This window comes from Nocardia sp. NPDC051787, assembly GCF_040681325.1.
GTDB lineage: Bacteria > Actinomycetota > Actinomycetes > Mycobacteriales > Mycobacteriaceae > Nocardia.
In genome coordinates this window covers 56,265-107,361 of the sequence record NZ_JBFAYO010000027.1, presented here as the reverse complement: position 1 = coordinate 107,361, position 51,097 = coordinate 56,265, and the positions used below count along the sequence as shown (strand labels likewise).

General features: G+C 68.1%; 49 protein-coding genes and 1 tRNA gene (1 of these 50 running past the window's edge). 21 read left to right on the top strand and 29 right to left on the bottom strand.

Annotation, left to right across the window (positions count from 1 at the left end; translation table 11 throughout):
• Nucleotides 1-78: 78 nt before the first annotated feature.
• The 11 genes from AB0M45_RS25645 to AB0M45_RS25595 form a co-directional block, all read right to left on the bottom strand.
• Nucleotides 79-1,149, bottom strand: a complete 1,071-nt coding sequence (locus tag AB0M45_RS25645; protein WP_364334174.1) for a hypothetical protein — start codon at nt 1,147-1,149, stop codon at nt 79-81.
• Nucleotides 1,146-1,541, bottom strand: a complete 396-nt coding sequence (locus AB0M45_RS25640) for a hypothetical protein (RefSeq protein WP_364334171.1) — start codon at nt 1,539-1,541, stop codon at nt 1,146-1,148. Before AB0M45_RS25640 ends, AB0M45_RS25645 begins: the two co-directional genes overlap by 4 nt.
• A complete protein-coding gene (locus AB0M45_RS25635) occupies nt 1,538-2,008 on the bottom strand; it encodes a hypothetical protein (protein ID WP_364334168.1) in 471 nt (156 codons plus the stop codon). Before AB0M45_RS25635 ends, AB0M45_RS25640 begins: the two co-directional genes overlap by 4 nt.
• A complete protein-coding gene (locus AB0M45_RS25630) occupies nt 2,005-2,301 on the bottom strand; it encodes a hypothetical protein (protein WP_364334165.1) in 297 nt (98 codons plus the stop codon). The genes AB0M45_RS25635 and AB0M45_RS25630 overlap by 4 nt, the downstream gene beginning before the upstream one ends.
• 152 nt (nt 2,302-2,453) lie before the next feature.
• Nucleotides 2,454-3,803 carry an AAA family ATPase gene (locus AB0M45_RS25625; RefSeq protein ID WP_364334162.1) on the bottom strand — a complete coding sequence of 450 codons (1,350 nt, stop codon included), beginning with the start codon at nt 3,801-3,803 and terminating at the stop codon, nt 2,454-2,456.
• Nucleotides 3,800-4,978 (bottom strand): hypothetical protein, encoded by a 1,179-nt coding sequence (locus AB0M45_RS25620; RefSeq protein WP_364334159.1) that lies wholly within the window; start codon nt 4,976-4,978, stop codon nt 3,800-3,802. The genes AB0M45_RS25625 and AB0M45_RS25620 overlap by 4 nt, the downstream gene beginning before the upstream one ends.
• 51 nt (nt 4,979-5,029) lie before the next feature.
• Nucleotides 5,030-5,221: a hypothetical protein gene (locus AB0M45_RS25615; RefSeq protein ID WP_364334156.1), complete on the bottom strand. Its 192-nt coding sequence runs from the start codon at nt 5,219-5,221 to the stop codon at nt 5,030-5,032.
• Nucleotides 5,218-5,622: a hypothetical protein gene (locus AB0M45_RS25610; protein ID WP_364334153.1), complete on the bottom strand. Its 405-nt coding sequence runs from the start codon at nt 5,620-5,622 to the stop codon at nt 5,218-5,220. Before AB0M45_RS25610 ends, AB0M45_RS25615 begins: the two co-directional genes overlap by 4 nt.
• Nucleotides 5,619-5,855, bottom strand: coding sequence for a hypothetical protein (locus AB0M45_RS25605; RefSeq protein WP_364334150.1), 237 nt, complete (start codon nt 5,853-5,855; stop codon nt 5,619-5,621). The genes AB0M45_RS25610 and AB0M45_RS25605 overlap by 4 nt, the downstream gene beginning before the upstream one ends.
• Nucleotides 5,852-6,799 carry an AAA family ATPase gene (locus AB0M45_RS25600; RefSeq protein ID WP_364334147.1) on the bottom strand — a complete coding sequence of 316 codons (948 nt, stop codon included), beginning with the start codon at nt 6,797-6,799 and terminating at the stop codon, nt 5,852-5,854. The genes AB0M45_RS25605 and AB0M45_RS25600 overlap by 4 nt, the downstream gene beginning before the upstream one ends.
• Nucleotides 6,800-6,937: 138 nt before the next feature.
• Nucleotides 6,938-7,192 carry a helix-turn-helix transcriptional regulator gene (locus AB0M45_RS25595; protein WP_364334144.1) on the bottom strand — a complete coding sequence of 85 codons (255 nt, stop codon included), beginning with the start codon at nt 7,190-7,192 and terminating at the stop codon, nt 6,938-6,940.
• Nucleotides 7,193-7,385: 193 nt separating this feature from the next.
• Between AB0M45_RS25595 and AB0M45_RS25590 the strand changes: the two genes are divergently transcribed.
• Nucleotides 7,386-7,775 carry a helix-turn-helix transcriptional regulator gene (locus AB0M45_RS25590; protein WP_364334141.1) on the top strand — a complete coding sequence of 130 codons (390 nt, stop codon included), beginning with the start codon at nt 7,386-7,388 and terminating at the stop codon, nt 7,773-7,775.
• 182 nt (nt 7,776-7,957) lie between these two features.
• Complete coding sequence (locus tag AB0M45_RS25585; protein WP_364334138.1) at nt 7,958-9,235, top strand: tyrosine-type recombinase/integrase; 1,278 nt, start codon at nt 7,958-7,960, stop codon at nt 9,233-9,235.
• A 66-nt stretch (nt 9,236-9,301) separates the two neighbouring features.
• Here AB0M45_RS25585 and AB0M45_RS25580 read toward each other — a convergent pair.
• Nucleotides 9,302-9,375 (bottom strand) — tRNA-Met (locus AB0M45_RS25580).
• Nucleotides 9,376-9,899: 524 nt separating this feature from the next.
• On the opposite strand from AB0M45_RS25580, the gene AB0M45_RS25575 reads away from it, so the two are divergent.
• Nucleotides 9,900-10,457 (top strand): transglycosylase family protein, encoded by a 558-nt coding sequence (locus AB0M45_RS25575; protein WP_364334135.1) that lies wholly within the window; start codon nt 9,900-9,902, stop codon nt 10,455-10,457.
• A gap of 98 nt (nt 10,458-10,555) precedes the next feature.
• Here the strand turns inward: AB0M45_RS25575 and AB0M45_RS25570 are convergent, their stop codons facing one another.
• Entirely contained in the window at nt 10,556-13,555 is a 3,000-nt protein-coding gene (locus AB0M45_RS25570) for a UPF0182 family protein (RefSeq protein ID WP_364334195.1), read from the bottom strand.
• Between the two features lie 212 nt (nt 13,556-13,767).
• Here AB0M45_RS25570 and AB0M45_RS25565 point away from each other — a divergent pair, with 212 nt between their 5' ends.
• Complete coding sequence (locus AB0M45_RS25565) at nt 13,768-14,349, top strand: PPA1309 family protein (RefSeq protein WP_364334132.1); 582 nt, start codon at nt 13,768-13,770, stop codon at nt 14,347-14,349.
• A gap of 4 nt (nt 14,350-14,353) precedes the next feature.
• On the opposite strand, the gene AB0M45_RS25560 is transcribed toward AB0M45_RS25565, so the two are convergent.
• Entirely contained in the window at nt 14,354-15,379 is a 1,026-nt protein-coding gene (locus AB0M45_RS25560) for a PDZ domain-containing protein (protein WP_364334129.1), read from the bottom strand.
• Nucleotides 15,380-15,506: 127 nt separating this feature from the next.
• Here AB0M45_RS25560 and AB0M45_RS25555 point away from each other — a divergent pair, with 127 nt between their 5' ends.
• The 3 genes from AB0M45_RS25555 to AB0M45_RS25545 all read left to right on the top strand — a co-directional run bounded on the left by AB0M45_RS25555 (nt 15,507) and on the right by AB0M45_RS25545 (nt 19,275).
• Nucleotides 15,507-16,922: a zinc-dependent metalloprotease gene (locus tag AB0M45_RS25555; RefSeq protein WP_364334126.1), complete on the top strand. Its 1,416-nt coding sequence runs from the start codon at nt 15,507-15,509 to the stop codon at nt 16,920-16,922.
• Between the two features lie 85 nt (nt 16,923-17,007).
• Nucleotides 17,008-17,883 (top strand): hypothetical protein, encoded by an 876-nt coding sequence (locus AB0M45_RS25550; RefSeq protein ID WP_364334123.1) that lies wholly within the window; start codon nt 17,008-17,010, stop codon nt 17,881-17,883.
• 48 nt (nt 17,884-17,931) lie between these two features.
• A complete protein-coding gene (locus AB0M45_RS25545) occupies nt 17,932-19,275 on the top strand; it encodes an AarF/UbiB family protein (protein WP_364334120.1) in 1,344 nt (447 codons plus the stop codon).
• A gap of 236 nt (nt 19,276-19,511) precedes the next feature.
• Here AB0M45_RS25545 and AB0M45_RS25540 read toward each other — a convergent pair whose 3' ends face one another.
• The 5 genes from AB0M45_RS25540 to AB0M45_RS25520 form a co-directional block, all read right to left on the bottom strand.
• Nucleotides 19,512-19,799, bottom strand: coding sequence for a WhiB family transcriptional regulator (locus AB0M45_RS25540; RefSeq protein WP_364334192.1), 288 nt, complete (start codon nt 19,797-19,799; stop codon nt 19,512-19,514).
• 177 nt (nt 19,800-19,976) lie between these two features.
• The gene (locus tag AB0M45_RS25535) at nt 19,977-20,315 is read right to left on the bottom strand and encodes a hypothetical protein (protein ID WP_364334118.1); all 339 of its coding nucleotides are present in this window, start codon (nt 20,313-20,315) and stop codon (nt 19,977-19,979) included.
• A 109-nt stretch (nt 20,316-20,424) separates the two neighbouring features.
• Nucleotides 20,425-22,575, bottom strand: coding sequence for an ATP-dependent DNA helicase UvrD2 (locus tag AB0M45_RS25530; RefSeq protein ID WP_364334115.1), 2,151 nt, complete (start codon nt 22,573-22,575; stop codon nt 20,425-20,427).
• A gap of 60 nt (nt 22,576-22,635) precedes the next feature.
• Nucleotides 22,636-23,112 (bottom strand): MarR family transcriptional regulator, encoded by a 477-nt coding sequence (locus tag AB0M45_RS25525; RefSeq protein ID WP_364334112.1) that lies wholly within the window; start codon nt 23,110-23,112, stop codon nt 22,636-22,638.
• 9 nt (nt 23,113-23,121) lie between these two features.
• Nucleotides 23,122-23,586, bottom strand: coding sequence for an EVE domain-containing protein (locus tag AB0M45_RS25520; RefSeq protein ID WP_364334109.1), 465 nt, complete (start codon nt 23,584-23,586; stop codon nt 23,122-23,124).
• 121 nt (nt 23,587-23,707) lie between these two features.
• On the opposite strand from AB0M45_RS25520, the gene AB0M45_RS25515 reads away from it, so the two are divergent.
• Nucleotides 23,708-23,938, top strand: a complete 231-nt coding sequence (locus tag AB0M45_RS25515) for a mycoredoxin (RefSeq protein WP_364334189.1) — start codon at nt 23,708-23,710, stop codon at nt 23,936-23,938.
• Between the two features lie 45 nt (nt 23,939-23,983).
• Here the strand turns inward: AB0M45_RS25515 and nudC are convergent, their stop codons facing one another.
• On the bottom strand, nt 23,984-24,889 hold the full coding sequence (gene nudC, locus AB0M45_RS25510) for an NAD(+) diphosphatase (RefSeq protein WP_364334107.1): 906 nt from the start codon (nt 24,887-24,889) through the stop codon (nt 23,984-23,986).
• A gap of 47 nt (nt 24,890-24,936) precedes the next feature.
• Nucleotides 24,937-25,992 carry an NAD-binding protein gene (locus AB0M45_RS25505; protein ID WP_364334104.1) on the bottom strand — a complete coding sequence of 352 codons (1,056 nt, stop codon included), beginning with the start codon at nt 25,990-25,992 and terminating at the stop codon, nt 24,937-24,939.
• A 225-nt stretch (nt 25,993-26,217) separates the two neighbouring features.
• Between AB0M45_RS25505 and AB0M45_RS25500 the strand changes: the two genes are divergently transcribed.
• A complete protein-coding gene (locus AB0M45_RS25500; RefSeq protein WP_364334101.1) occupies nt 26,218-26,631 on the top strand; it encodes a hypothetical protein in 414 nt (137 codons plus the stop codon).
• Here AB0M45_RS25500 and AB0M45_RS25495 read toward each other — a convergent pair.
• From AB0M45_RS25495 to AB0M45_RS25485, 3 genes are all read right to left on the bottom strand, one after another.
• Nucleotides 26,588-30,586, bottom strand: coding sequence for an ATP-dependent DNA helicase (locus AB0M45_RS25495; protein WP_364334098.1), 3,999 nt, complete (start codon nt 30,584-30,586; stop codon nt 26,588-26,590). The genes AB0M45_RS25500 and AB0M45_RS25495 overlap by 44 nt on opposite strands.
• Before the next feature lie 76 nt (nt 30,587-30,662).
• Nucleotides 30,663-30,785 carry a hypothetical protein gene (locus AB0M45_RS25490; protein ID WP_364334095.1) on the bottom strand — a complete coding sequence of 41 codons (123 nt, stop codon included), beginning with the start codon at nt 30,783-30,785 and terminating at the stop codon, nt 30,663-30,665.
• 59 nt (nt 30,786-30,844) lie between these two features.
• Nucleotides 30,845-34,456 carry an ATP-dependent DNA helicase gene (locus tag AB0M45_RS25485; protein ID WP_364334092.1) on the bottom strand — a complete coding sequence of 1,204 codons (3,612 nt, stop codon included), beginning with the start codon at nt 34,454-34,456 and terminating at the stop codon, nt 30,845-30,847.
• Here AB0M45_RS25485 and AB0M45_RS25480 point away from each other — a divergent pair.
• The 9 genes from AB0M45_RS25480 (at nt 34,346) to mtnC (ending at nt 42,388) form a co-directional block, all read left to right on the top strand.
• Nucleotides 34,346-35,122, top strand: a complete 777-nt coding sequence (locus AB0M45_RS25480; RefSeq protein ID WP_364334088.1) for an alpha/beta fold hydrolase — start codon at nt 34,346-34,348, stop codon at nt 35,120-35,122. The two genes, AB0M45_RS25485 and AB0M45_RS25480, sit on opposite strands and share 111 nt — an antisense overlap.
• Before the next feature lie 4 nt (nt 35,123-35,126).
• A complete protein-coding gene (locus tag AB0M45_RS25475; RefSeq protein ID WP_364334085.1) occupies nt 35,127-35,438 on the top strand; it encodes an MGMT family protein in 312 nt (103 codons plus the stop codon).
• A 54-nt stretch (nt 35,439-35,492) separates the two neighbouring features.
• Nucleotides 35,493-36,248, top strand: a complete 756-nt coding sequence (locus AB0M45_RS25470) for a VOC family protein (RefSeq protein WP_364334082.1) — start codon at nt 35,493-35,495, stop codon at nt 36,246-36,248.
• A gap of 83 nt (nt 36,249-36,331) precedes the next feature.
• On the top strand, nt 36,332-38,074 hold the full coding sequence (locus AB0M45_RS25465) for an NTP transferase domain-containing protein (RefSeq protein ID WP_364334080.1): 1,743 nt from the start codon (nt 36,332-36,334) through the stop codon (nt 38,072-38,074).
• A gap of 553 nt (nt 38,075-38,627) precedes the next feature.
• The gene (locus tag AB0M45_RS25460) at nt 38,628-38,798 is read left to right on the top strand and encodes a hypothetical protein (protein ID WP_364334077.1); all 171 of its coding nucleotides are present in this window, start codon (nt 38,628-38,630) and stop codon (nt 38,796-38,798) included.
• A gap of 81 nt (nt 38,799-38,879) precedes the next feature.
• Nucleotides 38,880-39,302, top strand: a complete 423-nt coding sequence (locus tag AB0M45_RS25455; RefSeq protein ID WP_364334074.1) for a DUF1330 domain-containing protein — start codon at nt 38,880-38,882, stop codon at nt 39,300-39,302.
• Between the two features lie 79 nt (nt 39,303-39,381).
• Entirely contained in the window at nt 39,382-41,130 is a 1,749-nt protein-coding gene (mtnA, locus tag AB0M45_RS25450; RefSeq protein WP_364334071.1) for an S-methyl-5-thioribose-1-phosphate isomerase, read from the top strand.
• Nucleotides 41,127-41,702 (top strand): cupin, encoded by a 576-nt coding sequence (locus tag AB0M45_RS25445; RefSeq protein ID WP_364334068.1) that lies wholly within the window; start codon nt 41,127-41,129, stop codon nt 41,700-41,702. Before mtnA ends, AB0M45_RS25445 begins: the two co-directional genes overlap by 4 nt.
• Nucleotides 41,699-42,388, top strand: coding sequence for an acireductone synthase (gene mtnC, locus AB0M45_RS25440; RefSeq protein ID WP_364334065.1), 690 nt, complete (start codon nt 41,699-41,701; stop codon nt 42,386-42,388). The genes AB0M45_RS25445 and mtnC overlap by 4 nt, the downstream gene beginning before the upstream one ends.
• 155 nt (nt 42,389-42,543) lie before the next feature.
• Here mtnC and rbsD read toward each other — a convergent pair whose 3' ends face one another.
• Genes rbsD through AB0M45_RS25415 form a run of 5 tightly spaced genes read right to left on the bottom strand, consistent with a single transcriptional unit; the run spans nt 42,544 to nt 46,720 of the window.
• Nucleotides 42,544-42,933 carry a D-ribose pyranase gene (gene rbsD / locus AB0M45_RS25435; RefSeq protein WP_364334062.1) on the bottom strand — a complete coding sequence of 130 codons (390 nt, stop codon included), beginning with the start codon at nt 42,931-42,933 and terminating at the stop codon, nt 42,544-42,546.
• 26 nt (nt 42,934-42,959) lie between these two features.
• Nucleotides 42,960-43,982 carry a ribokinase gene (locus AB0M45_RS25430; protein ID WP_364334059.1) on the bottom strand — a complete coding sequence of 341 codons (1,023 nt, stop codon included), beginning with the start codon at nt 43,980-43,982 and terminating at the stop codon, nt 42,960-42,962.
• Nucleotides 43,979-44,749: an ATP-binding cassette domain-containing protein gene (locus AB0M45_RS25425; protein ID WP_364334056.1), complete on the bottom strand. Its 771-nt coding sequence runs from the start codon at nt 44,747-44,749 to the stop codon at nt 43,979-43,981. Before AB0M45_RS25425 ends, AB0M45_RS25430 begins: the two co-directional genes overlap by 4 nt.
• 10 nt (nt 44,750-44,759) lie before the next feature.
• The gene (locus AB0M45_RS25420; RefSeq protein ID WP_364334053.1) at nt 44,760-45,728 is read right to left on the bottom strand and encodes an ABC transporter permease; all 969 of its coding nucleotides are present in this window, start codon (nt 45,726-45,728) and stop codon (nt 44,760-44,762) included.
• The gene (locus AB0M45_RS25415; RefSeq protein ID WP_364334050.1) at nt 45,725-46,720 is read right to left on the bottom strand and encodes a substrate-binding domain-containing protein; all 996 of its coding nucleotides are present in this window, start codon (nt 46,718-46,720) and stop codon (nt 45,725-45,727) included. Before AB0M45_RS25415 ends, AB0M45_RS25420 begins: the two co-directional genes overlap by 4 nt.
• 165 nt (nt 46,721-46,885) lie before the next feature.
• Here AB0M45_RS25415 and AB0M45_RS25410 point away from each other — a divergent pair, with 165 nt between their 5' ends.
• The 3 genes from AB0M45_RS25410 to AB0M45_RS25400 form a co-directional block, all read left to right on the top strand.
• Nucleotides 46,886-47,890, top strand: coding sequence for a LacI family DNA-binding transcriptional regulator (locus tag AB0M45_RS25410; protein WP_364334047.1), 1,005 nt, complete (start codon nt 46,886-46,888; stop codon nt 47,888-47,890).
• Between the two features lie 367 nt (nt 47,891-48,257).
• On the top strand, nt 48,258-49,682 hold the full coding sequence (locus AB0M45_RS25405) for a hypothetical protein (RefSeq protein WP_364334044.1): 1,425 nt from the start codon (nt 48,258-48,260) through the stop codon (nt 49,680-49,682).
• 828 nt (nt 49,683-50,510) lie between these two features.
• Nucleotides 50,511-51,097: the start of a nitrate reductase subunit alpha gene (locus AB0M45_RS25400; protein WP_364334041.1), read on the top strand. Its footprint extends 3,124 nt past the window's final position; the window shows 587 of its 3,711 coding nt (coding positions 1-587); it begins with the start codon at nt 50,511-50,513; the stop codon falls past the right edge of the window.

Sequence of the window (51,097 nt, the reverse complement as noted above, 5' to 3'; positions counted from 1 at the left end):
GATCCAGCCGAGAGCGCTCGCTACGCTCGCAACGAGGCACGCCCAATGGAGGAATTCCGTGACGGCAGCCCGGGGGAATTACCTGATCGTCGACAATTCGACGGTGCCGACGACCATCTGTCCTGTGATGAGCTGGACGAACGGATCGGGTGCGATGTGCCCGTCGGCTCGGTGACGCGGCTCGAGAGTGTCGTCGAGTTCGATCGTGACGCCGTTGTTGTCGATCGCGGCGCTGTAGCCGTTGGCGTCGCTGTCGTCGTCGGGAACCGACATCACGTGTTCTCCCATGATGAACGTCTCTCGGATGGGCGGGCGGGGTGTGCCGGGAGGGTAGTACCGGAACAGGACCGTCTCGAGGACAGACGGCTCGTCGTCGGAGTTGGCTGGGTACCGGTCGGTGTGCATCACGACCACGTATTCGGTGTCGCGCCATGGGCGTGAGAGCCGGTAGGCGAAGACGCTGGCACGGTAGTGCTCCGCAGCGGGGAACGGGAAACGCAGCGCACATCCGTCCGGCGGCGTCGGTGGCAGCTCGGGACGAGCCTGATGCTGCGGCGGCCCTTCGATTATCAAGACGCCGTGGCGTGCGGCGCGCTGCTGGAACGGTGCGAGCGGGCCGGTGGTGTTCGACCCGGGGCACAGGACGGGGCTGCCGTCGCTGTGGTAGTCGTAGCTGGCCAGGGCAGTGGTGCACTCGTCGCAGCCGCAGTATAGCAGTCGTAGCAGCAGCAGGTTTTTGGTGATCGGCAGGGCATGCCATTCCTGTGGGCAGTGCGGGCACATCTCGCTCGTACCGGTGTCGGGTCCGGCGTCGAGTTGTTCCTTGACCAGGGCGTCGATGTCGTCGATGACCTTGCGCTCAGGCCGGTGGTGCTCGGATGGGGTCATGGCTGGTTCTCCCAGTTCGCTGAGCAGGTCCTCTAGGAGGCGGTCGATGACTTCGCCCGCAACGCCGATGTCCTCGAGGCGTTCGACGAGGGCTTCGACGGCGTCGTCTTGGTCGGTGTTGGTGACCGCGAGGCGTCGGCGTCGGCCATCGGCGTCGCGGTAGTCGACTTGCGCGCGCCAGGTTTCGGGCCGCTGCTGGCGGGCGGGCATCTTCAGCAGGACGATCCCGGAGGGCGTCAGTGGTTGCTGCGGTGGTCTCATCGCTCGGCCCCCGCGGCTCCGGGGATGCGTAGATCGGCGAGTTCGACTGCCCGTTCCCAGGTCATTCCCCTGCCTTCATGGCGTTGGATGACGTTCAGCCACAACAGGTCTTGCCCCCAGCAGCTGTAGCGGACGAACGACAGGACGGTAGCGGCGGCACTGAGGTTGCCCGCGTCGTGTTCGGCCAACCGTTCCGGATCGGCACCGAGCGCGAGCAGGGCGCGTCCGATCAGGCGTGACCCGCGCCAGGTGCCGTCTTCGTCGCGCACGACGTAGCGGTCTCCTTGGGGGTGGTCGGCGAGGGTGGGTGTGGTGGCTTCGGGGACGGCGGCGACGAGTTCGCGGATCTTGGCCACCAGGTCGGCGGCGGTGATGATGGCGGTCGTGCTCACAGGACACCTTTTTCGAGGCGGTCGATGACCTCGGTGAGGTCGTCGAGGGTGTTGGTGGCCAGGAACAGGGCGTTGGCCTGGACGGTGTTCAGTCCGAGTCGCCGCGTCGCGTAGTCGCGGGCCAACAGCTGGCGGCCGGTGGTCAGGTCGCGGGCGGTGGTCAGATCGGGACTCAGCTGCACCGGCGGCTGCACAGTCGCGTCGGTCAGCTTCGCGATCCGCAAGCTCATCGAGTCATAGGCCCACGCGACATCCGGATCCAGTTCCACGACCCACCCGGCGAAGCACAGTGCCGTCCTGCACACCGGTGCCCCGGTATCGGAATGGACGATCTCGTGGATGTTGATCTCGCGATACACCGTCTGGTCCCACGACAACCCTGGGTGACGCCGGTGGTCAGGCAGGGTGGTGATGGTGTCGACGACTCGCCGCATCATCCTGATGTCGGGGATGGCGCGACGGATCATGCCCGGCCCCCCGACGCGGTCGGGACATGACCGGTCAACCGCCCCGCCGACAGGCAGGTCAGCCCGGCTTCGTGGACCCAGGTCGCCTCGCAGCACGGGCAGTAACCGGTCTCGACATCCCCGGAATCCCTGCGGGTGAGTCCGGGTTCGAGGGTTTGGTCTGGGCAGGCCGGGCAGCGGCGGCCGAACATGGTGTGGTACGCCAAACTCGCCAGGTGCCCAGCTCGGTCGAAACGGCTCGACGATGGAGTGTCGTGCAGTTTCGGGCAGTGCATTTCCAACACGATTTTCATCGTTTCTCCCGTGGATGCAGTATTCAATTCGCAGAGGCATTTCGGTGGTGCTAGCCACAAATGAAATCCCCTGCAATACACTCTAATTCACTTCAACTTGAGCATCAACACCTCAATTCGCCTGTCCAAGAATGGAATTAGCGAGCGAGTCGTCATCCGTCGAATACTCCTTTGCTGCGGCATAGACGGAAATACTGGTCGGCCGGTGTCCAGGGGAAACCGATCGTGGCGTGGTGCAGCTCGTGGGGGAACAGCCGCTCGTCGCGGGCATACCGCCACTGGCGCAGGTTGACCACCGTGGGGTGTTCGTCGTCTTCGTGCCCGCGGGCCGGGACGATGCCGTATCCGAATTCCGGCCACCGCAGTTGCAGCGATGATCCGATCGGCCGCACCGACCGAGTTCGGCCGTCGGCGGCGTGGGGTATGTGGCCTTCGAGAATCAACACGAACCGGTATTTCACCCGCAGCCGGTCCAGGATCCGCACCAGCTCGCGCGCGCCGTCGGCGGCTTCGGTGTCCAGGGCGCTGAGTCGATACAGCGGCCCGGCGACGACGAGGGCGGGCTGGTGGGCAGCGATGGCGGCTTCGATGCGACGCAGTTCGCGGGGATCTTCCAGCCGCACACCATCCGGGCGGGCCTCGATGCGCAATGCGTCGTTCCAGTCCGGGCGTGGATGGTTCTGCTGTTCGCAGACCGCGTCGACGCGGGCGACGAGGTTGCGGTAGCGGCGGCGCAGCTGGCCGGGCAGGTTTTCCGCGTCGATCACCAGCACGCGGTGCGAGGTAGCTCGCGGGGCTCCGGGGCCGGTGATCGGCGCAGCGAGGAACGGGTGCAGGCCCGCGGTTACCGCGCACGCGATCTGTGCCATGAGTGTGGATTTTCCGAGTCCTTCGATGCCAGTGAGGATCATGCGGTCGCCGTACTCGAACAACTGCGGGATCAGCCAGTCGTAGGAGTCGGAACCGGCCAGCAGCTCAGCGACCGACGGCGGCAATGCCGAAACGCCCGGCGCGGCGGGGTCGGTGAAATCCAGATCGAGCGCCTCGCGCGCGCGGGCGACGACTTCACCAGTTAATTCCAGCTCCCCGGTGCGGTGCAGGACGTGCAGTTTCTGGATCATGCGGGTGGCCTCGGCGATGGCGGTGCGGGCGTGCCACAGGCTGATGATGCGGTCGGCGAAGTACGGGACCGACCCGGGCACACCCTTGCCCAGCAGCTCCAGGGTCAACATGCGCAGCTTGTGCGGATGGCCACCCAGATCGCCTCGGCGGCTGGCCTTCTCCAGGATCACGACCGGGTCGGCGGGCTGCCCGTCGCGCAGGACCTCGACCAGAGTGGCGTGCAGCAGCTGGTGGGCGGGCCGGTAGAACGCTTCGGCGGGAATGTCGGCCACCGTGTGCGCGACCTCGGTGTTGTTCTCGGTGTAGAGCGCGGCGCCGAGGACCTGTTGTTCGGCTTCGATGTCGCACATCTCCGGGTTCTCCCAGTCCTCACCGCTCACGCGCACACCGCCTGGATGCGTTCACGGAGTTTGGACGCCGCCCACAGACCGGAGTCGAGCATCGAAGCGAGTTCGGCGCGCAGCACGTCTTGGCCGACGCCGTGGCCCAGGAGCGCTTCGATCTCAGCGCGCAGGGCTTCGCGTGCCGGGCCAGGTGGGCGGCCGCCGTGGCGGGCGATGGCGTCGAGGTGATCGCGCGCCAGCCGATAGGCCAGGGCTCGGACTTCCCCCGGCGTGACCGGATCAGGGACCGGCAGCGGGCGCTGCGCGGCGGCCATGCGCCGGGCATAGCCGTCCGCGCCGTGCGGATCGAAAAGCCTGTCAGCTTCGGGTTTTTCGGCGAGATCGCCGGTGGCGACGAACTCGGCGCGAGCGTCGATCAGCGCGTCGGCTCTGTCGAGCTCGGCTTGGGCCTGGGCGCTGCGGACTGCACCGGCCTGCGGGTCGGCTAGGACCGCGACCGCGTCGGGTGCCAAGCGGGCCAGCACCCGTCGGCGCATCGCCGCAGTGGCGGGGATCTCCGGGGCGGCGGCGTTGAGCCGATCGGCGACCTCGTCCCCGCCGTGACGGCGACGCTGAGTCGGCAGCCTCGGTGGTGGGAGATTTTTCTCCTCCCACGCGTTACTTACCGCAGGGGTGGAACCTACAGAACCAGAGATATCTGTGACCTGTGATCTGTGAGACGCGCATGCGTTGCCAGCCGGAGCCCGTGCGGTTTCGCTAGCAGGTTTGCTAGCCGCCGCTCGACGGTTCGCGGCCTTCGCCAGCCCACCCGATCTACCCGCTGACCTGGCCTTTTCCCGCCTTTCTGCGGGGTCGAGGTAGAAGGCTTGATGGTGGCGGTAGTCGTGCATGGTGACGACACCATGACCGCATGGCGCACCCACTGTGCACGCACCGTGCCCGCATGGCGTCGCCGTGGTGCACGCGTGGTGTCGCCAGCATCCCGCCGTGGTGAGTGCGTCACGGATACGGCGGGGCACCATCTTGCGTGCCTGCGCAACGGCCACGAGACCGTTGGTGCGATTGCGGTGGCAGTACATCCACAGTTCGAGCAGGCTCAGTTTGGTGACCGGCGACAAGGGGCCGGTGCGGTGGTTCTCCAGGAAGTCGAGGCTGACCTTGATGTAGCCGCGCGGGTCCTTGCGGACCTCGCCGCGGGACTCAGCGGACATTGGTCTACTCCGAGGGAGCTCGGCGCGCCAGTCAGCGGCGCGCGAATGAGGTCAGTCGATAGGCTCGACGTCGCGGGAGGCGTGTTCACCGTCGTGCCAACGGCGTTCGGTGACGATCGCCGTGCCGCCACCGCTCTCGACGAGGTAGCGGCACTCGTAGAGCACGCGCATCACGCGGCCGTGTTCGTCGGTGAGTTCATCGGCGACTATCCAGTACCCGCCGTCGCCGAACGGGTCGGTCACGGGTCGCTCCGCACCGGCGTGTACACCGATGGGCGCTTGGGTCTGCTGGTGCGCGATTGTGAGGACTTCACGCGGCCGCGCTTGAGGGCAATATTGACCAGCAGTTGGGCGGTGCCGTCATCGAGCGAGGTGACTTGTTCGAGGGTGAACGGTTCACCTGCCGTGATGAGTTCGTCGATCCGATCCGACACCCGCTGCTCGGTCTCCGACAGGACCAGGCAGTCATACCGCATGATCCGCGTCTGCAACGTCGCCAACGACAGGCCCAGCCGTCGTGCGATCGCCTCGTGGGACATATTCCCTTCGCGCAGGAAGGTGTACTCCTGGATGAATATCCGCCGGGCGTTCTCCCCGTCCATCGCGATGGCGTTGAGGGGAGAGCGCTTCCGGCGGGTACTCACGCCGACCTCTGCTCGGCGAGGTCGGCCAGATAGCGGAAGTAATCGCATTCCAGCCAGCGCAGCGGACCGGAATCGCCGTTCAGGCGAAACCCCTTATCCGCCAGCGGGTGCGGCCTGGCCTGGTTGCGCCACTGCAACACCAGCTGCTTGGTCACCAGCAGCCTCGCGGCGACCTCAGCTGTGTCGATCAGGCCGTGAGTGCACCCCGACGCGCTGCAATCTTGCTTCGTCATTCGTCATTCACCCCCTCTCGCGTATTGGCCGCGGCGGTCGCAGCCTGTTTGGCGTCGACCTTCTCCATCGCGGTCTTGATCGCGACGATCAACTCGCGCAGCGTGGTGGGTTCGTCCTCGAGGTCGACGGTCGGCGCGCCGAGCATCCGGTAGGAGTCGATCTCGAGGTAGATCGCGCGTAAATCCTCCATCGACGCAACATCCAGAATTCGTTGCCGAAACTCAGCCACTGTCGGGACCGGTTCTCCGCCGTCGAGCCAGTCCGCGATCTCGGTAGCCAGCTCCGCGCCTGGTTCGGCGATCACGCGTTTGTTGAGGAATGGCAGGCGGGTCTTGGAGATGTGGAGGTTGTTGCGCAGGTCGAGGTCGGCGACGATGTCGAACTCGAACTCCAGACCCTCACGCTGTACCGGGCGGGTGCCGACTTTGAGCGGTGCCGCTTTGCCCTTGTCGTTCTCCTCGACCAGGTATTCGGTCTTGGTGCGCAGGGTGACGATCAGATGACCGGGGAAGGTCAGCATCGCCTCGACCATGCGGCGCTCATCGGGTGTGGCCTCTTTCCACCCGGAGAAGCTGTTGGCGCCGGACTTGCGGCGGTCGACCTGCTCGAGCATCCCGTCCGGACCCATCCAATAGTGCGACCAGGAGTCGATGATCAGGGTGTTGAAACCGAGACCGGCCGCGACACCGAGGATCTCGACAAGACTTGCGGGCGAGAACCGGTCCGGTTCGAGGGTCTGCCAGTGCCAGCCGTTGAGCCCGGCGTACTTGCTGGCGCTGCCGTGCTCGGTGTCGACCACGCCAATGAGTCCGCCCTCGCGCGCAGCCCATTCCGAGGCCAGGGCGAGGGCGGTATAGGTTTTGCCAGAGCCGGACGGGCCGGCCAAGGCGATGCGTGCCTTGGACTTGCGGCGGTAGGCGGACTTGAATTCGATCGCTGCCACTACGACCACCTGTCCGGCAGGTAGGCCGCAGGCCCGTCTGCCGGATCAGCGGCAGACGGGTTAAACTTGAAACGCATTTCTACTCCCGTGGATGTGCAGCGACCCGGTGGAGTGCTAGCCCACCGGGTCAACTCCTTCTTACGATGGTTCAGCGCCTTCGGGGTCTTCGCTCCTTTCCTCGATCGTGAACAACTCCTCGGTCGGGACATCCAGTGCCGCAGCGATTTTCACCGCCAGTTCGGCGCTACATGAGGTCCGCGTCCCGGTGCGCAGCAGCCCGATCATGCTCTTGCCGCAGCCAGCGCGATCGGCCAGCACCCGTACCGGCATCACTTGCGAGTTCATGACATCCCGCAACGCTGTGCGGTGCTTCAGCCTGGCCCGATCGGCCATCCTGGGCTCCCTCCTGTGACTCCTTCCCCTGCCCAACAGTAACAACAGAAGACAATGATGTCTACCAGAACTTACTTCGGTGAAAATAGTTTCCGCAGCTAGAGACGATATTTCTATCTTATAGATGCATCGTGCACTTACAGTTAGCATCGAGACTTATGCGGGTGTGGACACATGCTCTACCCTTATGCCCATGCCACGCACGCGCCCCCTGCCCGAACCGTGGGCCACCGCGATGACGGCCGCGGGCATCAAGACCCGGCACGAACTTGCCGAGCGCGCGGGCCTGCATGCCACCACGGTCAGCAGGCTGATCGACAATCCCGAACATCCCTCATCGGTGGACACGATCCGCGCCGTTGCCGAGGCGCTACGGCTCGATGTCCGTGATGTCGCGCACTGGTCGGGTATCGCGCTAGAACTCGATGAGCCGTACCTGCCGCCGCCGGAGGCGGCGCTGCTCAACCGCGAACAGCGCAAACTCGTCACCGACATGATCCGCGCGCTGGCGCAAACCAATCGACATCCCCGCCCGCCCTTGAAGATTCAGACTACGGGCGTTGTCGTACTGTCGGGCGAATAGTTGGATCCGGTTTAATCGCCTTACTTCACGTGCACGAACCCCGAGTGCGACCGGAGTGCTTCATCGATAAGTCGTTGTGCCCCAGTAGAATTGATATGCGCAAAACCGGCTAGCACCGGCGTGTACATTCACGGGAGAAGCACAATGGAATATTCATGCGCCCACATTGTGGGAGCGTGCTGATGGCGCGTCCACCTCTACCCATCGGCACCTGGGGCAAGATCACGCGCAAGCAGATCAAGCCCAACTACTGGTACGCCTACTGCAAGGTTCGTGACCACGACGGAGTCACCCGACGTGCCCACCGGTGGACACCGCAGGGAGTCCTCGACCGCAGTGGAGCGGTCGCCGAACGCCGATTGCTCGAGCATCTTCGAGACCGCACGCACGCGGGCGGTGAGGAAATCAACGGTGAGACAACGATCGAGGATCTATGGAAGGCGTATCGCAAATACCTTGTCGAGCAAAAGAAACGCAGCCACAACACCCTCGATCGCTACGACCGTGCGGGCAAGGCAATCGTAAACGCGCTGCGCTTGGTCCGACTGCGCGAGGCGACGACGCAGCGGTTCGAACGGTTCCTCAGCGGATACGTCCAACGCGGCGGCCCTGATGCCAAGGGCGTGCGGATTGTCCTCACTGGCATGTGCGGGCTGGCCGTGCGCTTCGGCGTATGGACCCACAACCCCATGCGTGAGACTGAGCCGATTGAGACCAAGCCCGCCAAAGGCGCAGCCGCTCTGGAACCCACTCAGGTACGGCAGCTCCTTCTGGACGTTCGCAGCAGCCTCGCGCCGTGCCCGCCGCTGCCGAAGATGAAGGACGGCCAGCTCGTTGCCCCGAATCCCAAGTACCGGGTGCCGACTGTCGCCCAGTTCTGCGACAGGGGCGACCTCGCCGACCCGATCACCATGTTCTCGGCCACAGGTGGGCGCATCTCCGAGCTGATGGGGTTCCTGCTCGAGGACTACGACCCCGAGACCGGAGTCATCCTCGTCACCGGGCACGTGCTCCGAGTGCGAGGTGTCGGGCTCGTCCGCGAGTCGAACGAGGACAACCCCGACAACTCGAAGAATCTGCGCCGCGCCATCCAGCTTGCGCCCTACGCGGTCACGATGCTGGACCGTCGAATCCCCACGTTGCGGCCGATGGCCGACGGGACAACTCCACTGTTCCAGTCCGCGGCCGGAACGCTGCGCGACCCGACGAACTTCAACGATCAATGGCGGCGGGTCCGAGCCGCCTTGGGGCTGCCCGACAACATCACTGGGCACTCGTTCCGCAAGTTCGTCGTCGACGTCGGTCTCGATGCCGGACTGTCGGCGGCGCTGGTGGCCGACCAGGTCGGGCACGTCAACCCGACCCAAACCCTCAACACCTACGCCTCCCGTCGTCGACCCAGCGGGAAGATGGCTGGCGTGATCCAGGATGCGGTCTTCCCTGACCAAAAGGTCCAGTAAAGGTCCAGTAGATCGAAAATGGCCCAGGCCAGAAAGGTCGGAAACCTCTCTGACCTGGGCCGCTTGTAGCGGGGACAGGATTTGAACCTGCGACCTCTGGGTTATGAGCCCAGCGAGCTACCGAGCTGCTCCACCCCGCGTCGGTGAACACAACATTACACACGAGTTCACGGAGACTGCAAATCGCCAGCTCAGCGGCTTATTCGAACTGTTGCCAAGGCGCTGACGCCGCAAACGGAGACGCGAGAGATACCGGGCGCCCCCGAATCCGAGGGCGACGACGGCCGAGCAGGCGCTGTAGCGCTATATAGTCACAGCCCACCACTTTCAAACGTGACACATATCACCATTTCTTGGTGATCCCGAACACATAACGATGCGATAACTTCGCGCACTAACGGCGTGTCGATGCGTTTCCCACCTGGCAAAACGCCGATATTCGAGTTATTCGCTTCATGCAATTCCGGCGTTATCGAGATGTGATCTGCTGAGATTTCTTCGTTACCGTCAGTCCACGGCCCCGTCCAACCGTGACGGGCTCGAACTCGAACCGCCGAACACCGGTGACCCTGTCCCGCGGTTCGAGGATCCCCGACGACCTGGGGACAGGGACACGGCAGAGAGCTCCATCGCCGTGCCGGCGGGCGCAGGGAGGGAATCGACCATGACTGAGAACCGGAAGTTCAGCACCCGCGCCATCGGCTTCGCCGCCATCACCGGCGCCCTTGTTGCCGTCCCGTTCACATTATCCACCGCTTCGGCCTCCGCCGCGCCGACCCACGACTGGGACGGTGTCGCGCAGTGCGAGAGCGGTGGCAACTGGGGGATCAACACCGGTAACGGCTACTACGGTGGCCTTCAGTTCTCGCAGAGCACTTGGGCCGCCAACGGTGGTCAGGGCTACGCACACAACGCGAGCAAGGAAGAGCAGATCCGCGTGGCGGAGAACGTGCTCGCCACCCAGGGTCCCGGCGCTTGGCCGACCTGCGGCAAGTACCTGCGTTCCGGCACTTCCGAGCCGGAGCCCGCCGTCCAGCCGGAACCCATCCCCGCCGTGCCCGCCCCCGCCCCCGCCCCCGCCCCCGCCCCGAGCGACAACCAAACGGTGGTCGACCAGGCCAGGTCCGCCGCGGGCGAATTGGCCAAGCGGTACGGCCTCGAGGGTCAGTTCCAGCAGATTCTGGACCAGCACAGCACGCTGATCGACTCCTTCGGTCGCTGACGCGACCTGCGCCGGATCGCACCGGTGCACACGAAAGACGCCGCCATCGCAACGATGGCGGCGTCTTTCGTTCCTGTCCTACCTCAGGTCGTCCTACCTCACCGGCCCGCGTCCTGGTAGGCCTTCACCGCGGCTTCCAATTCGTCGAGCGCCCGGCCGAAGTCCTGGAAGTTTCCGCCGCGCATGGCATTGCGCACGTTCTCGATCTTCCGGTTCAGCTCGGCCGCCGCCGCGTCCTTGGCGGACGACGACCCGGTCGCGGGCGGCGGGACGGAAGCGGGAGCCGGGGTTCCGGCGTTGGTCCCGTTGTTGCCCTGCTCGACCGGCGGGGGAACGGTGCCGGGCTTCGGCCTGGTGCCCGAGTCACCGCCGAACGGCGTCGCCAGCGCGCCCGCACCGGGGATGACCTGGTTCAACGCCTCGGCCAGCGTGGAGGCATAGCCCACCTTGACACTCCCCGCCTCGTCCCGGTAGCTCACCAGCACGCGCAGCAGCTGCGGGAAGGTCGCGGTGTTCGGACCGGTGTTGCGTTCGTTGTAGAACGGCTCCACATAAAGAATGCCGCCGTCGGCGACCGGCAAGGTCAGCAGATTGCCATATTTGATCTTGTTCGAATTGGACAGCAGAGTTTTCTCACGGGAGACCTCCGGCGCCGTCGTCATTCGGTTCTGGGTCTGCTGCGGGCCCAAAGTTTGTGTGTCCGTTGGCAATCGCAGAATCGTGAATTTCCCATACCCGTCCGGATCCGACCGCACCGAGATATAGGCCGACAGGAACTGCCGGTTGTACCCGACCATAGCGCTGGTCAAATTGAACGTGGGCTTGTTCGTTTTCGGATCGCCCAGCAGCACGTAGTACGGCGGCTGGCTCGCGGACGTCCCGCCCTCGGTGGTGGGGTCGGCGGGGACCGACCAGAAGGCGTTGTTGGTGAAGAACTCGCGCGGGTCGTCCACGTGGTACTTGGTCAGCATCTCGCGTTGCACCTTGAACAAGTCCTCCGGGTAGCGGAAGTGCGCCCGCAGTTCCGGCGAGATCTCGCTCTCCGGCTTCACCGCACCGGGGAACACCCCGCGCCACGCCTTCAGCACCGGGTCCGACGAATCCACCTCGTACAAGGTGACGGTGCCGTCGTAGGCGTCGACCGTGGCCTTGACCGAGTTGCGGATGTAGCTCACCGACTTGCGCGGCAGCAAACGGCCCGTCTTCTTGTCGATACTGTCCTCGAGCGCGCCCTCCAGTGAGGTGGTCTGCGCGTAGGGGTAGTCGTCCAAGGTGGTGTAGGCGTCGACGATCCAGACGATGCGCCCGCCGACCACGGCGGGATAGGCGTTGCCATCAGGGGTCAGCCACGGCGCGACCTTCTGCACCCGCTCACGCGGGCTGCGGTTGTAGATGATCTTGGAGTCGTCGTCGATGGCCGAGGAGAACAGGATGTTGCGCTCGGCGTACTTGGCCGCGAAAGCGAGACGGTTGAGCCAGTTGCCGATCGGCACGCCGCCCTTGCCGGTGTAGGTGTACTGCGCGGTGTCGGAGTCGTATTCGCGCGGACGCTGGCCGTCCATCGCGCCGACGATCGCGTAGTCCGGATTGGACTGCGAGATCAGCTCGCCGAAGTACACGCGCGGCTGGTCCACCTTGATCCGCTGCTTGTCCGAAGGCGTGAACAGGTCGCTGACCATGAAGATCGGGTAGCCGCTGTCGCTGCTTCCTCCGGTGGCGTTGGGGTCCTCGGACTGCGGCTTGTTCACCCGGTTGGCGGGAGCGGCGACGAAGCCGTTGCCGTGGGTGTACACGGTGTGCCGGTTGATCCAGTCGGTCTGGTTGCCGCTCAGCGCCGCGGGCGAGAGCTCACGGGCGGCGACGATGTAGTCCTGCACGTCGCCGTCGAGGTTGTAGCGGTCGATGTCCAGCGACTCCGGGAAGCCGTAGAAGTTCTTCAGCTGGCGCAGCTGGGTGAAGGTGGGCGAGAGGATGTTCGGGTCGAGCAGCCTGGCGTTGCCGATGGTCGCGGCGTCCACCGGAACCTCGAGCGGGCTCTTGCTGCTCTCGCCCTTGAAGTCCTTGTAGTCGATCTTGTCGTCGGTGATGCCGAACGCCTGCCTGGTCGCTGCGATGTTGCGTTCGATGTACTCGCTCTCCTTGTCCGCGGCGTTGGGGCGCACGGAGAACTGCTCGACCACCAGTGGCCACACCGCGCCGACCAGGATCGAGGACAGCACGAGCAGCGCGGCGGCCATCGCGGGCACGCGCAGATCGCGCAGCACGATGCCGGCGAAGAAGGCGAGCGCGCAGATCACCGCGATGGACAGCAGGATGAGCTTGGCGGGCAGCACCGCGTTGATATCGGTGAACGAACCACCGGTGAAGGTGGGTTCCTTACGGCTGCTGGACAGCAACTCGTATCGGTCGAACCAGTACGCGATCGCCTTGAGCAGCACGAAAAGCCCGGCCAGCACGGCAAGTTGGATGCGCGCCGGACGGGTCAGCGTGCCCTCGCGTCCGGTCAGCCGCAGGCCGCCGAAGACGTAGTGGGTGACCAGGCTGGCGAAGAACGCGATGACCACCGCGACGAACAGCCAGTTCAGCACCATGCGGTAGAAGGGCAGGTCGAAGGCGTAGAAGCCGACGTCGAGGCCGAATTCCGGGTCCTTCTCGCCGAACGAGCCGCCATTGAGGAACAGCTGCACCGTCACCCAATTCGACTGCGCCACCAAGCCGGACAGCAGCCCCAGCAGCACCGGGATACCGACGCCGAACAGCCGAAGCCTGCTCATCACGGTGGTGCGGTACCGCGCGATCGGATCGTTCGGTCCGGCCACCGGCACGAACACCGGCCGCGATCGGTAGGCCAGCAGCAGCGCCAGCCAGACCACCAAGCCGACGAACGCCGCCACGACGATGAACAGCAGGATGCGAGTGCGCAGCACGGTGAGATACACATCGCGGAAGCCGACCTCGCCGAACCACAGCCAGTTCGTGTAGGTGTCCGTCAGCCGCGGCCCGAGCAGCAGCAGCGCCGCTAGGACGATGGCCGCCACCAGCAGCACACGGCTGCGTCGGGACAGCGAAGGTAAGCCGGTGGGGGGCCGCATGCCCACGATGCCACTCTCCAAGGTCCGGCGACGCTCGCACCGATACGCCCGGCCGATGCGCCGCAGTCCGATGTTGCGGGTGGTCCTTGCGGACCGTCTCGGCCCCACTCTACGGAAATCGGACACCGTGGAGCCGGCAGGGTTGCGCTCGCCGCGCCGCATGGATCGCTGACCGGGTTCCAGGGTTGTCCCGAACGCCCGTTTGATTGGATGTTCGCGTGACGCCAGACCTGCACGCCGAACTCGTCCTAGCCCGTACCGTCCGAGAGGTCGCGGAATTCGTGGATGCCGAGGGGTGGGGTCGTCCACCGCAGATGTTCGCGCTGGTGCCGACGGCGGACCTGGTCGCGGCGCAGCCGGAGCTGGAGGATCAGCTCGACGCGGGCGACGAGCTGACGCCGGTTGCCCAGGAGGCGTTTCCGGACGACGTGACCGGCGGATCGATGGCTCTGGACGAGTTCTTGGCCACCACCAGCTGGCCGCCCGCCGTCCAGGGTTGCGTGCTGGTGCAGGAGATCGTGGTGCTACCGCCGGACGCGGAATCGACGCTGGACGACGCCCTCGCCCCGCTGCTGGCCGACCACGAGGCCGCCGACGCGGCCGCGCGCGCAGCAGCCGAAGCACACCCTGGACGCAGAGAAGCGCGGCTTTTCGCGGCGGTGCTGCGTGCGGGCGCGTCGCTGTGCTTGCTGCAGCTGCGTCCCGAGGAAGACGCCGACGAGTTCGGCGACCTCGATCTGCGCACCTACCCGAACCTCGCCCCGAACCTCGTCGAGGCGCTGCACCATACGCTGGAGTGAATACTCAGCCGCAGCTGACCGGCTCCTTGCCTGCGGTGATCTCGTTGAGCGACTGCACCGCGCCGGTGAGGTTCTCGACCTTCACCAACCGGAGGCCGTCCGGGGTCCGCTGCCTGGCTTCGTTGCAGTTGGCCGCGGGGACCAGGAAGGTCTCCGCGCCCGCCTCGCGCGCGGCCATCATCTTGTACTGGATGCCGCCGATCGGGCCGACCTTGCCGTCCTGATCGATGGTCCCGGTGCCCGCCACGAACTTACCGCCGTCCAGGTCGCCGGGGGTGAGCTTGTCGATCAGGGCCAGGCTGAACATCAGGCCCGCCGACGGGCCGCCGATGTCGGCGAGGTTGAACGCGACCTGCATGGGCGGGCGAGCGCCCTCGCCCGGCGTCACGCCGAGATAGCCCTTGGCCGCGTCGTCTGGGCGAGCGGCGAGCGTGATCGTCGCGGTCTGCTCGGCGTTGTCCCGCCGGTACACCACGGTGAGCGGGGTACCGGGCGTCTGCGAGGACACCGCGGCCACCACGTCCTTGGGCGCGGTCATCGGCGCGCCGTTGATGCTGACCAGCTCGTCGCCCGCACGCAGCACGCCTGCTGCGGGGCCGTCGTCGGCCACCTTGCGCAGCAGCACGACCGTCGGCAGGCTCAGGTAGTGCAGCGCGGCTACTTCGGCGTTGCCCTCGGAGTCCTTGAAGTCCTGCTGGTTGGACTTGTCGATCTCCTCGCGCGACACGCCGGGCGGGTAGACCTCCGAGCGCGGCACCAGACCGTGCTTGCCGCTGGCCCAGAAGCCGAACGCCTCGAAGATGGTCAGCCCGTCGCGCACCGACACCGTGGTCATGTTGAGATGACCCGTGGTCGGATCGACCTCCGTTCCCCGGACGTCGACGACTTCTTTACCGTCCACCTTGCCGAGCGTGTTGAAGGTGGGTCCGGGACCGAGTGCGACGAACGGCACGGTCAGCACACTGCCGACGACACCGAGCACGAGCACCGGGATCAGGGCGGCCACCAGGGTGAGGATCCGACGATTCACCCGGACCACAGTAACGACACCGGGCGCCGCGAAGCGGCAGAGGCGGTCATTTCGCCCGCGCGCGCCGTCGCCGGTTTCGCGCCGCGCGAACACAGAGCCACCGTGCTACGCGCGTAGATTAAGGACTATGAGCGACCACCCCTTCGGATTCTCGAACCGCGACGACGATGACGAACGCAAGCGCGGCGACGAGCCGAGCGGTCCCGGTCCGAACGACGTGTTCGGCTTCGGGATCGGTGGGTCCGGCGCGGGCGGGCTCGACCCGGCGCAGCTCGGCCAGATGCTGACCTCGCTCGGCCAGATGCTCAGCGGCATGGGGCAGCCGGGCTCGGCGCAGGCCGGGCCGGTGAACTACGACGTCGCCAAGCGGCTGGCCCGCCAGCAACTCGGCTCGGCCGTCGCCCCGGTGACCGCGGGCGCCGCCAGCGCTGTGGCCGACGCCACGCACTTGGCCGAACTGTGGCTGGACAGCGCGACCGCCCTCCCCGCGGGCGCCACCAAGACGGTGGCGTGGACCGCCAACGATTGGATCGAGCAGACCTTGCCCACCTGGCAGCGGCTGTGCGACCCGGTGGCCGAACAGATCTCCGGGATGTGGACGGCATCGTTGCCCGAGGAGGCCAGGCAGTTCGCCGCGCCGATGGTCGGCATGCTCGGCCAGATGGGTGGCCTGGCGTTCGGCTCGCAACTCGGCCAGGCGCTCGGCCAGCTCGCCAAAGAGGTGCTGACCTCGACCGATATCGGTCTCCCCCTGGGACCCACCGGCACCGCCGCGCTGCTGCCCGCGGCGATCTCGGAGTTCAGTGCGGGCCTGGAACAGCCGGAAAGCGAGATCCTGGTGTTCCTGGCCGCACGCGAAGCCGCCCACCAGCGGTTGTTCGGGCATGTGCCGTGGCTGCGTCAGCAGGTGCTCGGCGCGGTCGAGGATTACGCGCGCGGTATCCGGATGGACTTCTCCGCGCTGGAGCAGGCCGCGCAGGACATCGATCCGATGTCACTCACCGATCCCGCGAAGCTCGAGGAGATCCTGTCCCAGGGCACGTTCGAGCCGCAGACCACGCCGGAACAGAAGCAGGCGCTGGAACGGCTGGAGACGCTGCTGGCGTTGATCGAGGGCTGGGTGCAGGTGGTGGTCAGCGACGCCGTCGGCGATCGGTTGCCCGGCGCGGGCGCACTGGCCGAGACGCTGCGCAGGCGGCGAGCCACCGGCGGGCCCGCCGAGCAGACCTTCGCGACGCTGGTCGGACTGGAGTTGCGTCCGCGCAAGCTGCGCGAGGCGGCGGCGTTGTGGCGCAGGCTCACCACCGACGCGGGCATGACGGCGCGCGATCGCGTCTGGTCGCACCCCGATCTCCTGCCGGATTCCGGCGACCTGGACTCCCCAGCCGGTTTCATCGACTCGGTGATCGGTGGCGGAACGACCGCGTTCGACGACCCGCTGGCGCAGCTGGCCGAGACCGAGGCACGCGAGCAGGCCGAGCGCGAACGCAAGGATGGCGGCTCCGGCCCGGACCTGGGCAAAGAGGGCGACGCGCCCGCTTGATCCGCCCTGTGGATGACGCGAAACCCTGTGGATAACCGCGGGTTTCGAAACGAGTCGCGCACTGCGTGTTTCGCATACTGCTGACATGACAACGATGTGTCGCGGTCCGCGATTGCGTCCGAGGGTGACCGTTCTGGTTCGCCCGGCCGGGGTCGTCCAGCTCGGATGTGATCCCGAGACCGCCGTGGTGCTCGGTCCGGAAGGCATGGACGCCGAGACCGTCCTGACCTTCCTCCGCCTGCTGGACGGCTTGCGCACGAAACCGCAGATCATCTGGCGAGCCGGGGAGTGCGGTATCGATGCCGAACGCGCCGTGGCGCTGCTCACCCTGATCGACGAAGCCGGGCTGCTCGACCATCCCGAGGACCGGGCCGGGCGGGTCCTGGCGGTGCGGGTGCACGGGCTCGGCCCGCTCTCCGACGCGGTCTCGACCGGGCTGCGCGCACTCGGGGTGCGGCCGAGCCGTTCCCGGGACTACCCGTCCGGCGCGGCGACAGTACGCACTTGGCGGTCGGACCTGGTGCTGCTGGCCGACGCGCTGATGCCGGACCCGAAATTGGTGAACGACCTGCTGCTGCACCAGATTCCGCATCTGCAACTGCGCATCCGGGACAACAAGGGCGTCATCGGACCGCTGGTGCTGCCCGGCGCCACCAGCTGCCTGCGCTGCGCGGACCTGATCCGCTCGCAGAACGACGCCGACTGGCCGCATCTGGCCGCCCAGCTGCTCGGCCGGGTCGGCCACGCCTCCCCCGCCGGGATCGCCGCGACGGCCGCGGTCGCCCTCGGCGAACTGGAGGCGATCCTGGATTGTTCACCGCGCCGCACCCCCGCCACGTTGAACGCGACGGTGGAGTTGGATCTGGATTCGCACGTCCTCGACCGGCGCGTATGGCACCGCCACCCCGCGTGCGCGTGTACGCGAGTGCCCGCATACCTCGGCGCGGGAGCCCGTCGGTGATCAAGATTGCCATGGCCGATTCGCTGGTCCGTCCGCCATGATGGGTACGTGTCAGAGATCGCACGCAGTCGCTCGTCCCGCAACGCCAAGTTGGCCAAGATTCCGCTCGGCATCGCGGGCCGGGCCGCCGTGGGATTCGGCAAGAAGCTCGCCGGAGGCGACAAGACCGAGATCAACGCCCAGCTCAACCAGCGGGCCGCCGAGCAGTTGTTCACCGTGCTCGGTGAACTCAAGGGCGGCGCCATGAAGTTCGGCCAGGCGCTCAGCGTCATGGAGGCGGCCGTTCCGGAGGAGTTCGGCGAGCACTACCGCGAGGCGCTGACCAAGCTGCAGGCCGCCGCGCCGCCGATGCCGGCCGCGACCGTCCATCGCGTGCTCGACCAGCAGCTCGGCACCCAGTGGCGCACCCGCTTCCGTGAGTTCGACGACATCCCGGCCGCATCGGCCAGCATCGGCCAAGTGCACCGGGCGGTGTGGTCGGATGGGCGAACGGTCGCGGTGAAGGTGCAGTATCCCGGCGCGGATGACGCGTTGCGCGCGGACCTCAAAACCCTGTCCCGCATGACCGGTCTGATCGCGTCGGTGGTCCCCGGCGCGGACGTGAAGCCGATTCTCGCCGAGATCACCGAGCGCACCGAAGAGGAACTGGACTACCGCAACGAGGCGGCCAACCAGCGCGCCTTCGCCAAAGGCTTCGACGGACACGGCGAAATCGTCGTGCCGAAGGTGGTGGCGAGCGCGCCGAAAGCGATCGTCACCGAATGGCTGGATGGGACGGCCGTTTCCGCGATCATCAAGCAGGGCGGCGAGGATCCGGCGGGCACCCTTGCGCTGCGCAATCGAGTCGCGGGCCTGATGGGCCGCTTCCACTTCTCCTCCCCGGAAGTCGTCGGACTGCTGCACGCCGACCCGCATCCGGGCAATTTCATGATGCTGCCCGACGGCAGACTCGCCGTCATCGATTTCGGCGCATGCGCGCCGATGCCCAACGGCTTCCCCTCGGTACTTGGCCGGATGCTGGCCCTCGCGGTCGAGGAACGCTTCGCCGAGCTCACCGAGTTGCTGTACGACCACGGCTGGGTGATCCCGGGCCGGGTGGTCACCCATCAGGAAATCGCCGACTATCTGCGTCCGTTCACCGATCCGATCCGGGCCGACTCGTTCCACTTCACCCGCAGGTGGATGCAGCGGGTGGCGGGCAAGGCTTCGGAGTTCTCCAGCCCGGAGATGAAAACCGCCCGGGCGCTGCAACTTCCGGCGGATTACGTGATGATCTTCCGGGTGCTCGGCGGTTCAGTGGGCATCCTGGCCCAGCTCGACGCCGAGCTGCCGTTCATGCAGTTGGTCCGCACCTGGATGCCCAGCTTCCGCGAGGAACGCAGCTCTGCCTAATTGCAGCGCCTGCGGCGCTGCGTGTTGTCAGTGACACAACGCAGGCCAGCCGCCCACCGGACAACGGTGAGCGGCTGGCCTGCTTTCTCGTTCGTTGGCTCGGCCCGTGCCGGGACCGACCGAATCGAGCACATCGACCGGAGGGAGGGAAGTCAGTCCCCGACTCATGCTGTGCCCCTTGACGGCATTCGCGGGCCCTACGTGGTTACGCGAGCTACCGCCTCCGGGCCTGACACTCATGCCGGGACCGCGACCTTGCGCGGACGACCACGCGGACGCTTGCGGGCGATCACGACACCCTGGTCGAAGATCTCACCGCCCCAAACACCCCATGGCTCACGCCGATCCATGGCCGCGCTCAGGCAGCCCTTGCGGATCGGGCAGCTCGCGCACAGCGCCTTGGCCTGCTCCAACTGGACCGGGCTCTCGGCGAACCAGAGATCCGGGTCGCCGGCACGGCAGGGCAGGACCTTGGTGGGGGACTCCTGGGGACGAGTAGTCGACGCCACGGTTCGGCATGTCACGTCAGTAGCGGCTTGTGGCCAACCCTGTGCGGTGAACACGTCGTTCTCCTTCAGCTCGTTTGCAGCGGTTCGTTTCGTTGTCCGCGAAACCGGTGCCTGGTGGCTGAAGGGCCGGAGAAGATTGGCCACGGTTTCGCTGTCGTGCGATCCGTGGCCAGGAGGTCGGGGAGGAGTTCCCTACCTAGGTCGACATCTGTGTCGAATCCTGTTCACGGTCGCTGGGTGTGCGGTGCGGAGGCGTGCTGCCCGCGGATCCGCCGGCTCGAAGCCGAACTCGTCCGCGAAGACGCCGACTGCTGCCTCGGCAGCCGTCGGGTGCCAGCCCGCGCTGGGCTTGTCCTGGATTTCGGTGCAAACGGACGCAGGCATGACAGCCGAATTGACTTTCATGCCGGCCATGCCGCAAACACCGATTCCGGACAGACCGATCCCCTGCAAGGCGAGGATCCCCCGGGAGGCCGCCATGGGCGCATAGACCGCAACGCCTTGGGCGTCGAAGTTCATGATGTTGTCCATTGCTCTGCCTCCCTCCTGTACTCGTTGTCGGTAACTGTGCGCGCCGAGATGACCTGCCGGTGCGTGAAATCCACCATAGGCAAGATCGCCCACGGCGACAACCTATTTTCTACCTGCGCTTTTGTGATGTGGATCGGAGCCGGGACGCGACGATCCCGAGGACGTCCGCGCCGAACTGATCGATCTTCTTCGCGCCGATGCCCGCGATCGAGGCCAGCGCGGCGTCGTCGGCGGGCAGTTGTTCGGCGATCGCGGTGAGGGTGGTGTCGGTGAACACGACGAATTCGCGCACACGCAACGCCTCCGCCTTCTCCGCGCGCCACTCCCGCAGTGCGGCAAGCAATTCCGCGTCCAGTTCGGCCGGGCAGCGGCGGCATCGGCCGAGCATGGTCGCGTACGTGCCGATCAGCGGTTTGGCGCAGACCCGGCAGGTCGGTCGGGACTCTTTCGACGCGGGGGCGACCGGTGCCGCGATACGCGAGGCAGGCGACTCGTCGGGGACCAGGCCGCCCAGGAACCGGGAGCGCCGCCGCACCCGCCTGCCACCCTCGTTCCTGGCCAGCGCCCAGGACAGCCGTAACTGCTCCCGCGCTCTGGTGACTCCGACGTAGAGCAGCCGCCGCTCCTCCTCCAGCGCGGCCTGATCGGCCACCGAGCCGTCGTCGGCGAGGACGTGCTGGATGGGCAGGGTGCCGTCGGAGAGGCCGACGAGGAATACCGCGTCCCACTCCAAGCCCTTGGCGGCGTGCAAGGAGGCCAGCGTGACACCCTGCACCGTGGGTGGATGCCTGGCCTCGGCGCGGGCAGCGAGTTCGCGCAGCAGCCCGGACAGGTCGAGACGATCGTCGTGGCCGACCAGTTCCTCGGTCAGGCGTACCAAGGCGACCAGCGAGGACCAGCGCTCGCGCGCCTGCGCGCCCGCGGGCTCGGTGGCAGTGAGGCCGATCGGGGCGAGCGCCGCGCGAACCAGCGAGACCAGGGCGCTACCGCTGCGCGCCTGGTCGGGTAGATCGTCGCGGGACGCGGCCTGACGCAGTGCCTGCACGGCCTGCTTGACCTCGGTGCGCGCGAAGAAGCCCTCGCCGCCGCGCACCTGGTAGGAAATGCCGCGCTCGGTGAGTGCCTGCTCGTAGCTCTCCGATTGGGCGTTGATGCGATAGAGCACCGCGATCTCGGCGGCGGGCGTGCCCGCCTCGATGAGCCTGGCGATCGCCTTGGCCACCGCCGCCGCCTCGGCGGGAACGTCGTCGTACTCGGCGAAGGCCGGTTCGGGTCCGTCGGGCCGCTGTCCGATGAGTTGCAACCTGGTGCCCGCGATGCGACCGCGTGCCGCGCCGATCACCCGGTTGGCCAGCGACACCACCTGCGGAGTCGAGCGATAATCGCGTTCCAACCGCACGACCGTCGCGTCGGGGTATCGGCGGGAGAAATCGAGCAGATAATTCGGCGTGGCGCCGGTGAACGAGTAGATCGTCTGATTGGCGTCGCCGACGACGGTGATGTCATCGCGGTCGCCGAGCCATGCGTCGAGCACTCGCTGCTGTAGCGGTGTGACGTCTTGGTATTCGTCGACGACGAAACTGCGGTAACGGCCGCGGAATTCGTCGGCCACCGCCGGATAATCCTCCAGCGCGGCCGCCGTGTGCAGCAACAGGTCGTCGAAGTCCAGCAGCAGCCCGTCCGGCGTGGCTTTCAGTTTCTCGTAGCCCGCGTACACGTCGGCGACGCGCATGGCGTCGTAGGGCGTCTCGCGCCTGCGCTCGGTGACCGCCGCCGTGTAGTCCTCCGGCGCGATGAGCGATGCCTTTGCCCACTCGATCTCGCTCAGCACGTCGCGAACGCTGTCGGTGGAAGTGGACAGTCCGGCCCGGTTCGCCGCCTGCGCGACGATCGGGAACTTGGCGTCGATCAACCGCCACGGCACGTCGCCGACGATCTGCGGCCAGAAGTACTTCAGCTGCCGCAGCGCCGCCGCGTGGAACGTCCGCGCCTGCACCTTGGCGGCCTCGCCGCCGAGGCCGAGCGCACGCAACCGGGTCCGCAGCTCCCCCGCCGCCCGCGCGGTGAAGGTCACCGCGAGCACCTGATCGGCCTTGACCTGCCCCTGCGCGACCAGATGCGCGATGCGGTAGGTGATGGTCCTGGTCTTGCCGGTGCCCGCACCCGCGAGCACGCACACCGGACCGCGCGGCGCGCGCACGGCGGCGGCCTGCTCGGGATCGAGGTCGGCGAGGTCGAGTGCGGGCACGCGGTCCATCATGACAGCGCCTACCGACACAGACAGTGTCGCCGTCACGGCCGCACCCGGCGGCCGGGGTGCTCAGCGTGCGCTTCGATCGCGCAGCAGCCACAGGGAGCGCGCGAAGGCACCACCCTGCCTACCGAGCGGTGCGAAGAACTCCCGGTCACAAGTCTCGACCGCCAGGATGGCCCGATTCGCCAGTGCCACACCGGCTTCGGTGGCGACGAGGGCCTTGGCCCGGCGATCGCCCGGGTGGTCGCGGCGCTCGATCAGGCCCTTCTCCGCGAGGGCGCGCAGTACCTGGGAGGTCATCATCGGGTCGGTGGCGGCGTGCTCGGCCAGGTCACGCTGCCGCACCGGATCGTCGCGGCCCGCGGCGAGGTAGACCAACGAGGCGAGCAACACGAACTGCACGTGGGTCAGGTCGAATGGGGCCAGCGCCGCCCGCTGCGCGGCCTGCCAGCGGTTGGTCACCTGCCATAGCAACAGCCCTGGACTTTCGTCGGCCGTGCGGAACCTGCTGCGCAGTCCCGCGTCCGGCGCCTGCTCGTGCATCGGTCTCCCTCACTCCTGCGCCATGGTCCGCGCGATCAGCGCGTAGTCATGCGCGCTGAGTTCTACCAGGCCGCGGCGCAGCACCATGCCCCAGTTCGGCACGCTGGTCAGGTCCAAGTCGTCACGCAGAGCGTCGATCGGCGTCTCCCGCGCCCCCTGCCGATAGCTCACCGACCGTCGCCACGGCCGGAAGCAGCCCCCTTCCTGCGGGTCGGCCTGCCAGGCAGGCCGGTCGTCGATGATGCCGATCGCGGTGAACGAGCGGACCGGCGCTCCGGCGCGCATCCCCTCGCGCGGCGAGTAGTAGATCAACCCGTCGCCCGGCCGCATGCGCTCCACCGCCGCACGCTTCCCATGGTTGGCCTGCGCGATCCCGAGTGCGACGCCGCGCAGGACATGTACCCGGGATACGACGGCCAGCCAGTACCTCTGCGGCGCGGTGGAGGTGGCATGAGCGGTGGCGATGATCGGCATGAATTTAGTATGCGCGCATATTAAATTTCGGACAAGCGACCCAGGAGAACGTTCGAGTTGGAACAGTTCGGGGTGCGCCAGCGTTGCATCACCCGTGACCGATGCGAACCCCACTCTGACGATGTACTCGACCACCTGGTGCGGCTACTGCCGCAGGCTGAAGACGCAGCTGGACGAGGCCGGTATCAGCTACGTCGAAATCGACATCGAACAAGATCCCGCGTCGGCCGAGTTCGTCGGCAGCGTCAACGGGGGCAACCACGTCGTGCCCACCGTGAAGTTCGCCGACGGCTCCACCGCGACCAACCCGTCGCTGGCGACCGTCAAGCAGACCCTCGCCGGTCTGTCCTGATCGCCCGCTCCGTGCGAACCGTGCCGGTTCGCGCGGAGCTTGCGCTCAGTCGATCGCCGCCCAGGATTCGACGATGGTGCGCGCGATGGAGATCGAACCCGGCAGCAACAGCCGCGCACCCTCGCCGCGCGTGGACCAGTCACCCATCGCCAGCGCTTCGCGTACCTCGGCGCGGGTGAACCAGCTGGCCTCGGCGATCTCACCGTCGGAGAAGGCCAGCGGCTGGCCGGGGTCGGCGACGGCGGCGAAGCCGAGCATCAGTGAGCGCGGGAACGGCCACGGCTGGCTGCCCAGGTAGGTGATCTCGCGCACGTCGAGGCCGACCTCCTCGCGCATCTCCCGCTCGACGCAGCGCTCCAGCGACTCGCCCGCCTCGACGAATCCGGCCAGCAGGGAGAACAGCGAGTTCGGCCAGCTGTGCTGGCGCGCGAGCAGCACCCGATCGCCGCCGTCGTGGATCAGGCAGATCACCGCGGGATCGATGCGGGGGAATTCCTCGTAACCGCTCTCGGTGACGCGCGACCACCCGGCCTTGGATGCGGTGGTCACGGTGCCGTCCGCGCTGTTGAACCCGGCCTTGTCGTGCCAGTTCAGCAGCGCGATCGCGGCGGAGAGCAATCCGGCGGTGCGGTCGTCGATGCTGCTACCCGCGAGCGCGCGCAGATCGGTGAGCGTGCCCTCCAATTCCGGATCGCGGATCGCCCACAGGTGGATGCCGTCCTCGACGCCGAGGAACACCGCGGCCTGGCTCGGCTCTGCGGACAACTCGAGCGCGGCGTCCAAGACCAGCACGCCACCGTCGAAACGCACCTGCCCGCGCCGATTGATCCGCAAGAGTTTCGCCTCGCTCCAGCCCTCCTTCAGGGCCCGGGCGTCGCCCCGGATCTCCTCCGCGCGATCGATGACGGAACGGGACAGCAGCGGAACACCATTGAGCTGAAAAGCGGGCACGGTTCGAGACTATCGCGCCGGAGTTACCGCCTGGCTCGCCGCCGGTGTCACTTGCCTACCCGGCGGATGTACAGCAGCTTGTCACCCGCCTCGATCGCGTCCACCTCCGGCTCGCCGACGCGGACCAATACTCCGCCGCGCACCACGCCGAGCACGATATCGCTGAGATGCCGTGGCGACCCGCCGATCTCGGCGGGCTCGACCTCGCGTTCGGCGACGGCGAACCCCTCCTGGGGCGTCAGCAGGTCCTCCATCATCTCCACCACGGTCGGCGTGGTCGTGGCGATGCCGAGCAACCGGCCCGCGGTCTCCGAGGACACCACCACCGAATCAGCCCCCGACTGGCGCACCAGGTGGGTGTTCTCCGCCTCGCGGACCGCGACCACGATCTTGGCCGTCTTGTTCAGCTCGCGGGCGGTCAGGGTGACCAGCACGGCGGTGTCGTCGCGGTTCGTGGCGACCACGACCGACGCGGCGTTCTGCACCGTCGCCAGCCGCAGCACGTCGGACTGGGTGGCCGAGCCGTGCACCGTGACCAGCCCGGCGTTCGCGGCCGCCTCCAAGGCGACCACGTCGGTGTCGACCACGACGATGTCGGCGGGCTGCACCCCGTCACCGAGCATGGCGTCGATCGCGGTCCTCCCCTTCGTGCCGTATCCGACGACCACGGTGTGATTGCGCACGCTGTGCCTCCATCGCTGAATCTTGAAAGCCTGCCGGGAGCGTTCCGTCAGCACACCGAGCGTGGTTCCGACGAGGACGATGAGGAACAGGATGCGCAGCGGCGTGATGATGACGATGTTCGCCAATCGCGCCTCGGCCGACACGGGGTGGATGTCGCCGTATCCGGTGGTCGACAGCGACACCGTGGCGTAGTAGAAGGCGTCCAGGAACGACAGTTCGTTGCCCGAATTATCGTGGTAGCCCTCGCGACCGACATAGACCACGATCGCGGCCAGGAGCAGCAGCGAAGCCGCGAACAGCACCCGCCTTGTCAGCGAAATCCACGGGCTGATCTGCACTTCCGGGATGCGCAGCACCCCGACCAGCGCGAAGTGGGGACGGCTGGCCAACCCGAGGCCACGTGCTCGATCACCGAACATCGGACCCACCGGTGTTCGTTTTCCCGGCGCCGCGTGCCGGCTCCGGTCGGAAACCGGAGTGGGGCCGAGTGGTCGGGTAGACGCTCGTGTCGGTCATCTCGGTATTCCTCGTAGCTCCGGCACAGCACCGGAGCCTACCCGTGTCCGATTCGCGGCGCCTGCGGCCACTCGCCGATGCCGCACCCGGTCTCGACGCGAACCCGGATCGAATGCAAGGGTGCCCGCATGGCAGAAAACACGCTGACACACCCGCGCGACACCGGGCGACGCCCCGCGCTCGCCTTGGCCGCCCTGCTGTTCGGCACCGGCGTGCTGCATTTCGTGTGGCCCAAGCCCTTCGATTCGATCGTGCCGCGCGTCATGCCCGGACGTGCCCGCGACTACACCTACGCCTCCGGCGTGGCCGAACTCGGCGTCGCCGCGGCGCTCGCGATCCCGCGGACCCGCGGCTTCGGCGGACGCCTGGCCGCGCTGCTGTTCATCGCGGTGTTCCCGGCAAACGTCCAGTTCGCCGCGGACATGCTGGCGAGCCAGAAGGCGCCGCGGCTGGTCAAGATCGGCTCGGCGCTGCGGCTTCCGCTGCAGATCCCGCTGATCACCCAGTCGCTGGCGGTGAGTCGACGGGCGCGGCGTTCCTGATCAGCTCGGCCAGTTCGGCGGGGCCGGCCAGCGTGGCCGGCGCGATGGTGCGTCCGGTGCGCACGTAGTGGAACGCGGCGCCGATCCGCGGCAGCATCTCATGTTCGGAGCGGCCCTCGCGGGCGGCGGTCAACCGCGCCCAGGCCAAGCGATAGACGGCCAGCTGCATGGCGACCGCGGGTTCCTCGGCGGGGCTCGGCTCGGCACCGGTCTTCCAGTCGACCACGATCCAGCGGCCGCCCGGTTCGGCGAACACCGCGTCCATGCGCCCGCGGATCACGGTGCCCGCGATCGAGGTCTCGAACGGGATCTCGACCTCGATCGGGCTGCGGTCGGCCCACGGCGAGTTCAGGAACGCCTCCTGCATCGCGGTCAGGTCGGCGTCCAATCCCGAGTCGGCCGCGGTGTCGGCGGCGCCAGGCAGTTCATCGAGGCCGAGTAGCCGGGTGGAGCTGAACCACCGCTGGACCCAGGCGTGGAAGGCGGTGCCGCGGCGGGCCAGCGGATTCGGCGGGTAGGGCAGCGGACGACGCAGGCGCGCGGCGAGTTTCGCCGGGTCGGCGCGCAGCTCGACCAGTGCCGTCGCCGCGATCTGACCGGGCAGCTCGACCGCCTCGGCAGCGGCCGCGGCGGCGTGATGCTCGGCCAGCAGGGCGTCGACGTCGGCGGCCCAGCCTTCGGGATCGTCCGGGTCCGGCGCGCGATGTGCCCGCTCGGGCGGGTAGTCGTCCTCCGGTGGCGGCGGCGCGAACCCGGTGGCGAAGGCGGGTTCGTCGGCCGACAGGTACTCCTCGACAGGGTCCGGGGCGGGTCCGTAATAGGGCTCGAGATCCGCGTACGGGTCGGCGTATTCCGTTGCGGTGAAATCGAAGTCGGGTGAGTCCGCTAACTCGTCGACTGGGTCCGGGGGGAACGCGTCATCAGGCGGGTAGTAGTCAGGGGCGTCGACGACGTGGTCGTCCCCATCGCCGAGCGATTCCGCGACGCGGTAGTCCGCGGCACCGCGCGCATTCGGGCCGTGGTGCGCGGCGGTTGGGTGCGCGCGAAGATCGGCGAGGGCGGCGCGGACCAGATCGGCGCCCTGTTCGATGGGGTCGCGGCGCGTGCCGAGTGGGTCGCGGGGCCATTCGGCGGTGGCCGGGTTATCGGTGAAAGGGTTGACGGCGTCGGGCGCGGGCGGGTCGTCCCACCGATCGATCGCCAGGACATCGCGCGCCGGGCTGTCGGGGTCTTCGTTCGCGCGCTTCAACTCCAGCAGGAAATCCGAAGGACCCTTGGGGGAGCCGCCGGTCTCCGCCCAGTGGTGCGCCGAAACCAGCAGCGTGCGTTCGGTTCTGGTGAGCGCGACGTAGAACAGGCGGCGCTCCTCGTCGATCCGGCGTCGCTCCAGCGCCTCCTTGTGCGCCTTGATCGCGCGGTCGAGGTCGGAGCGGTCGTACAGATCGCTGAGCTCGAGCACCGGAACGCCTTCGGCCGCGTCGTCCTGTCTGCGGTCGCCCCGCAAGGACGTGGGCAGCTCGGCGAGCGCGCCCAGCCAGGTGCCGGAACCGACCTTGGACGGGAAGACGCCCTCCACCACATGCGGGACCGCGACGATCTCCCATTCCAGGCCCTTCGCGGCATGCACGGTCAGCACCTGTACCCGGTCCTTGGCAACCTCCACCTCCCCTGGTTCCAGCCCGTTCTCGACCTCCTCGGCGGCGGCTAGGAACGCGAGAAGTCCGCCAAGGGAGGCGCCGGTATCCGCGGCGTAGCCGGCCACCACCTCGGCGAACGCGTCCAAGTGCTCGCGTCCGGCACCTGAACCCACCATCGCTCGCCGCGTCTGAGTCTCCACACCCACCCCGATCGTGCGTTCGACATCGGCCACCAATTCCGCCAACGGCTGGCCGCTGCGTTCGCGCAACGCGGCCAGTTCCCGGGCCAGCGCCTCGATGCGGGCGAAACCAGCTTCCGAATAATGCTGCGCTGGACCGGGGTCGGCGATCGCGTCGGCCAGACCGGCTTTTTCCGCCGGTTCCGGTGCCACCTCGCGCAGCGCCTCCTCGAGTGCGGCGCGGTCGGCGATCTCGGCCGCGGTATCGGCACCGGGACGCCGGATCGACAAGTCCCTGGCCCGGCGGGCGAGCGCGGCGATGTCGGCGACACCGATGCGCCAGCGCGCGCCGGTCAGCACCCGCATGGCGGCGGTGCCCGAGCCCGGCTCGGCGATCAACCGCAGGGTCGCGACGATATCGGCGACCTCGGGCGTGGCGAGCAAGCCGCCGAGCCCGACGATCTCCACCGGGAGACCTTGCGCACGAAGCGCTTCCGCGAGCGGCGCGGCATCCGCGTTGCGGCGCACGAGCACCGCCGAGGTCGGCGGCGGCTGCTGGTCCGCGCGCCGGGCCGCCCATTCCGCGGCGATCCGCTCGGCCACCCACTCACGTTCGGCGGCCACGGCCTCGGTCAGTGCCAGCGCCACGACACCCGGCGCCGCATCGGGTTTTGCGCGCAACGCGTCGACGGTCACCCCGCCGCCCTCGATTGCCCTGCGGCGCAAGGGTTCCGCCACCAGATTCGCCAGCGCGAGCGCCTCCGGCGGATTGCGCCAGCTGGTCAGCAGCGCCAATGTGGAGGCCGGAACGCCAGGAGCGGTGGGAAAGTCGGTGGCGAACCGGGGCAGATTCGCCGCGGACGCGCCGCGCCAGCCGTAGATGGATTGCATCGGGTCACCGACCGCGGTGACGGCAAGACGCCGCGCAGCACCCGCGCTATCCGGACCATGCGGCCGGGCGTCCGAACCGGCGCGTGACGAGGGCGCGTCCCGCGTCGGGTGGACTGCGCGCGGATCGTGCGCACCGGCACGCTGCGAATCTCCTTCTCGCATCGGCGGATCGACATGCGCGTCGTACCCGCCCGCGAGCGGTGGCGAATCCGGGTCATGGGTATCCGCGCGTGCCGACTGGCCGTCCGGCAGCGGCGCGTCGGAATCCGGACCGTGTACGCCGGGGCGGATCGGGGGGTTCCAGGGCCCCGGCTCGGGTCCCTTGGCTCGCTCCTCGCCGCCGAACAGAGCGGCGAGCAGGACTCGCTGGGCGTGGCCGGTGTCCTGGTATTCGTCGAGCAGGACCAAGCTGAAGCGAGCGCGTTCGGCGGCGGCCACTTCGGGGTGGTCGGCGGCCAGCCGGGCTGCAAGGGACATCTGCGCGCCGAAATCCAGCGCGCCGCGGCGGCGCAGCGCCTCCGAGAGCTCTTGCACCAACGGCAGCAGCGCCACCCGTTCCCGCTGCACTTGCACGATATTCAGCAGCGTTTGGCTCGGCCCGCCGCGCTGGCGCGGACCCGCGGGCAACGTGTACACCAGCTTCTCCAGCTCGGTGTGCGCCTCGGCCAATTCCTCTGGCTCGACCAGATGCTCGGCCAGCTGCCCGGACAGCGCGAGCACCGCCTCGGTGACCGACACCGGCGTGCGATCGGTGTCCAGGTCGCTGTCCCAGGCGCGGACCACCTGGTGGGCGAGCTGCCAGAGCTGGGTCTCGGTGAGCAGCGCCGCCGACGGTTCCACCGGGAGCAGCAGCCCGTGTTCGGTGAGCAACCTGCCCGCGTACGAGTGGTAGGTGCTGATTTCCGGTTCCGCGCCGGTCAGCTCGGCGCGCAGCTGACCGGTCGGATCGAGCTCGCGCAGCAGTGGCGCACCGGCGAGCCGGGCCAGCCTGGTGCGGATCCGGCTGGTCAGCTGTTGCGCGGCTTTGCGTGTGAAGGTCAGGCCCAGCACCTCGTCGGGCCGGACGATCCGGTTCGCGACCATCCACACCACACGCGCGGCCATCGTCTCGGTCTTGCCCGCACCCGCGCCCGCGACCACCAGGGTCGGCCCCGCCGGCGCCGCGATCACGGCCGCCTGCTCGTCGGTCGGCGGCGGCAGACCGAGCGCCTGCGCCAGCTGGTGCGGTGTCACCCGGCCGCCGCTCACGACTTCGCCTCGCTGGCGCACGGCTCCGTCGTGCGCGAGGGCGCACTGTGCCCTCGGTTCGCTCGCTGACGCTCACTCACGGCGGCGCCTCGCCCGTGATCGGCCAGGTGACGTCCATCATGGCCCACACCGGGTGCGCGCCCACCGGTGCCATGACCACTCCCGCTCGGTCGGTCATCGCCTCACCCGGGGATGTCATCGCCACGTTCGTCACAACCCGCGGCGGATACGAGCGTGCGGAAGCCTCGGTAGACCCGCTCACTCGTCGGTCACCTGTCTTCCCTTGTCCTGCACGGGGCAGCTGCCCGCGACCGCGCAGTGGCGGCAACCGTCGTTGCGCATGGCGAGGTAGCTGGGTCCCTGGGTGGCCGCGGCGGCTTCGTGGATCGTGTCACGCCACTTGCCGAGAGCCTCGGCCTCCAGCGGGGGTTGCATGCGCTGTGTCGCGCCCTCTGCCTTGCTCGGTTTGGCGACGTACACCAACCGCGCTCCACCGGGTTCGGCGGTCACGTCGGATTCGGTTGCGGCAGCGGGACTTTCATCACCGCCGCCGAGTGCGCCGTTGGCGGCCGCGACCTGGTAGGTCGCCAGCTGGGCATGATCGGCGGCGGCCTGCTTGGTGACCGGCGACTTGCCGGTCTTCACGTCCACGATCACGAAGCGGCCCTGCGCGTCCCGTTCCAGACGGTCCACTCGGCCCCTGATCCGCACGGCGCGTTCGTCTTCCGTGCGCGCGGGCAGCACGCAATCGACCGGCACCTCGACACCGGCCTGGGTGAGTTCCCCGCGGGTGTTGCGGACCCAGGCCTGGAACGTCTCCAGCATCGCCTCGGTGCGGCGCAGCTCCTGACGGGAATGCCAGCCGGTGCCGGGATCCACCGCCTGCCAGGCACGATCCAGCGCCGCGCGCACCTGCTCCTCGGGCACCCTGCCCGCCAGCGCCTGCACCAGTGTGTGCACCAGGTTGCCCTTGACGGCGTGTGGATTGTCACCGTCGGTGCCGCCGTGGCGTTCCAGTGCCCAGCGCAGCGGGCAGGTGCGCAGCAGTTCGACGGTGGAGGGCGACAGCGCCACCGCGCCGTCGTCGTCGGTCCACAGCGAACGCGGCGAGCTGAGGTCGGCGGTGCCGTACCAGTCGTCGGGATGACTGCCGCGCACGCCCGCGTCCGCCAGCCGGGCCAGTTGATGCGCGGCCCGCCGCTTGCGGTCCGGGCCGGCCTCGGGATCACAGACGACGCCGCGCAATTCGGCTACCAAGGAATGCATCACCAGGGCACGCCCGGGGTCGACTACCGGAAGCGCGCCGGGCTCGCCGTCGTCACCGTGCCCGAGCAGCTCGGCGAGAAAACGCGACGGTACCAGATCCCGTTCCCCTGAAACCGATTCCACGGCCGTCACCAGCAACGATCTCCGTGCCCGGCTACACGCGACGAGCAGCAGCCTGCGTTCCTCGGCCAGGATCGGCGCCGCACGGCTCACCCGCTCCCCGGCATCGGACACACCGGTGGTGAGATCGACCAGGTCCTCGGTGTTCAGCAGGGTGCCGCGCAAGCGCGGATCGGGCCAGATCCCCTCCTGGACGGCGGCGACCGCGACCACGTCCCACTCCCGGCCGGCGGCGGCGTGCGCGCTCAGCAGCGCGACCGACTCGCCCGGCGCGGTGCGGGGCGCGGCATCGTGCGGAATCTCCTGCTGCGACAGGTAATCGACGAAACCTTCGATGCTGGCCCGCGGCAGCCGATCGACATAGGCGGCGGCCGCGTCGAACAGCGCGACGGCGGCGTCCAGATCGCGATCGGCCTGCATGCCGACCGCACCGCCGCGCTCGGATTGGGCGACCCAGCGCCGCTCCAGCCGGGACCCGGTCCACAGCGCCCACAGCACGTCCTCCAAGCCCGCGCCGCGCGCCCGCGCCTTGCGCGCCCGGTTCAGCGCGTCCAGCACCCGGCGCAGCGGCGCGGCCTCGACCTCGGTGAGCAGGTCCAGGACCGCCGCGTCGCCGGTTCCGATCAGGAGGTCGCGCAACACCTGCGCGGAGGGACGGTCGATGTCCGCCTCGCGATCCGGCGGCGAATCATCCTGAGCGTCCATTGTTTTCGCCCCGGCCTTGAACGCCGCGCGCCGGATGCCGCGCCGCAGGCGGCGCAAAGTGATCTGATCGGCGCCGCCGAGCGGCCCGGCCAGCAGGTCGAGGGCGTCCTCCGGCTCGAACTCCGGTTCCGCTCCCCGCTCTGCCGCCTCGCCCGCCAGCACCGCGCGCAGCGACAGCAGCATCCAGGCCGCGCCGCGCCTGCGCGCCAGCGGTGTGTCGAGCGCGGGCTGCTGCACCGGCACGCCCGCGGCCAGCAGAGCGCGGCGCAGCGGCGCCAGCGACAGCGGCACCGAACGGACGATCACCGCCATCCGCGACCACGGCACCCCGGCGGTGAGATGCGCGCGGCGCAAATGGTCGGCGATCAGCGCGGCCTCCTTCGCGGGCGTGGCGAGCACGCGGACCCGCACCTCGGCGTCGCCGTCCTGGGGCGCCACCTGGTCGGGGACCGGAAAGCGCTGGGGCGCGGTACCCGGCAGGCGGGCGGCGATCCGTGCGACCGCCAGCCGCACCTGACCGCTGAACCGATGGTTGTCCCGCAGCACGATGCGCTGCCCGTCCGGCGCGTCCAGGTCGGCGACGAATCGCGCGTCCGCGCCGCGGAAGGCGAAAACGGCCTGATCGGGATCGCCCGCGATCACGGTGGTCCGCGCGCTGCGCCCGATCGCCTTGACCAGGATCGCCGCCTGCGGATCGAGGTGCTGGGCGTCGTCGACCAGCAGGTATCCGATCCTGGAGCGTTCCGCGGCAAGCAGGTTCGGGTCGGCGGCCAGCGCGTCCAGCGCCGCGCCGACCAGTTCGGCGGCGTCCAGCGCGGGCGCCGTCGCCTCCGGCGCCTCCACGCCGACCGACCAGCGCAACAGCATCGTCTGTTCGTAGCGGAGCGCGAACCTGCCCGCCGCCACCCATTCCGGCTTGGCGTGCTCGCGGCCGAGCCGGACCAGGTCCTCCGGCCCGATACCGCGCTCGGTGGCCCGGAGCATGAGATCCCGCAACTGCTCGGCGAATCCGCCGAGCGCCAGCGCGGGCCGCAGTCGCTGCGTCCACAACCCATTCGCGCCCTCGGCGATATCCGCCAAGTCGCCGCGCAACATTTCGCGTAGCACCGCGTCCTGCTCGGCGCCGGTCAGCAAACGTGGCGGCGGGTTGCCGTGCGCCATCGCGTGTCTGCGCAGCACCGAGAAGGCGTACGAGTGCACCGTGCGCACCAGTGGCTCTCGTGTGGCGCCGGGCACACCACCCTCGGCGCCGGGCTCGGGTCCGGCCAGCCGCGCGGTGATGGCGTCGCGCACCGCGCGCGCCGCCTGCTTCGAATGGGCCAGCACCAGGACGGATTCGGGATCGGTCCCGGACGCGATGCGTGCGGCCGCGATATCGACGAGCAAGGACGTTTTGCCTGTACCAGGGCCGCCGAGCACCTGCCAGGGCCGCCACCCGGGGCGCCACCCGGGGCGCGTCGGCCCGTCCTCGGCCGCGGCGTCCACCAGCGCACGAACGTCGGCGCCCCAGTCTCGCGGCCGGGGCGCCACCCTATTCCGGCGAACAAGTCGCACCGCGCCATCCGATCGCACCACGCGGGCTATTGCAACAGACACGACCGACACGCCGGTACACCCCTCCGCTCGGCTGGCTCTGCGACCGATTCCGGCGCAGGTCACAATGAACCGGTGTCTGTTTTGAATGTCCATCGGTTCGGCCCGGCGACCGGACCGGTGGTGCTCGCCCTGCACGGTGTGACCGGTCACGGCAAACGCTGGGAAGACCTGGCCACCCGGCATCTGCACGACGTCCGTGTGCTCGCCCCTGACCTGCGCGGACACGGTCGCTCGACCTCGCTGCCGCCGTGGAACTTCGAGACCATCGTCGCCGACCTCGTCGAACTGCTCGCCGTTGAGGCCGACGGATCGGTTGTGGTGGTCGCGCATTCGTTCGGCGGCGCGTGCGCGCTGCATCTGGCGCACCGGCATCCGGAATTGGTGCGCAAGCTGGTGCTGCTCGACCCGGCGATCGCGCTGGAACCGGAATGGCTCAACCGGATCGCGCTGTCCACGCTGGTCTCGGCCGACTACGACAGCGTCGCGGAGGCGCGCCAGGACAAGCTGGACAGTGGCTGGAGCGACGTGGAGCCGCGCCTGGTGGAGGCCGAGCTGACCGAACATCTGATGCCCACCGCAGACGGACGCTTCGGCTGGCGGATGAGCCTGCCTGCCATCAATTCCTACTGGGGCCAGCTGGCACGGCACTGGGTGCTGCCGCCTCGCGAGCTGCCCACCGTACTGGTGCAGGCGATGAAGGTCGACCCGCCGTTCGTCACGCCGGAGTTCCGCGCGGCGCTGACCGATCACATGGGCGCCAGCCTGACGGTGCTGGAATGGGATTGCGATCACATGGTCGCCCAGGCGTATCCGGCCGAGACCGGTGAACTCGTGCGCTCGGTGCTCTGAACCGATGCCGACGACCGACGCCCAGATCGAGCAGGTTCGCGCGCTGGTGGCGTCGATCCCGCGCGGCCGGGTGGCGACCTACGGCGACATCGCCGCCGCCGTCGGCCTGTCCACGCCACGCACGGTGGGCTGGATCATGCGCACCGACGCCGCCGACCTGCCCTGGCATCGCGTGCTCGGCGCCAGCGGCCGGCCTGCCGCGCACCTGGCCCATCGCCAGCTGCGCCTGCTCGCCGACGAGGGCGTGCCGATCCGGGACGGACGCGTCGACCTGGGCGCCGCCCGCTTCCCGTTCGCCGATCGCCCGGACCGCTGAGCGCGGCCTGCCGAAAGAGCTCCGCGACGGATCGGCGGCCAGTACCGTTGACCCATGCCCACCCGCCTGGCGTGTGTCGTATTCGATGCCGACCGGCCGCGGTTGGTCGCGGACTTCTGGGCCGAACTGCTCGGCTGGAGCGTGACGCTCGAGTGTCCCGATCGAGTGGATGTCGCGGCCTGCGAGGCCGACGGCCCCGGACTGGCCCTCACCTTCCTGCCCGCGCTGCGGGCCAAGATCGGCAAGAACCGCCTGCACCTCGATCTGGCCACCCGCTCGCTCGACCATCAGCGCACCCAGGTGGACCGGGCGCTGGCGCTGGGGGCGCGGCGGGTGAACATCGGCCAGGGCGCGGTGCCGTGGACGGTGCTCGCCGATCCGGAGGGCAACGAGTTCTGCGTGCTCGAGCCAAGGGAGGAGTACGTGGACACCGGCGCCGTCGCGGCGATCGTGGTCGACACGCGCGACCCGGCGCGCCTGGCCGAATTCTGGTCGGTCGCCACCGGCTGGCCGTTCACGCACCGCGGCGCGCGGTTGGCCGGGCTGCGTTCGCCGGCCGGGCTCGGCTCCTGGCTGGAGTTCGTGCAGACCCCGGACGCCGGGTCCGGCCGCACCAGGCTGCATCTGGACCTGGCCTCGTTTCCGGCCGACAACCAGGCCGCCGAGGTGGCCAGGCTGCATGCCGCGGGCGCCAGGACGATCGATCGGGCCGCCCCGGCTCCCGACCGCGAGACCGATCTGGTGCTCGCCGACCCCGAAGACAACGAGTTCCGGCTGCTGCGGTCCGCCCGCTTCTGGTCGAACGCCTGATCCGGCGCCGTCCGCTACCTGGGTTCCCGGCACCAACGAATTAGCATGGCCGCCATGGTGTACCTAGCTCGAGGTTGTGGCGTGTGACGGCCGTCGACGCGATCGTGCTCGCGGGCGGCCGGGCCAGCCGGATGGGCGGTGTGGACAAACCCGCGATCGTCATCGGCGGCCATTCCATGCTCGAGGTAGCGCTCGCCGCGGTCGCCTCCTGCGCGCACACCGTGGTGGTCGGGCCGCACCGGCCCGAGCTGCCGCCGCAGATCATCCAGGTCAGGGAGGTGCCACCGGGATCGGGGCCGGTGGCCGCGATCGACGCGGGGTTGCGCGCGCTCGGCTCCGCCGCCCCGCTGGTGGCGGTGCTCGCCGCGGACCTGCCGTTCCTCTCGGAGTGGGCGCTCGCCGAACTCCTGCGGCACGCCAACGAGTCCGGCGCGGACGCGGTGTTCGCGGCCGACGAATCGGGTCGCCCGCAGTACCTGATCGGAGTGTGGCGGCGCTCCGCGCTGGCGGCCGCGCTGGACGGGCTCGGCACGCTGATCAACCAGCCGATGAAGGCGCTGGTACCCGCCGACGCCGCGATCATCCCGCTGCCCGGGGTCGGCGACTGCGACACAGAGGAGCAGGTGCGTCAGGCCAGGGCAGCGGTCGAAGCACCGCGCGGGCATCCTTCGCTCGAGCTCGACGAGGCGCGAAACCTGCTGCGCGGCAGGCTGTCCCGGCTGACCGCGTACGAGGCCGACCTGCGTTCGGTGACCGGCGCCGCGCTCGCGGGCCCGCTGACGGCGGCCGGGCCGCTGCCCCGCTTCGACGTGTCCGCGATGGACGGCTACGCGGTGGCGGGCGACGGGCCGTGGCGCCTGCGCCGCGATATCGGCTTCGCGGGCGGGCGGCGTCCGGTGGGGCTGTTGTCCGGCGAGGCGGTGCGGATCGCGACCGGCGCGCACGTCCCGGACGGCACCACCGGCGTGTTGCGCGATGAGTTCGCGCACGTCGCCGGGGAAACTCTCGACCGGCTGCCCGGTACTCCGCCGCGCGACGACATCCGCCGCCGCGGCGAGGACCGCGAGGTCGGTGATCTCGTCGCGCCGGAAGGGACGCCGATCACCGCGGCGCTGATCTCCGCGGCCGCGAGTGTCGAGGTCACCGCGGCGCCGGTACGTGGCCCGGTGCGCGCCCGCATCGTCATGACCGGTGACGAGATCCGCAGTGAGGGTCCGCTGCAGGCGGGCCAGACCCGCGACTCGATCGGCCCGATCCTGCCGGATCTGCTGTCGTGGTACGGCGTGCACACTGTCGACCGGGTGCACCTGCGGGACACTCCGCACGGCTTCGATGAGGTCCTGGCCGCCTCGCCGGACGGCGACCTGCTGGTGATAGTCGGCGCGACCGGCGGCGGAGCCGCCGATCAGCTGCGTGCAGCGCTGGCCCGCGCCGGAGCCGAGATCGTCGTGCCGCGCCTGCGCCTGCGTCCCGGCGGTTCCACCGTCGTCGCCGAACTCGGGTCCGGTGCCACGGTGCTCGGTCTGCCCGGTAATCCGCTCGCCGCCGTCGCGACACTCATGGCCCTGGCACCCGCGATCGTCGAGGGTCGCACCGGCGCGTCTGCGGCGCGTCCGTTGCGCGGGCCGTTGCGCAACGCCGCCGAGGTCGCGGGTCAGGTGCCGCGTATCGTCCCCGCCCGTGCCGCCGACGAGGGCGGATGGATCGGCGACCCGACCGTTCGCACCGCACACCTGGGCGGCCTGGTCGACCGCGACGGTCTGGTCGTCGTCCCGCCCAACGCCGTCGACGACGCGATCGTCGAGTTCCTACCGCTGCGCTACTGAGCGCCGAGAAGCCGTCCGGCAGGTCCAGCGGGACCAGTGCGATACATGACGGCCGAGGAGGACGGAACTTGCTGTGCCACTCGACCTTCCAGCCCCGCGTCCAGAAGGTACCGGTCATCGCCCTCGGCTCGCGGGCCGCGAGGCGCATGGAAGCCATTGCGCGACTGGAGGTTTCGCGTGCCCGTGACCGTTGTCGCGGCAGATGATCGCATGCACCACGGCAGCAGAATTGAATTCGCCGCGATATGCGCGAATTAACCGAAGTTCAAGACCATATCGGCACCGCAAAACTCTTTCCACGAGAGGGTCTGATTGTTCCTGATTACATTTCGGTAGAGCGCCTACCGAGAGGCCGCAGAAAATGTATCATGCGCCGCCAGCGAAGCCGCATTCGCTGCCGAATACCGCCCTCAACAGTGCTTCTACTTGGGGATATACAAAGGAGCGGCCGCTAAGGGCCATATTTTTCACTTTCTCTTCCCACAAGCCATATCCGCTCGCTATCGTGTGATCGTTAGGCGAATATCAATCCCCCGGAAAGGACCGAGTGGAGATGGCTGAAAAGTCGAAGAAAACGCCTAAGAAAATGCCGAAGCAGATGCCGAGGCAGCAGCAGCAACAGCGCCAGGAGCAGGGCATGCCCGAAGGCGCGAACCCGGAAGGCCGTCGCGGCAGCAAGCCCGAGGCCGACCGGCGCGGCGAGCAGGACCGCCGCTACAGCTGATCTGCGCCACGACGCGCCGCCGGTCCCCTCTCCTCCCGGGGCCGGCGGCCGCGGTCTGTTCGCCGCTTACCACGGCGGTAATTGCCGCCCCACGCAGCGCGGACCTACGGTCGGTTCGACGCCATCCCCGGCATCTTCGAACGAAGGAACGCCATGCCCGCCTATGGCTTCGCCCACCTGCGCAATCGCAGGCCCCACCCCGACATTCTCGAGTACCTGGAACGCATTCAGGCCACGTTGGACCCGTTCGGCGGTCGTTTCCTCATCCACGGACCCCCGGCAGAGGTCGTGGAAGGCAGCTGGCCCGGCAGCATGGTGCTGATCGAGTTCCCCGGCATGACCGAGGCGCGGGAGTGGTACCACTCGCCCGCCTACCAGGAGATCCTGCCGCTGCGCGCCGATCACATCGACGGCGATCTGCTGCTGATCGAGGGCGTCGGCCCCGACTACGACCCGCGCGAACGCGCTGCGAAGCTGCGCGCCGACGCGCTGGGGGCAGCCTGACGCGATTGCGTTCCATCCAGCGCCGTCCGATACCGTTGACCAGGCACGACCCTGCTCGACGCGACGAAGGATGCGCCTGATGGACGACAGCTCTCTGCTCTGGGACGACGGTGCGCTCGTCACCATCGACCAGCGCGCGCTGCCGCACGAGGTGCGGGAACTGCGGCTGAGCACGGTCGATCAAGTCATCGACGCGCTCGAGACGCTGGCCATCCGCGGCGCGCCCGCCATCGGCATCGCGGGGGCGTTCGGCGTGGTCATCGCCACCGCCGCGCACACCGTCGCGGGCGTGGTCGACGAAGCGGCGGTCCAGGCCGAGGCGGACCGGATCGCCGCCGCGCGCCCGACCGCCGTCAACCTGGCATGGGCGGTGCGGCGAGTCCGCGCGAAGGTGGCCGAAGGCGCGGACGTGGTGCTCGCCGAAACGCTGGACATGCTGGCCGAGGACGGGCGGGTCAACCGGGCCGCCGCCACCAACGCCGCCGACCTGGTGCAGCGCCTGTGCCCCGACCGGCCGCTGCGGGTACTCACCCACTGCAACACCGGCAGGCTCGCGACCAGCGCGTTCGGCACCGCCATCGGCACGCTGCGGGTGCTGTCCGAGCGCGGCGCGATCGAGCAGGTGCTGGTCGACGAGACCCGCCCGCTGTTACAGGGCGCGCGCCTGACCACCTGGGAACTGGCCGAGGCGGGCATCCCGCACCGGCTGACCATCGACTCCGCCGCCGCTTGGGCGATGGCGACCGGGCAGGTCGACTGCGTGCTGGTGGGCGCCGATCGGGTCACCGCCAACGGCGACGTCGCCAACAAGATCGGCACCTACGGTCTGGCGCTGGCCGCCCGGCACCACGGCATCCCGTTCGTCGTGGTCGCTCCGGAGTCGACCCGCGACCCCGATATGGCCACCGGCCGCGAGATCGTCGTGGAGGAACGCGCGGCACATGAGGTCACCGGATTCGGCGGTGTGGCAACGGCTCCCGCGCGGACCGAGGTCTTCAATCCGGCGTTCGACGTGACGCCGGGTGAGCTGGTGACCGCGGTCGTCACGGAGAACGGCGTGGTGCACCGCAATGATCCTTCCCACGGCGCGGCGATCGCGGACATCCCCCGCGAGCTGCGATCCGATCCACCACACGGCGCGGCAATCGCGGACAGCTCCCGCGAGCTCCGGCCCGATCCATCACACGGCGCCGCGATCGCGGAAGTCGCCCGCGAGCTCTACCGGCGCGGATGGATGCCCGGCACGGCGGGCAACATCTCGGTGCGCACCGGCGCGACCGCCGTCGTCACCGGCAGCGGCCTGTCCAAAGGCGAACTCACCGAACGCGACATGGTGACCGTGCGGGTCGCGGATTCGGCGCCGGTGTCCGACCATGGGCGCAAACCGTCGGCGGAGACCACCATCCACACCGCCGTCTACCGGACCGGCTCCGCTCAGGCCGTGGTCCACATCCATCCGCCATTCGCCACCGCTTTGGCCACCCGCTCGGCCGTGCCCGGCGCACCGACCACGCTTCGGATCACCGACTACGAGCTGATCAAAGGGCTCGGCGGCACTGATCCGGCCGCCGCGGACATCCCCGTGTTCCCGAACTGGCCCGACGTGCCGCGCATCGGCGCGGACATCGAGCGCTACCTGTTCGACCACCCCGACGCTCTCCCGGTCCTCTTCATCGCCGGGCACGGGATCACCGCCTGGGGGGATAATCTCTCCCAGGCGCGCGATCGCGCCGAATGCCTGGAAGCGTTGTGCGAGCTGGTGTCCCGCACCGGCAGTCCGGCGGCGTTCGGCTCCCGCGACGACATTCTCGAGATTGGACTGACATGACCCTGTTGCAGGTGATGGCCGCCGAGAACGCGGCCGACGTGCGCGTCCACACCACCGACGACGAACAGATCGGCACCGAACTGGCCCGGCACGGCATCACGTTCGGCCGCTGGCCGGTGGTCGAGAACGCCGCGTCCGTCTCCTCCGAGGACCTGCTGGCCCACTACGCGAGCAACGTCGCCGAGCTGAACGAGTCCGGCCGCTACAAGCACATCGACATCGCCCGCATCCATCCCGACGACACCGACCCGAACTGGCCCGAGATCGCCGAGGGCGCGCGCGGGAAGTTCCTCGACGAGCACCGGCACGCCGAGGACGAGGTGCGCTTCTTCGCCGCCGGACGCGGCTGCTTCTACCTGCATCTGGGCCACGAGGTCCTGGCTGTGGTCTGCGAAGGCGGCGACCTGCTGTCGGTGCCCGCGGGCACACTGCACTGGTTCGACATGGGCGAGCGCCCGGATTTCATCGCCATCCGCTTCTTCGAGGAGGAGGACGGCTGGGTCGGCGACTTCACCGGCGACAAGATCAGCGCGGGCTTCCCCACCCTCGACGAGCTGCTGACCGCGTCGTGACCGGCGCCGTCGTCGTCGACATCGAGGGCACCACGAGTCCCACCGCGGCGGTCCGCGAAGACCTGTACGGCTACACCCGGCAACGGCTTCCGGCGTGGCTGGCCGAGAACAGCGCCGCCGCCGCGCCCGTACTGGCCGCGACCAGAGAGCTGGCCGGGCGACCGGCCGCCGATCCCGCCGAGGTCGCCGCGATCCTGCGCGAGTGGCTGGACTCGGACGTGAAGGCCGAACCGCTCAAGGCCGCCCAGGGCCTGATCTGCGCGGAGGGTTTCCGCAACGGCGCGTTGCACGGCGAGTTCTTCCCCGACGTGCCGCCCGCGCTCACCGCATGGCATGCCGCGGGCTTCGCGCTGTACGTTTATTCGTCGGGATCGATACGCAATCAACAGGATTGGTTCGCCTTCGCGCGCGGCGGCAGTCTGTCCGGTTTGATCAGCGGGTACTTCGATCTGTCGACGGCAGGCGGCAAGCGCGAATCCTCGTCCTACGAGAAGATCGCGGGCGCTATCGGCGTACCGACCGAGCGCATCCTGTTCCTGTCCGACCACCCGGACGAACTCGACGCCGCCGTCGCCGCAGGATGGCATGTGGTCGGACTGGCCCGTCCCGGCGAGCCCAATCCGCCACGGCCACCCCATCATTGGGTCGAGACGTTCGCCGACATCGATCCCGCCGATCAGCCCTGACCGCGGTGCAGTCTTCTGTCGCCCAGCGCCACTACCATTTTCGCGGGCCTATGTACGCCGGGTTCCGGACGGCGATGATGCATCGCGCTGCATACGGTTGGCGTGTGCTGTTTCAGGTCGGCGACCCGCAACACGACGCGTCATACTTTCCGGCACTACAGCCAAGGTACCCCGGCCCGCAGCAACACATTGGCGTACGGCCGGGCCTCACCGGTGCGCACGACAAACCGGCAGGCCCCGATGCGCTGTTTGAAGTCGTTGTGGTCGATCAACTCCACGTCCAGGCGGCGGCTGAGCAGAGCCGCGGCCTCCGGATTCTGGTCCGTGACGTCGCGGCTGCCCCAGGCGGCTTCCACGGTGACCTCGTCGAGGATCAGCTCGAGGATGGGCTCGAACCGGGGAAATCCGTAGCTGATGCCCAGGTCGATGATCGGCACGCCGACGGGTGTCGGCAGACCGGAGTCGCTGACGGCGAAGAGGTCGGTATGGCGCAGCGCTGTGAGCGCCGCGAGCAATTCGGCGTGAATGAGTCCACTGGTGCGCAAAGTTCGGTTCCTTCTGGCAGAGGGGGTCAGGCGAGTGGCCGGGCCGGCGGGATGGCCGCGAGCGCGGAGGCGATCTGGGCCCCGGTGGGGTAGGAGGCGTGGGTTCCCGGCGCCTGGACGGCGAGCGCACCGGCCGCAGTGGCGTAGGCCACGGCGCCGCCGAGTGGCACACCATCGGCGAGTGCGACCGCCATGGCACCGACGAAGGCGTCGCCGGCGCCGGTGGAATCCACCGAATTCACCTGTGGCGCAGCCTGATACCCACCGGTGACGGGCGCGGGCACATCGCAGCGGTGCGCCCACACCGACCCGGCGGCGCCCAAGGTGGCCACGATGGACTCCACCCCGCGCAGGCATAGCGAACGTGCCAGGTGAAATGCCTGCTCGGGTGTCCGCGCGGTGGTCCCGGTCAGTGCCGACAGCTCGGATTGGTTGACGATCAGCGGGTGGCAGCGACGCAGCAGCTCATCCGGCAGCGCCGTCGCCGGAGCGGCATTGAGGACGAACCGGCGAGCTTGCCGTGCGGCCCATTCGACCACATTCGGCGGCACTTCCAACTGTGCGACAACGACTCGCGCCGATCGCAGCAATTCGGCCTCGGCCATGGTGTCGAGTTCTGGTTCGGGTTCCCAGCGGAAGTTGGCGCCGGGATCGACCACGATCTGGTTCTCGCCGTCGGCGACGGTGATGTAGGCCGTGCCGGTCCGCACGTCCTGCACCTCGCGCAGGGCGGTGAGCTCCACGCCGTACTCGTGCAACGATTTCCGCAGTCCGGGATCAGCGTCGCGACCGACTCTGGCGATGAATTCGACCCGGCCGCCCGCTCGCGCCGCCGCGACGGCCTGATTGGAACCCTTGCCGCCCAGATTGGTTCGCGAGCGCAGTGCCAACACGGTTTCGCCGGACCGTGGCAGCTGTTCCACCTCACAGACGATGTCCTGGTTGACTGAGCCGAGGACAACAACGCCTGCACCTCGCTGACGCTCGGCTCCGCCATGACCGAGCGATGCTCTGCTGTGTTGACGGTTCGCTCGCTGACGCTCGCTCACGATTCGGCTCCGGTCGCGGTGGCCTCCAGATCGCCGGGTGCCGCACCGGTGATGAGTGCGACCAGCCGGTCGCCGTCTACCTCGTCGATCCGGTGTGCCGCAACGGATCTGCCGCGCCGCAGCACCACCACGTTGTCACAGATCCGCATGACCTGTGCCAGATCGTGGCTGATGATCAATACGGTGATCCCGCGCTCGCGCAAGCCGCGCACCAGCTTCTCGACCGCGGCGGTCTCCCGCACGCCCAGCGCTGCGGTCGGCTCGTCCATGATCACCATGGATTTGCCCCAGGCCACCGCGCGGGCGATGGCGATGCTCTGGCGTTGGCCGCCGCTCATCCGGCGCACGGTGGTGCGCACGGAGGGCACATCGACATCCAGATCACGCAGGATCTCGCCGCTGCGGGCGATCATCGCCCTGCGGTTGAGGACACCGAGCGGATACACCAACTCGCGGTTGAGAAACAGATTCTGCCACACGGCCAGATCGTCGATGAGGGCGAGATCCTGATATACGGTCTCGATGCCCATCTTGCGTGCGTCCTCCGGCGAGCGCAGGCGCACCGGTTCGCCCTTGAACAGGATCTGCCCGGTATCCGGTGTTTGCACGCCGGTGAGGCAGCGCACCAATGTCGACTTTCCCGCACCGTTATCGCCGACCAGCGCGGTGGCCTCGCCCTCGGGAATCGTCAGCGAGACCCCGGCCAGCGCACGCACCGAGTCGAACGACTTGGTGAGTTCGCGCGCCTCCAGCAATGGAATCGTCATATCCTTCGGCCTACTTTCGGAAGCGGGCGATCCCGGCGGCCAGCAGCAGCACCGCGCCGACGGCGACCGGCTGGTAGTACTGCGAGATGCCGAGAATGGTGAACCCGTTGATCAGCGAGGTGAACAGCACCGCACCACAGACGGTGCCGAGCACCGACGCCTTGCCGCCGGACAGTGCCGAACCGCCGAGCACCACCGCGGCGATCGAGCTCAGCAGGTAGGTGGTCTGCAGCGACGGATCCGCACCGCCGTTGCGGGCGACCAGCATGACACCGGCTATGCCGCACAGCAATCCGGACATGGCGTAGGCGAACAGCCGGATCCGATTCACCGAAATGCCGGTGTCGCGCGCGGCCTCCAGTCGTCCGCCGGTGGCGAGCAGATGGGTGCCGATCCGGGTGCGGAAGATGATGCCCGCCACCACCAGCGCCGCCACCAGTGCCAGCAGCCAGAACCAGCGCAGCGGTCCGATGCCGTCGAGTGCGAGCCGTTGCAGGAAGCGGGAACTCACGGCCTCGGTATTGCCGTGCGTCAGCAGCAGTGTGATGCCGTTGAGCACGCTCAGCATGCCGAGCGTGACGACGAAATCGGTCATATGCAGCCGGCCGACCAGCACACCGTTGACGACGCCGACCGACAGTCCGCTCAGGATTGCCGCCCCGATGGCGACCGCCATCGGGTAACCGTGGCTGGCCAGATATCCGAGAACGGCTGCCGCCCATGGCAAGTTGGCGCCGACCGACAGATCGATGCCGCCGACGGTGATCGCGAACTGCTGACCGAGCGCGAGCACGGTGAGGATCGTCGAGGCGACCAGCAGATCGCCGATATTGTCCGCCGTCAGGAAGTTCGGGGTGGCGATGAAGAACGCCACCCACAAAACGACCAGCGCGATCGGTGCGGCGAATTCGGCGACCTTTGCGAGGATCTCCGTGCGCCCCTCACGCGCGCGGAGTTCTTCGGTTGCCACGGCGGTCACTTGTTCAACAGCCCTTCCACCGGGTTGTCGAAGGCGACAATCGGACGCGGGAAGGCTGCGATCTGTTGATCGACATTGTCCTTGCCGATGAAGGCGATGGGGGAGACCACGCGCTCGGGCAGCTTCTTGTCCTGGTGTCGGGCCAGGCAGCTCTGCACCGCGAGTTGTCCCTCGGCATACGGGTATTGGGTCACGGTGCCGGTCAGGGTGCCCGCCTTGACGGCGTCGAGGGCGGCCTGGATGCCGTCGACGGAGATCACCTTGATCTGGCCGGTCCGGCCCGCGTTCTTGATGGCCTGTGCCGCACCGAGACCCATGGTGTCATTGGCGGCGAAGATCCCGGTGATATCCGGATGCGCCTTCAGGATCGCCTCGGTGACCTGCAGGCCCTTGTCCTGTTCGTAGTCGGCGGGCGCCTTCTGGACGATTTCCAGCTTGCCCGCGACGGCATCGGTGAAGCCCTGGTCGCGGTTGATGCCGTTCTGCTCCCCCGCGATGCCCTGCAGGATGGCTACCTTGCCGGTGCCGCCGAGCGCCTCGAGCATCTTCTGCCCGGCGATCCGGCCCGCATCGAGGTTATCCGAACCGATGAAGCTCGCATACGACACCCCTGCCTGCTGGGAGGCCTTCGCATCGATCTGGGTGTCGAGGTTGAGGATGGGAATGTTCTTGCGCGCCACCGGCGTGAGCGGGGTGATCACATTCGTGGCGTTGACCGGCACCACGCCGAAGCAGTCGTAGCCCTGCGCGGCCAGGGTGGAGATCTGGGCGTTCTCCCCGTCGGCATCCGTCTCGGACTGCCCGGCCTGCACCGTCACCTTCACCCCGAGCTTTTGTCCCTCCGCGAGGGCACCGTCGCGCAATGCCGCCCAGTAGGGGTTGGTGAAGTTCCGGGTGACAATCGCGATCTTGAAATCGCCGTCGCTCCCGTCCTGTCCACCGCGACCGCAGGCAGCGGCGGCAAGCGCGCCGATGAGGACAAGCGGCGCCATTGCACGCCTGAATCGAGCATTCATCGTGAGTTCGACCTATCCATCTCAGATATCAACTCGTGTTGATCAACGCGAGTTGATGAGTAGTCTGTGACCCGAGTCACCGACTGTCAAGTACTTGTGCGGAGTGCTTCGATAGACGGTCGGAGCAAGGAGAGATTTCCGATGGCAGTCACACGAGCCGACGTGGCGCGGCTGGCCGGCACGTCACCGGCGCTGGTGAGCTATGTGCTCAATGGCGGACCGCGGCAGGTCGCGCCCGCGACCAAGGCCCGGATCGAGGCGGCTATTGCCGAACTCGGTTACCGGCCGAATATGTCCGCGCGCAGTCTGCGCATGAATCGTGGGCATGCGGTGGGCATGGTGATTCCGGATGGTGCGAATCCGTTCTTCGCCGAGTTGTCCGCGGTGATCGAGGCGGCGGCTTTCGCGCGGGGGTTTCCGCTGTTCGTCGGTAATGCCGCCGGGAACGAGGAACGCGAACGTGCCTACGTGCGCGCCTTCATCGATCGCAGAGTCGAAGGGCTACTCGCGATTTCGTCGTCGTGGGAGACCGGTATCGCCGACGCGTGTGAGGAGGCTGGCATGGTGTTGGTGGCGCTGGACCGTGTCATCGATCCGGAGCGTTGCGCGCATGTCATGTGCGATTCCGTCGCGGGTGCGGAGCAGGCCGTCGCCCATCTCATCGGGCACGGGCATCGCGATATCGCCTGTCTGAGTGGGCCGCACGTGTCGACCGCTGAGGATCGCGTGCTGGGCTATCGAAATGCGTTGGCGGCGGCTGGACTTGCCGAAGGACGTATAGTGCGAACGGATTTCGGTGGTGCCGCGGGTTATCGCGCCCTGGCCGATCTGATGGCTGGTTCGCGTGGTCCCACAGCGGTTTTCGTGACCAGTGATCTGCAGGCGATGGGTATGCTGCGTGCGGCCTACGATGCCGGGCTGCGGGTGCCCGACGATCTCGCGGTAGTCGCGTTCGACGGAATCGAATACTCCCGTTACACCCGTCCGGGTCTGACGACCATGGTTCAGCCGACCCGGCTCATGGGTGAGACCGCAGTCGATCTGCTGCTGCAACAGCTCGCGGACCAGGTGCCCCGGCCTGGGGTGATGCATCTCGAAGCGGTACTTCACACCAGAGGTTCGTGCGGCTGCTCCGACGAATTCTGAAAGCTCCGTAGCGGCGTGATGGGTTGCGCCGCAAGGACTTGGCTCGCCGAGCCGACCGCACTGGTACGCATCCACGACCAGTCGTATGGCCCACTCGCATTTGTCGGCGTAGTGCCTCCGCGACGAGCATCGTGCCTGCGCAACAAGCCGGATCCAGGCACCTTGGTTGCAATCGGTGTCCGGTCCGGACTCCGCTGGTATGGCAGCGCTTACCAGAGATGGTGAGGTCGGACATCAGATCGGCGTGGTAGATTCTTGGTTTTCTGTCCAGCCGACCCACAGGCTGCCGTCCGCGAAACCGAGCCGTGCGCTGCTGAACCACCGGCGGCTCCGAGACGCGAGGATGTTCGGAGGTGCATTGCCTTTCATGGAGTACCCCCGCTACCGATCGGTGCAGGTGGCCGATGGGCTCGGGGTTGTCGAGGGTGTGGTGGACGATGACGGGTTCACTCTGACGTTCGCCGGAGACCCCATCGCGTTCGACTCCAGCGACGACCACGGCTCGCTCGGATGGCTGGCCCGGCGCCTGGTGCCCCAACCCGACCCTGATGCGCTGCACCTGGTGGAGGCGTGGACGGAACCAGCGGAGTGGGATGAGCTGCGACAGTGGCTGCGGCATGTGGAGCCCGACGACGACCCGGTCGGGCCCCTACGACCGTTGCTCCGGTTGCTGGCTCCCGGCGAGTACGGCGTGGCGATCGGTACGCTGCCGAATGTCAAGATCGTCGGCGCGCATCCGACCGAGACGAGTCATTGGTACGCGGGCGATATGTGGTACGCGGGCGATGTGTTCGGTCCGGAACCCACCCCGATACTCCCGACACACCATTGGCCGCCGCCGGACCGACCCGCCGTCACCGCCTATCGGCAGCAGATGGAGGCGCAGCGTTGCTTCCCCGCGCTCGTCGTGTTCGGGCACCGCGATTCCCCGGTCTGGTATCTACTCGACGGCCACCACAAGCTGGAGGCATACCAACGGCTCGGGCGTGACCCGGTTGCGGTGATGATCGCCGTCGGCGGACCCGGTCCGATGACAGGCACCCGGATGCAGACGGAGCCGAGCCTCGAGTACACCCCCGTGGGGGGGATGACGGCCGGGACAGGCGTTATTGCGGTTTCCGGGTCGGATGGTGCCAGCGTGCTGCGGTTGATGCGTCGGCCCTACATCGTCGAGGGGTACATGGGCGGCGGAACCGTCGACCGGCTCGCCGTTCTGTCGGGCGATCCGAAATTCCGCGTGAAGGTGGGGAAGCTGCGGAAGTGGCTACGCCGTCCTGATTCCCGTTCGCTACCCACAATGCTCTGCACGATGCTGGATCTGCTCGCGCCCGGCTGTTACGGCGTCCGGCACTGGATCGGCGAGGGCGTCCAGGTCCTGCCGTTCCCGCCGAATCGGATGGTCACCTGGTACCCGGGTATCACCACTGATGGCAAGGGAACGGTGTTGCTACCGACCGACGAGTGGCCGCCACGCGCCTCGGCCACCGTTGACGAGTACGTTCGCATGATCAGGTCCGGCACCTACCCCTTTGTCGTGACGTTGCGTGCCTCGCCACCCGAGGACGAAGACGATGCAGTCGCCTTCGTCATCGACGGGCACCACAAGCTCCAGGCTTACCTGCGTGCGGGCGTTGCTCCCCGATGCATCGACATTGCGAAACTCTCGGACGAAAAGACCTGCCGGCCAGACGATCTCACCACGGTTGTCGGCGGTGACGAAGATCTGACGCGACATACCGCCCAATTGCTCATCTACCTGAAGAAAGAGGCAGTGAGAGAAGGCCCCGCTTAGTACTCCAGCGGTGGATCGTGATCGCACCGCTAGGGCTGCTTCATCTCCATCGGCGGGTGGCAGTTACTGGGCGCTGACGGAAACCCTGCCATCGCGTCAAAGGTCGCCGAAAGCCCGCAGGAAGCAGTGAGTATCGCGTTGGCGGCCTGATCGTTTCCAATGTCGGCCCCGTCCCGGGAGCCCAACCTTGAAGCCCGACCACGGCCAACTATTCGACGAGTTGATCAGTCGAGCCGGCACCGTCCGGGTGATGGATTTCGACGACGCAGGCAGGTAAGCCTGTGAGGTAGCCAACGAGGCGATGCCGTCCTCGTGCGACCGGCTGATCGCGGTATGGGACGGCGCCGCCAGCCAGCAGGGTGCCCCACAGTCCCTTCGCCGGGGTCGAATGCCCCCTATCGAACCGATGCCTTTCGTATGCTATTTCCGATCACGTGCAAACTCTCCGCGAATTGTGATCCAGGCAACTGAATGTGGCCCGCAACGCTCCACGGAGGCAGCCGGAAACGGGTAAAACCAGCACCGCCGAGGGCTGTTCAGTCGTGTTAACAAATGTAAAGCGCGAGAGAACCGGTCGTTTCCAAAGCATCACCGACCCCTCGGCGATCCACTCCCTCCGAGCCGCTTTTGACCAGGTCATCGCGCATCCGCCCTGGTCGTATCGTCAGGCGCGTCTCGGCGGCACCGCGCCACCGTGACCACCACGTTGCGCCGATCTCACAACTCACCACGCGCTCGAATGGGCTGTGAGAGAGTTGTTTGGCGAGCCGTCGACGTCTCCTTACAGTCGAAACATCAGCCCGATTTGCACAGCTCGAAGGGGACGTCGTGGTTAATTCGCGTACCCGGGGTCGCGTATCCTCCGCCCCGGCCACCGACGCCGGGGACGCCCTCCTGCGGCTGGGGAAATACTTCCACCGGGGCGAGGTGTCGTCCGACCAGCGGACGCTGCACAAGGTCGGCGGTCGCAGCGCCGACGAGTTCTACCGGGACCGCTGGTCGCACGACAAGGTGGTGCGCTCGACGCATGGCGTGAACTGCACGGGGTCGTGCTCCTGGAAGATCTACGTCAAAGACGGTGTGATCACCTGGGAATCGCAGCAGACCGACTACCCGTCCGTCGGCGCCGACAAGCCGGAGTACGAGCCCCGCGGCTGTCCCCGCGGCGCGTCCTTCTCCTGGTACACCTACTCGCCCGCCCGAGTTCGCTACCCCTACGTGCGCGGCATGCTGCTGGAGTTGTACCGGGAAGCCAAGTCCCGGCTCAAGGACCCGGTGCTGGCCTGGGGCGAGATCGTCGAAGATCCCGAGAAGGCGCGCAGCTACAAGGCCGCGCGAGGCAAGGGCGGATTCGTCCGCGCCGAATGGTGGGAGGCGGCCGAAATCGCCGCCGCCGCACACGTCTACACGATCAA

What these genes read in the sequence shown, in the direction of transcription:
- AB0M45_RS25585 (WP_364334138.1), top strand. Translation starts at nt 7,958, where the DNA reads ATGGCGCGTCCACCTCTACCCATCGGCACCTGGGGCAAGATCACGCGC.
- AB0M45_RS25460 (WP_364334077.1), top strand. Translation starts at nt 38,628, where the DNA reads ATGGCTGAAAAGTCGAAGAAAACGCCTAAGAAAATGCCGAAGCAGATG.
- AB0M45_RS25595 (WP_364334144.1), bottom strand. Translation starts at nt 7,192, where the DNA reads ATGGCCGATCGGGCCAGGCTGAAGCACCGCACAGCGTTGCGGGATGTC.
- AB0M45_RS25410 (WP_364334047.1), top strand. Translation starts at nt 46,886, where the DNA reads ATGGCAGTCACACGAGCCGACGTGGCGCGGCTGGCCGGCACGTCACCG.
- AB0M45_RS25555 (WP_364334126.1), top strand. Translation starts at nt 15,507, where the DNA reads ATGAGCGACCACCCCTTCGGATTCTCGAACCGCGACGACGATGACGAA.
- AB0M45_RS25475 (WP_364334085.1), top strand. Translation starts at nt 35,127, where the DNA reads ATGCCGACGACCGACGCCCAGATCGAGCAGGTTCGCGCGCTGGTGGCG.
- AB0M45_RS25620 (WP_364334159.1), bottom strand. Translation starts at nt 4,978, where the DNA reads ATGTCCGCTGAGTCCCGCGGCGAGGTCCGCAAGGACCCGCGCGGCTAC.
- AB0M45_RS25485 (WP_364334092.1), bottom strand. Translation starts at nt 34,456, where the DNA reads ATGCCGGGTGGCCAGGTCTTCCCAGCGTTTGCCGTGACCGGTCACACC.
- AB0M45_RS25405 (WP_364334044.1), top strand. Translation starts at nt 48,258, where the DNA reads ATGGAGTACCCCCGCTACCGATCGGTGCAGGTGGCCGATGGGCTCGGG.
- AB0M45_RS25550 (WP_364334123.1), top strand. Translation starts at nt 17,008, where the DNA reads ATGACAACGATGTGTCGCGGTCCGCGATTGCGTCCGAGGGTGACCGTT.
- AB0M45_RS25525 (WP_364334112.1), bottom strand. Translation starts at nt 23,112, where the DNA reads ATGCACGAGCAGGCGCCGGACGCGGGACTGCGCAGCAGGTTCCGCACG.
- mtnA (WP_364334071.1), top strand. Translation starts at nt 39,382, where the DNA reads ATGGACGACAGCTCTCTGCTCTGGGACGACGGTGCGCTCGTCACCATC.
- AB0M45_RS25445 (WP_364334068.1), top strand. Translation starts at nt 41,127, where the DNA reads ATGACCCTGTTGCAGGTGATGGCCGCCGAGAACGCGGCCGACGTGCGC.
- AB0M45_RS25515 (WP_364334189.1), top strand. Translation starts at nt 23,708, where the DNA reads ATGTACTCGACCACCTGGTGCGGCTACTGCCGCAGGCTGAAGACGCAG.
- AB0M45_RS25635 (WP_364334168.1), bottom strand. Translation starts at nt 2,008, where the DNA reads ATGATCCGTCGCGCCATCCCCGACATCAGGATGATGCGGCGAGTCGTC.
- AB0M45_RS25520 (WP_364334109.1), bottom strand. Translation starts at nt 23,586, where the DNA reads ATGCCGATCATCGCCACCGCTCATGCCACCTCCACCGCGCCGCAGAGG.
- AB0M45_RS25490 (WP_364334095.1), bottom strand. Translation starts at nt 30,785, where the DNA reads ATGACATCCCCGGGTGAGGCGATGACCGACCGAGCGGGAGTGGTCATG.
- AB0M45_RS25505 (WP_364334104.1), bottom strand. Translation starts at nt 25,992, where the DNA reads ATGTTCGGTGATCGAGCACGTGGCCTCGGGTTGGCCAGCCGTCCCCAC.
- AB0M45_RS25590 (WP_364334141.1), top strand. Translation starts at nt 7,386, where the DNA reads ATGCCACGCACGCGCCCCCTGCCCGAACCGTGGGCCACCGCGATGACG.
- AB0M45_RS25500 (WP_364334101.1), top strand. Translation starts at nt 26,218, where the DNA reads ATGGCAGAAAACACGCTGACACACCCGCGCGACACCGGGCGACGCCCC.
- AB0M45_RS25530 (WP_364334115.1), bottom strand. Translation starts at nt 22,575, where the DNA reads ATGATGGACCGCGTGCCCGCACTCGACCTCGCCGACCTCGATCCCGAG.
- AB0M45_RS25425 (WP_364334056.1), bottom strand. Translation starts at nt 44,749, where the DNA reads ATGACGATTCCATTGCTGGAGGCGCGCGAACTCACCAAGTCGTTCGAC.
- AB0M45_RS25630 (WP_364334165.1), bottom strand. Translation starts at nt 2,301, where the DNA reads ATGAAAATCGTGTTGGAAATGCACTGCCCGAAACTGCACGACACTCCA.
- AB0M45_RS25470 (WP_364334082.1), top strand. Translation starts at nt 35,493, where the DNA reads ATGCCCACCCGCCTGGCGTGTGTCGTATTCGATGCCGACCGGCCGCGG.
- AB0M45_RS25645 (WP_364334174.1), bottom strand. Translation starts at nt 1,149, where the DNA reads ATGAGACCACCGCAGCAACCACTGACGCCCTCCGGGATCGTCCTGCTG.
- AB0M45_RS25535 (WP_364334118.1), bottom strand. Translation starts at nt 20,315, where the DNA reads ATGGACAACATCATGAACTTCGACGCCCAAGGCGTTGCGGTCTATGCG.
- AB0M45_RS25605 (WP_364334150.1), bottom strand. Translation starts at nt 5,855, where the DNA reads ATGACGAAGCAAGATTGCAGCGCGTCGGGGTGCACTCACGGCCTGATC.
- AB0M45_RS25575 (WP_364334135.1), top strand. Translation starts at nt 9,900, where the DNA reads ATGACTGAGAACCGGAAGTTCAGCACCCGCGCCATCGGCTTCGCCGCC.
- AB0M45_RS25415 (WP_364334050.1), bottom strand. Translation starts at nt 46,720, where the DNA reads ATGGCGCCGCTTGTCCTCATCGGCGCGCTTGCCGCCGCTGCCTGCGGT.